Origin of the sequence: Kitasatospora cinereorecta (assembly GCF_024172095.1) — a bacterium.
Taxonomy (GTDB): Bacteria; Actinomycetota; Actinomycetes; order Streptomycetales; family Streptomycetaceae; genus Kitasatospora; species Kitasatospora cinereorecta.
The window spans coordinates 1,005,001-1,062,671 of record NZ_JAMZDX010000001.1; the positions used below are offsets into that span (position 1 = coordinate 1,005,001).

Genomic DNA, 57,671 nt, shown 5'->3' on the forward strand with positions numbered 1-57,671 from the left:
CAGCAATAGGGCCAACGCCCGCTGTGATGGGTAGGGGAGCGTCGTGTGCCGGGTGAAGCAGCCGAGGAATCGAGTTGTGGACGGTTCACGAGTGAGAATGCAGGCATGAGTAGCGATACAAGAGTGGGAAACTCTTGCGCCGATTGACCAAGGGTTCCTGGGTCAAGCTGATCTGCCCAGGGTAAGTCGGGACCTAAGGCGAGGCCGACAGGCGTAGTCGATGGACAACGGGTTGATATTCCCGTACCCGCTTTGAAGCGCCAACGCTGAACCCTCTGATGCTAAGCCCGTGAAGCCGGCCCGGAGTCTTCGGACAAAGGGACGTGGTGGAGCCGGTGGCCCGACGGGGTATTAGGTGAGCGATGGGGTGACGCAGGAAGGTAGTCCAGCCCGGGCGGTGGTAGTCCCGGGGTAAGGGTGTAGGACGAACGGTAGGCAAATCCGCCGTTCACATAGTCTGAGACCTGATGCCGAGCCGATTGTGGTGAAGTGGATGATCCTATGCTGTCGAGAAAAGCCTCTAGCGAGTTTCATGGCGGCCCGTACCCCAAACCGACTCAGGTGGTCAGGTAGAGAATACCGAGGCGTTCGGGTGAACTGTGGTTAAGGAACTCGGCAAAATGCCCCCGTAACTTCGGGAGAAGGGGGGCCATTGCTGGTGACGGGACTTGCTCCCCGAGCTGGTGGTGGCCGCAGAGACCAGCGAGAAGCGACTGTTTACTAAAAACACAGGTCCGTGCGAAGCCGTAAGGCGATGTATACGGACTGACGCCTGCCCGGTGCTGGAACGTTAAGGGGACCGGTTAGTCTAGTTTCGACTAGGCGAAGCTGAGAACTTAAGCGCCAGTAAACGGCGGTGGTAACTATAACCATCCTAAGGTAGCGAAATTCCTTGTCGGGTAAGTTCCGACCTGCACGAATGGCGTAACGACTTCTCGACTGTCTCAACCACAGGCCCGGTGAAATTGCATTACGAGTAAAGATGCTCGTTTCGCGCAGCAGGACGGAAAGACCCCGGGACCTTTACTATAGCTTGATATTGGTGTTCGGTTCGGCTTGTGTAGGATAGGTGGGAGACTGTGAAGCGGCAACGCCAGTTGTCGTGGAGTCGACGTTGAAATACCACTCTGGTCGTGCTGGATGTCTAACCTGGGTCCGTGATCCGGATCAGGGACAGTGTCTGGTGGGTAGTTTAACTGGGGCGGTTGCCTCCTAAAGAGTAACGGAGGCGCCCAAAGGTTCCCTCAGCCTGGTTGGCAATCAGGTGTTGAGTGTAAGTGCACAAGGGAGCTTGACTGTGAGACTGACGGGTCGAGCAGGTACGAAAGTAGGGACTAGTGATCCGGCGGTGGCTTGTGGAAGCGCCGTCGCTCAACGGATAAAAGGTACCCCGGGGATAACAGGCTGATCTTCCCCAAGAGTCCATATCGACGGGATGGTTTGGCACCTCGATGTCGGCTCGTCGCATCCTGGGGCTGGAGTAGGTCCCAAGGGTTGGGCTGTTCGCCCATTAAAGCGGTACGCGAGCTGGGTTTAGAACGTCGTGAGACAGTTCGGTCCCTATCCGCTGTGCGCGTAGGAGTGTTGAGAAGGGCTGTCCCTAGTACGAGAGGACCGGGACGGACGAACCTCTGGTGTGCCAGTTGTTCTGCCAAGGGCATGGCTGGTTGGCTACGTTCGGGAGGGATAACCGCTGAAAGCATCTAAGCGGGAAGCCTGCTTCGAGATGAGCACTCCCACCTCCTTGAGAGGGTAAGGCTCCCAGTAGACGACTGGGTTGATAGGCCGGATATGGAAGCCTCGTGAGGGGTGGAGTTGACCGGTACTAATAGGCCGAGGGCTTGTCCTCAGTTGCTCGCGTCCACTGTGTTGTTCTGAAACAACGACCGCCCTGCCGGCGGGTCGACAGTTTCATAGTGTTTCGGTGGTCATAGCGTGAGGGAAACGCCCGGTTACATTCCGAACCCGGAAGCTAAGCCTCACAGCGCCGATGGTACTGCAGGGGGGACCCTGTGGGAGAGTAGGACGCCGCCGAACAATTCTTCAGAAATAGCCCCTCCCGGGGAGATCCGGGAGGGGCTTTTCGCATTTCCGGGCAGGATCGCTCGCGAGACGGTCGTTCTCATCGCGCCCCCCACCGGGTACTCTGCGCCAATGCAGAACCTCACCCTGACCTGGCAGGCTTCGGCCGGTGCCTCGGCCGCGCTGTACGGCGCGGCGTTCGCGGTCAGGCGCGTGCGGGCGGTGGGGGCGGCGGGCCGGCGGGAGCTGGCGTCCGCGGTGCTGCGGGAGGCAGGTACGCTGCTGGCGCTGTTCACGCTGTGGCAGCTGGTGGGGCATCTCTCCCTGATGAGCACGGACCACGCGCTGGACCGAGCCGAGTGGATCCACCGGACCGAGCTGAAGTTCGGGCTGCCGGACGAGGTGTCCTGGCAGCGGGCGGTGGTGCCGCACCCGTGGCTGGTGGAGGCGGCGAACTACTACTACGCGACGATGCACTTCGGCGTGATGCTGGTGGTGCTGCTGTGGCTGTTCCTGCGGCATCGGGCGCGGTACGCGTGGGTGCGGACGACCGTGGTGCTGACCACGGCGGCGTGTCTGCTGATCCAGTTCATCCCGGTGGCGCCGCCCCGGATGCTGCCGGGGAACGGGTTCGTCGACCTGGCGGTGCAGTACGGGCAGTCGGTGTACGCGGGCGGGCCGGTCGCGGGGGTGGTGCCGGACCAGTTGTCGGCGATGCCGTCGGTGCACGTGGCGTGGTGCGTGATCGTCGCGGTGGCGGTGATCGGGGTGGCACGGTCGCCGTGGCGGTGGCTGGTGGTGCTGCATCCGCTGGTGACGGTGGTGGTCGTGGTGGTGACCGCGAACCACTTCTGGGCGGACGGCCTGGTGGCGATCGGGATTCTGCTGGTGGTCTACCTGGTGCAGCAGGCGGCGTCGGGCTGGCGCCATCACGCCCTGCCGCTCCACACGGGTTCCTCGCCGAGCGAGGCCCGGCAGGAGCGGAGCAGCGCGGGGCGCTAGCGCGCGGACGGCGGCAGGTGGCGGCGGACGCGGTCGAGCCGTTCGCGGCTCCGCTCCGGGCGGTCGATGCCCAGGCGCGCCCGGCGTTCCAGCCGGTACGCGACCACGATGGCGAGCGTGGCGTCCGGGGACTTCCGCCAGCGGCCGGTCCTGCGACGGCCGAAACGGATTCGCGGGTCGGCGTCGTCGGCGGTGGGCCCGTACGAGCGGAGGCGCTGCAGCGCCAGGGACTCCGCCCGGCGGAGTTCGTGGTGGGCGGCACGGCGGTTTCGGGGGATGTTCCGGCGGGAGCTCTGCTGGTTCTCGCCGTAGTCGTTGCGGCGGTCCTTGAGGTAGCTGAGCCGTTTCTTCTCCTGGGGTGACCGCCGCTGCCGCATGGCCTCATGGTGGGGCCGCGCGCGGCGGGCCGCACCGGATTTTCTACGACCGGGCAGATGCAGGAAGGCATGCGGAAGGGCCGAGCCCCGTGGGGGTGAGGCTCGGCCCGAGGGTTCCGGCGACGGTGCGTGCCGGGGCTACTTGACCGGCAGCGCCAGCCGGCCCCAGCGTCCGCCGGTGAGGGCGGCGGTGGCCGAGTACCAGGCGGCGAGGCCGGCGGCGGTGGCGACCCAGGCGGAGACCTTGCCGAGGCCGCTGCTGCCGTTGAAGGTGCCGATCGCGCTGAGCAGCAGGGAGACGGTCAGCAGGCCGTAGACGGCGCGGCCGAGCATGCCGTCGCCCCAGGAGGCGGCGGTCAGGGTGAGGGCGAGCAGGGCCCAGACCAGCAGGAACAGGCCGGCGGTGTTCTTGTCGACCGCGCCGGCGCCGGCCCAGACGACCCAGAAGGCGCCGAGGCTGGTAAAGGCGGTGCCGCCGAAGCGGTCGCCGTTCCAGAACTGCCAGAGACCGGCGATGAACAGAGTCGCGCCGCCGACCAGGTGGGCGAGCGAGGCGGCGCCGCCGGATGCGGTGCCGCTCAGCAGGCCGGTGCCGAGCAGGCCGTAGGCGAGGAGGGTGAGACCGAGGGCCAGGTTACCGAGCGGACCCGCGTCAGCGGATCGGGCGTTCGCCCCGGAAGCGTCGTTGCTCACCGGAGGCTCCTTTCACTCTGCGCCAGGGCATGGCGCGGTCACTGGTGAGTGAGGTGTGGGTGCGCAGGCCGGGCCGTGGGCGCACCGGCGAAGGAGTGCGGTCGGCTGCGGCGAAGTGTGAACCAGCTGGTCAGTGCTGGTCGAGTGTCCCCTCCGAGGTGGAATCCCCGGTGATGTGGGTGTACCCGGACAGGACGGCTTGTACCCTTGTGAATCTCACAATTTGGGTATCCGTCAGATAACCGGATCGGACACTTACGGTCGCCGTTGGGTCGGGATGCGCAACGTGAGGATCGCCATGTCGTCAGAAGGCGGCTCGGGAGCGAAGCGTTCCACCGCCCGGTGGACGCGGGCGGCGACCGCGCCGGCGGTCAGTCCGGTGCATCCGGTGAGGACGTCGGCGAGGCCCTCGTCGCCCAGCATCCGTCGGCCGTCCCGCCGTTCGGTGACCCCGTCGGTGACGCAGAGCAGGACCTCGCCCGGGCTGAGGACCAATTCCTCGGCGGTGAGTTCGAGTTCGTCCATGACGCCGAGCAGGGGCTGCGGCGAGGCGGCCTGGTCGACCTGGCCGTCGGTGCGCAGGCGCAGCGGCAGCGGGTGGCCGGCGCAGACCAGGGAGAGGGCGGTGGATCCGTCCGGGCGGGGGGTCAGCTCGCCGTAGAGCAGGGTGAGGAAGCGGGCACGGCTGCCCTCGTCGAGGATGGCGGCGTTGAGCCGGCTGAGGACCTGCGGGGCGTTGAGGCCTTCGCGGGCGAGCAGGCGCAGGGAGTTGCGGGCGAGGCCGGTGACGGAGGCGGCTTCGGGGCCGGTGCCGCAGACGTCGCCGATGGCGAAGCCGTAGGTGCCCTCGCGGATGGGGAAGAGGTCGTAGAAGTCGCCGCCGACCTCGTTGCCCTCGCCGGCGGCCTGGTAGAAGACCTCCACCTCGACGCCCGGGATCTTGGGCAACTCGGGCGGCAGCAGGGCGCGTTGGAAGGCCTGGCTGGTGGCGGTGCGCTCGCTGTAGAGGCGGGAGTTGTCGAGGGCCAGGGCGGCGCGGCGGGAGAGGTCCTCGCCGAGTTCGAGGATCTCCTGGCGGAAGCGCATGCCGCCGGCGAGGCCGAGGACCAGCAGGCCGATGACGCGGTTGCGGGCGGAGAGCGGCAGGACGACGGTTTCACCGAGCAGGCCGGCCAGTTCGGGGCTGTCGGTGAGGCCGAGGGACCGGGCGGTCTCGGTGGGGGCCTTCCAGAAGCGGACGCCGGGGCCGCGGCCGGCGTCGGGGGCCGGGGTCTTGTCGAGGACGGCGCGCAGCGGGTCGATGCGGTCCTCGTCCTCGTGGAGCAGGAAGGCGAGTTCGGCGGCGTTGGCGCCGGCGGTGCCGGGTTCGCCGGTGGTGTAGACGGCGCACCAGCTGGCCAGGGTGGGGACGGCCATCTGGGCCATCAGGGCGAGGGTCTGCTCGTGTTCGAGGGTGCCGGCGAGCAGGTCGGAGGCCTCGACCAGGAAGGAGAGCGAGCCGCGGCGCAGCCGTTCGAGTTCGCTGAGGCGGGCGCTCTCCAGGGCGAGGGCGATCCGGTCGGCGCCGAACTGGAGGCGCAGGGCGTCCTCGTTGTCGTAGCGGCCGGGGGTGGTGGCGGCGACGCCGAGCGAGCCGGTGAGGCGGCCGTCGACCTTGAGCGGGACGGTGATGAGGGAGCGCAGTCCGGTGCCGCTGAGCAGCGGGGCGACGCCGCGGCGGACGGAGAGGTCCTCGTGGACGGTGGGCAGGCGGGAGGTGTCGAAGCGGCCGCCGCCGGCGTCGATGGGCAGGCGGCCGAAGCGCTGTCCGGAGATGGGCAGTCCGGTGGTGGCGCGGACCTCGAACTCGCTCTCGTCCTCGCTGGTGAGCAGGAGGTAGGCGGCGTCGGCGTCGAGCAGGTCGCGGGCGCGTTCGACGATCCGCTGGAGGAGTCCGGCGAGGTCGTCGGTGGTGTCGGGGGCGACGGCGCCGACCAGCAGGTCGAGGGGTTCGAGGGCGGTATGGGTGTCGGCCGCGGTGGCGGGGGAGCGCAGCACGGCGCGGTCCTGGGCGCGGACGAGCAGGCACAGGACGGTGGGGGTGCCGTCGGTGTCGCGCAGGCGGACGTGCAGCCCGTACACGTCGGTGAGGGTGTCCCCGGCGGTGCGGACGGCGTAGCCGCCCTCCCAGCGGGCCAGCCGGAGGGTGTCGCCCAGGCCGAGGCCGGCACCGGGGGACTGGGGCCAGGCCGCGTACTCGGACCAGGGGCGGCCGAGGACGGTGTCGGCGCGGTGGTGCAGGAGGGCTTCGGCGTCGGCGTTCCAGGTGCGGATCCGGCCGTCCTCGTCGAGTTGGACGACGGCGACGCGTACCGGGCCGTCGGTGCCGGGGAGTTCGCCGCCGGGCAGGCTGGGCAGGGCGTAGCGGGTGCCGGCCTGCTGCTCGGGCAGGTCGAGGCGGAACCAGACGGTTTTGCGGCCGGCGGCGTACTCGACGCCCCAGCGGCTCGCCAGGGCGGAGCACATCAGCAGGCCGCGGCCGCCCTCGCCGTCGGGGTCGGCGAAGTGGTCGGAGGAGGACGCGGGGAGGTTGGCGAGGGAGGGCAGGCCGCGTTCGGGGTGGCGGTCGGTGACCTCGATGCGGACGGCGGTGTCCTCGCGCAGGCAGGCGACCTCGGCGGCGGTGCCGGCGTGCACCACGGCGTTGGTGACCAGTTCGCTGACCAGGACGACCGCGTCGTCGACCACTTCGGGCAGGCCCCAGCCGAGCAGCGCGTCGCGCACGAAGCCGCGCGCGGCGGCGGCCGATCGGCCGACCGGTTCGAAGGTGGCGGCTGCGCGCGCGGTGACCACGGCCACGTCTCCTCTTCTCTGGTCCGGCTGTGCCGGGGGCGGGGCGGGTGGCGCCGTCCGGTCCCGGTGCAGCGGTCCACCCTACTTTCCACTGGGTACCCCGCGGAGTCCGGGCGCCGAAACAGGCACCGGAGGGTGATTCTGTTCACCGTTTTGCCCATCCCCCGTGAGAACCCTGTGCAACCGGCCGGACACCCGGGGCGGCTACTGACAGACTGGGGGGTCCGCAGTCGTCGGTCGGCGCAGTACGGTCGAGGGCGGCGGCGGTTCCTCGGGCGGCCGTCCGCCCGCTCCCGAGCGGTACTGAACAGCCATGATCTGGGAGGGCCCTGTTGAGTTCGGCCACCAAGGACGTTACCGGTACGACTCCGGCCGCGGTGCGCGGCAGCCGGTCGGTTCCGCCGTCGCGCGGTGCCGCCGGGCGGCGGCAGGGTGCGGTCCGGGGCGCCGAGCCCGCCGAGCTGCGCAAGCTGCTGGCGGCGTTGACGGCGATGCGCGACGGCAACTTCCGTCGCCGGCTGACGTTTCCCGGGGACGGCCTGCTGGCGGAGATCGCCGCGGTGTTCAACGAGGTCGCCGAGCGCAACCAGCACCTGACCGGTGAGCTGGCCCGGGTGCGGCGGGCGGTGGGCCGGGAGGGCCGGCTGTCGGAGCGGCTGGAGACCGGTGTCGGCGAGGGCGCCTGGATGGCGGCGGTCGACAACTGCAATGCGCTGATCGACGATCTGGCCCGTCCGATGGCGGAAGTGGGCCGGGTGCTCACCTCGATCGCCGAGGGCGACCTGGACCAGCGGATGGAGCTGCGCTCGGTCCACACCTCGGGGGCGAGCTACCCGCTGCGCGGCGAGTTCCTGAAGGTCGGCCGGACGGTGAACGGGCTGGTCGACCAGCTCTCGGAGTTCACCGACGAGGTGACCCGGGTGGCGATCGAGGTGGGTACCGAGGGCAAGCTCGGCGGCCAGGCCAGGGTCCGCAGCGTGTCGGGCAGTTGGAAGGACCTGGCGGACTCGGTCAACACCATGGCCGGGCGGCTGACGGCGCAGGTGCGCAACATCGCCGAGGTGACCACGGCGGTGGCCAAGGGCGACCTGTCGCGCAAGGTCACGGTCGACGTGGCCGGCGAGATGCTGGAGCTGAAGAACACCGTCAACACGATGGTGGACCAGCTGAACTCCTTCGCGGCGCAGGTGACCCGGGTGGCCCGCGACGTGGGCACCGAGGGACGGCTGGGCGGTCAGGCGCAGGTGCCGGGCGTGGCCGGCGTGTGGCGCGACCTCACCGACTCGGTGAACTTCATGGCCAACAACCTGACGGCGCAGGTGCGCAACATCGCCGAGGTGACCACGGCGGTGGCCAAGGGCGACCTGTCGCGGAAGATCGAGGTCGACGCGCGCGGTGAGATCCAGGAGCTGAAGAACACCATCAACACGATGGTGGACCAGCTGTCGGGCTTCGCCGAGCAGGTGACCCGGGTGGCGCGCGCGGTGGGCACCGAGGGCATCCTGGGCGGCCAGGCGCAGGTGCCGGGCGTGGCGGGGGTCTGGAAGGACCTGACCGAGAACGTCAACTCGATGGCGAACAACCTCACCAGCCAGGTGCGCAACATCGCCCAGGTGACCACGGCGGTGGCCAAGGGCGACCTGTCGCAGAAGATCCAGGTGGACGCCCGCGGCGAGATCCTGGAACTCAAGAACACCATCAACACGATGGTCGACCAGCTGTCCTCGTTCGCGGACGAGGTGACCCGGGTGGCCCGGGACGTGGGCACCGAGGGCATCCTGGGCGGTCAGGCGAGCGTGCCCGGCGTCTCCGGCACCTGGAAGGACCTGACCAACAGCGTCAACCTGATGGCCAACAACCTGACCAGTCAGGTGCGCAACATCGCCGAGGTGACCACGGCGGTGGCGCGCGGCGACGTCTCCAAGAAGATCACCGTCGACGCCAAGGGCGAGATCCGCGAGCTGGTCACCACCGTGAACACCATGGTCGACCAGCTGTCGGCGTTCGCGGACGAGGTGACCCGGGTGGCCCGCGAGGTGGGCACCGAGGGCATCCTCGGCGGCCAGGCCCGGGTGAGCGGCGTCTCGGGCATCTGGCGGGACCTGACCGACAACGTCAACTTCATGGCGTCCAACCTGACCAGCCAGGTCCGCAACATCGCCGAGGTGGCCACCGCGGTGGCCCGCGGCGACCTGTCCAAGAAGATCACCATCGAGGCGCAGGGCGAGATCCTGGAGCTGGCCGGCACCCTGAACACGATGGTCGACCAGCTGTCGGCGTTCGCCGTCGAGGTGACCCGGGTGGCCCGCGAGGTGGGTACCGACGGCACCCTGGGCGGCCAGGCGTCGGTGCCGGGCGTGGCCGGCATCTGGAAGGACCTCACCGACAACGTCAACCTGATGGCCAACAACCTGACCGGCCAGGTCCGCAACATCGCCCTGGTCATCACGGCGGTGGCCCGCGGCGACCTCTCGCAGAAGATCGACGTCGACGCCCGGGGCGAGATCCTGGAGCTCAAGACCAGCATCAACACCATGGTCGACCAGCTCGGCGGCTTCGGTGACGAGGTGACCCGCGTCGCCCGCGAGGTGGGCACCGACGGACGCCTCGGCGGCCAGGCCCGGGTGGCCGGGGTCGCCGGCACCTGGCAGGACCTCACCGAGTCGGTGAACGAGCTGGCCAACAACCTGACCCGGCAGGTGCGCGCGATGGCGCAGGTGGCGACCGCGGTGACCCGCGGCGACCTGTCGCCCCGGATCAACGTGGAGGCGTCCGGCGAGCTGGCCGAGCTCAAGGACAACATCAACCAGATGGTCGCCAACCTGCGCGAGACCACCCGGGCCAACAAGGAACAGGACTGGCTGAAGACCAACCTGGCCCGGATGTCCGGTCTGCTGCAGGGCCGCCGCGACCTGTCCGCGGTCGCCTCGCTGATCATGAGCGAGCTCACCCCGGTGGTCTCCGCCCAGCACGGCGCGTTCTTCCTCGCCCAGCCGGCCGGCCGGACCGCCGAGCTGGTCACCGAGGACGACGACGAGAACGACGTGGTGATGCGGCTGATCGGCAGCTACGGCTACAACCGGCGCACCATGCCGACCACCTTCCGGCTCGGCGAGGGCCTGATCGGCCAGGCCGCGGTGGAGAAGCGGCCGATCCTGCTGAAGGAGACCCCGCCCGGCTACCTGAAGATCGCCTCGGGCCTGGGCGAGTCCGCGCCCTCGCACGTCGTGGTGCTGCCGGTGCTGTTCGAGGGCCGGCTGCTCGGCGTGATCGAGCTGGCCACCTTCTCCTCGTTCACCGCCGTCGCACTGGACTTCCTCAACCAGATCGCCGACCAGATCGGCGTCACCGTGAACACCATCTCGGTCAACACCAAGACCGAGGGGCTGCTCCTGGAGTCGCAGCGCCTGACCGCCGAACTCTCGATGCGGTCGGCCGAGTTGGAGGCCCGTCAGGAGGAGCTGGAGCGCACCAACGAGGAGCTGCAGGAGAAGGCCGAGCAGCTCGCCCAGCAGAATCGTGACATCGAGATCAAGAACAGCGAGATCGAGGAGGCGCGGCAGATCCTGGAGGAGCGCGCCGAGCAGCTCGCGCTGGCCTCGCGCTACAAGAGCGAGTTCCTCGCCAACATGTCGCACGAGCTGCGCACCCCGCTCAACTCGCTGCTGATCCTGGCCAAGCTGCTCTCCGACAACAACGAGGGCAACCTGTCGGCCAAGCAGGTCGAGTTCGCCGAGACCATCCACGGCGCCGGCTCGGACCTGCTGCAGCTGATCAACGACATCCTCGACCTGTCCAAGGTGGAGGCGGGCAAGATGGACGTCCGCCCGGCCAAGATCGCCCTGGTCCAGCTGGTCGACTACGTCGAGGCGGCGTTCCGGCCGCTCACTGCGGACAAGAACCTGGACTTCGCGGTCCGGGTCTCCCCGGACCTGCCGGTCACCCTGCACACCGACGAGCAGCGCCTCCAGCAGGTGCTGCGCAACCTGCTCTCCAACGCGGTGAAGTTCACCGACAGCGGCGCGGTGGAGCTGATGATCCGCCGCGCGGCCAACGGCGACGTGCCGCAGCACGTCCGCGAGCAGCTGCTGGAGTCCGAGTCGATCGCCGGCCCGGACGAGCCGCTGATCGCCTTCTCGGTCTCCGACACCGGCATCGGCATCCCCGGCAACAAGCTGCGGGAGATCTTCGAGGCCTTCAAGCAGGCGGACGGCGGCACCAGCCGCAAGTACGGCGGCACCGGCCTCGGCCTGTCGATCAGTCGGGAGATCGCCCGCCTGCTGGACGGCGAGATCCACGTGGAGAGCGAGCTGAACAGCGGCTCGACCTTCACCCTGTACCTGCCGCTGCGCAGCGAGGGCCCGGACGGACCGGCCGGAGAGCGGGCCCCCGCGCGGGCCGCGATCGCGGCGACCTCGGCCGGCACGCCCGTCCCGCTCGGGGAGAACCCGGCCCAGCACTGGGCGCAGGAGGTGCGCGAGCTGGCCGAGGAGCGCCGTCGGGACGCGGCCGAGCGCCGGCGTGCGGTGCGGGCCGCGGAGCAGGCCCCGGCCGCGCCCGCCGAGGAGGGCGGCGTGCCGCGCCAGCCGGCCGAGTCGGCGCCGGCCCAGCAGGCCGCCCTGCCGCAGTTCCACGGCCGCTTCGACGGGGAGCGGGTGCTGATCGTCGACGACGACATCCGCAACGTCTTCGCCCTGACCAGCGTGCTGGAGCAGTACGGCCTGACCGTGCTGTACGCGGAGAACGGCCGCGAGGGCATCGAGGTGCTGGAGCAGCACGAGGACGTGGCCCTGGTGCTGATGGACATCATGATGCCGGAGATGGACGGCTACGCGACCACCGAGGCGATCCGCCGGATGCCCCAGTTCGCCGGGCTGCCGATCATCGCGCTGACCGCCAAGGCGATGAAGGGCGACCGGGAGAAGAGCCTCCAGGCGGGCGCGACCGACCACGTCACCAAGCCGGTCGACCCGGACCACCTGCTGGCGGTCATGCGCCAGTGGCTCTCGGTCCAGTAGCCGCCACGGGCCCGGGCACGCCGTCACTGGCGGGCCCGGCCGGGAACCCGGTAGGGTCACCCAATCGTTGCGAACAGTGACCGAACGGTGACGGGTCGCACTGGGCCTGTGGCGGGCAAGGGGGTACGGCTAGCATGACCGGGGCAGTGATGGGCGGCACGCGCGTGCCGTCCCTCGGAAAACAACCGGCAGGAGGTCGGGTCCTGGTGCAGAAGGCGAAGATCCTTCTGGTCGACGACCGGCCGGAGAACCTCCTCGCGCTGGAGGCGATCCTCTCCGCGCTCGACCAGACGCTGGTCCGCGCCTCGTCCGGGGAGGAGGCGCTCAAGGCGCTGCTCACCGACGACTTCGCGGTGATCCTCCTGGACGTCCAGATGCCCGGCATGGACGGGTTCGAGACGGCCGCGCACATCAAGCGCCGCGAGCGCACCCGGGACATCCCGATCATCTTCCTCACCGCGATCAACCACGGGCCGCACCACACCTTCCGCGGCTACGCGGCCGGTGCGGTCGACTACATCTCCAAGCCCTTCGACCCGTGGGTGCTGCGCGCCAAGGTCTCCGTCTTCGTCGACCTCTACATGAAGAACTGCCAGCTCAAGGAGCAGGCCGCGCTGCTGCGCCTGCAGGTGGAGTCGGACGGACAGGCGGCGCTCGGCGCGCCGCTGCTGAGCGAGCTGTCGGCCCGGCTGGCGTCGGTCGAGGAGCAGGCCGAGGCGCTCACCAAGCAGCTGGAGGGCTCGCCCGAGCCCGCCGCGGCGGCGACCGCGGCCCATCTGGAGCGCAAGCTCGCCGGTCTGCGCCGGGCGCTGGAGGCGCTCCGTCCGGGTTCGAACTGAGCGCGCGTCACTCTCACACGATCGGGTGACGGCGGGGCGGGGTGACGGGGTGTCGCGACACGCCCCGGCCATTCCGGTCGGGCGCGCCGATCGGGCTCGACACCCCCGGTAGGCTGCTGACCCATGGCCACACGTACGCCCGGCGCCGCGCCACGCAACCCCAAGCCCGGGCCGGCCAAGAAGGCGCCGGCCAAGAAGGCCGCGGCGCCCAAGCCGCCCGCCAAGCGGGCGGCCGCGAAGAAGGCGGCGCCCCCGCCGCCTCCGCCGCCGCGTCCGATACTCTTCCGCGCCGTCCGTGCGGTCTGGCTGGGCATCGCGCACTCGATCGGCGCGGTCTTCCGCGGCTTCGGGCACGGCGCCAAGAACCTCGACCCGGCGCACCGCAAGGACGGCGTGGCGCTGCTGCTGCTGGCGCTGGCCCTGGTCACCGCGGCGGGCACCTGGTTCGGCCCGCAGGGCTGGCTGGGCGAGGCGGCCACCAATGTGGTCTCCGGACTGTTCGGCCGCCTCGACGTGCTGGTGCCGCTCGTGCTCGGCGGCACCGCGGTCAAGCTGATGCGCCACCCCGGCCCGCCGGAGGCCAACGGCCGGATCGCGATCGGCCTGACCACCCTGGTGGTCGGCATCCTCGGGCTGGTCCACATCGGCTGCGGCGCGCCCGCGATGTCCAGCGGGGCGACCCGGATCCGGCAGGCCGGCGGCATCCTCGGCTGGGCCGCCTCCACGCCGATGATGGCGGCCGCGGGGCCGCCGCTGGCGGTGCCGCTGCTGCTGCTGCTCGCCTTCTTCGGCCTGCTGGTGGTCACCGCCACCCCGGTCAATCGCATCCCGGAGCGGCTCCAGCAGCTCGGGGTGCGGCTCGGGGTGGTCGAGCCGCTGCCCGCCGACGGTCCGGACGGCGAGTCGGCCGACGAGCGCGCGTACTCCACCGCGCCGCCGGAGGACGCCGACCCGGACGCCCTGCCGATCACCATCGGGGACGACGAGCTCTCCGCCCGCCGCAAGCGCCGCCGCCGCAAGGGCGAGGAGCCAGCCGCCGAGCCGGTCTCCTTCGACAAGGACCCGTACCAGACCCGTGACCTGGCGGCCGGCGTCGCCGCCGACCTGGACGGCGCGCTCACCTGGGGCGTGCCCGGCTCCCCGGCGGTGGCGAGCATGCTGAACCAGGTCAAGGACAACACCGCCCCGCCGGAGGAGCCGTGGGACAGCGGCCCGGCCGGCGGCGCCGTACCGGCCGCGCGCGCCTCCGAGGCCCCCGAGGGCCACGGCGAGGCCCCGGTCCGGATGGAGCAGCTGCAGCTCGCCGGCGACATCACCTACGCGCTGCCCGCGCTGGACCTGCTGGAGCGCGGCGCGCCCGCCAAAGCCCGCTCCCAGCTCAACGACGAGGTGGTCGCCCAGCTGACTGGCGTGTTCGCCGAGTTCAAGGTGGACGCCCGGGTCACCGGCTTCACCCGCGGCCCGACGGTCACCCGCTACGAGGTCGAGCTCGGCCCAGCCGTGAAGGTCGAGCGGATCACCGCCCTGGCCAAGAACATCGCGTACGCGGTGGCCACCCCCGACGTGCGGATCATCTCGCCGATCCCCGGCAAGTCCGCGGTCGGCGTGGAGATCCCCAACCGGGACCGCGAGATGGTCACCCTCGGCGACCTGCTGCGCTCGCGCACCGCCGCCGAGGACAGCCACCCGATGGTGGTCGGCATGGGCAAGGACGTCGAGGGCCACACCGTGATGGCCAACCTCGCCAAGATGCCGCACGTGCTGGTCGCCGGCGCCACCGGCGCGGGCAAGTCCTCCTGTATCAACTGCCTGATCACCTCGGTCCTGGTCCGGGCCACCCCGGACGAGGTGCGGATGGTGCTGGTCGACCCCAAGCGGGTCGAGCTGACCGCGTACGAGGGCATCCCGCACCTGATCACACCGATCATCACCAACCCGAAGAAGGCCGCCGAGGCCCTCCAGTGGGTGGTGCGCGAGATGGACATGCGCTACGACGACCTGGCGGCCTTCGGCTTCCGGCACGTCGACGACTTCAACGCCGCGGTCCGGGCCGGCACCGTCAAGCCGCCGCTGGGCAGCGAGCGCGAGCTGACGCCGTACCCGTACCTGCTGGTGATCGTGGACGAGCTGGCCGACCTGATGATGGTCGCCCCGCGCGACGTCGAGGACTCGGTGGTCCGGATCACCCAGCTCGCCCGTGCGGCCGGCATCCACCTGGTGCTGGCCACCCAGCGGCCCTCGGTGGACGTGGTCACCGGCCTGATCAAGGCCAACGTGCCGTCCCGGCTGGCCTTCGCCACCTCGGCGATGGCCGACTCCCGGGTCATCCTGGACCAGCCCGGCGCGGAGAAGCTGATCGGCAAGGGCGACGCGCTCTTCCTGCCGATGGGCGCCTCCAAGCCGGTCCGCATGCAGGGCGCGTTCGTCACCGAGGCGGAGATCGCCAGGGTGGTCCAGCACTGCAAGGACCAGCTGGCCGCCCGCTACCGCGAGGACGTGGTGGTCGGCGGCGGGCCGAAGAAGGAGATCGACGAGGAGATCGGCGACGACCTCGACCTGCTGATCCAGGCGGCCGAGCTGGTGGTCTCCACCCAGTTCGGCTCCACCTCGATGCTGCAGCGCAAGCTGCGGGTCGGATTCGCGAAGGCCGGCCGTCTGATGGACCTGATGGAATCGCGCGGGATCGTCGGCCCGAGCGAGGGATCGAAGGCCCGTGACGTGCTGATCAAGCCGGACGAACTGGACGCGGTACTGCTCACGCTGCGGGGGTGACCTGCGGGTGGTCTCACTCGTTCGGAGGAATGTGATGACCACCCGTCAGATCTCCCCAACCGGGCCCGCTCGTTCGGGCCATACCGGTTGAGAAACGTTCCGCCACCACCCCTAGACTGTCTTCTCAGCAGGTGGCCAACGCTCGAAAGGCACGCCCCGTGACCATCGGCAAGTCCCCCCGCCGCGACTCCCACACCTCCTCCGCGCCCTCCGCCGCCGTGCCCGATCAGGCCGCGGAGCAGTCGGGCGTGGTCGAACGGCCGGCCGACGCCGGGCCGAGCATCGGCCGGGTGCTGGCGGCGGCGCGGATCGAGGCCGGACTGACCGTCGATCAGGTCAGCACCGCGACCCGGATCCGGGTGCCGATCGTCCACGCGGTGGAGGACGACGACTTCGACCGCTGCGGCGGCGACTTCTACGCCCGCGGCCACATCCGGCTGATCGCCCGCGCCGTCGGCGTGGACGGGGACGCCCTGGTCGCCCGCTACGACGCCGCCCACGGTGGCGCCCCGGGCCCGCGCCGGGCCACCCAGCTGCTGGACACCGGCCCGATCAAGGTCACCGACCACCGCCGCCCGAACTGGACCGGCGCCATGGTCGCCGCCATCGTCGCGGTGGTCGCGCTGATCGGCTTCAACCTGTTCGGCAGCGGCTCCACCACCGACCACACCCCCGGCGCCGCCAGTGCTCCGCTGCCCAGCGGCGCCTCGGCCCCCTCCACCGCCACCGCCCAGCCCCCGGCGCCCGCCCCCAGCCTGGCCCCGATCGCCGCCGCCCCGGCCGACAAGGTGACCGTGAAGCTGGTCGCCGAGAAGGACAAGAGCTGGGTCACTGCCAAGGACGGTAACGGCAAGTCGCTCTTCTCGAACAACCTCGAGGAGGGCCAGGACCAGACCTTCACCGATCCCAAGAAGATCAACCTGGTGATCGGCAACGCCGGGGCCGTCCACGTGTACGTCAACGGCAAGGACCTCGGGCCCGCCGGTCAGGATGGCCAGGTCGTGCACCTGACGTACACCCCGGGCGACCCGCAGGCCGGCTGATCACCGAGATGTGATCAAGGCGTGTGGCCTCCGGGGGGAACGGCACCGGGGGTCGCGCGTTAATCTTGGCGTCATGCCTGAAACCCGCACTGTCGCCCTGGTCACGCTCGGATGCGCTCGCAACGAGGTCGACTCCGAGGAACTCGCCGGGCGACTGGAGGCCGACGGCTGGAAGCTGGTGGACGACGCCAGTGAGGCCGACGTCGCCGTCGTCAACACCTGCGGGTTCGTCGAGGCCGCCAAGAAGGACTCCGTCGACGCCCTCCTCGAAGCCAACGACCTCAAGGGACACGGCCGCACCCAGGCCGTCGTCGCCGTCGGCTGCATGGCCGAGCGCTACGGCAAGGAACTCGCCGACGCCCTCCCCGAGGCCGACGGCGTGCTCGGCTTCGACGACTACGCCGACATCTCCACCCGCCTGCAGACCATCCTGTCCGGCGGCCACGTCGAGGCGCACACCCCGCGCGACCGCCGCAAGCTGCTCCCACTCACCCCGGTCGAGCGGCAGGCCGCGGCCGCCGAGGTCGCCCTGCCCGGCCACGGCGCTCCCGAGGACCTCCCCGACGGCCTCGCCCCCGCCTCCGGCCCGCGCACCCTGCGCAAGCGCCTGGACGACGCCCCGGTCGCCTCGGTGAAGCTCGCCTCCGGCTGCGACCGCCGCTGCTCCTTCTGCGCCATCCCGGCCTTCCGCGGCTCCTTCATCTCCCGCCGCCCCAGCGACGTGCTCAACGAGGCGGTCTGGCTGGCCGGCCAGGGCGTCCGCGAGATCGTCCTGGTCAGCGAGAACAACACCTCGTACGGCAAGGACCTCGGCGACATCCGCCTGCTGGAGACCCTGCTCGGCGAGATCGCCGCGATCGAGGGCGTCGAGCGGGTGCGGGTCAGCTACCTGCAGCCCGCCGAGATGCGGCCCGGTCTGATCGACGCGATGACCGGCACCGACAAGGTCGTGCCCTACTTCGACCTGTCCTTCCAGCACTCGGCCCCGGCCGTGCTGCGCCGGATGCGCCGCTTCGGCAGCACCGACCAGTTCCTGGAGCTGCTGGGCACCATCCGCGACAAGGCCCCGGAGGCCGGCGCCCGGTCCAACTTCATCGTCGGCTTCCCCGGCGAGACCGAGGAGGACTTCGCCGAGCTGGAACGGTTCATCACCCACGCCGGGCTCGACGCCATCGGCGTCTTCGGCTACTCCGACGAGGAGGGCACCGAGGCGGCCGGCTACGACGGCAAGCTCGACCAGGACGTGGTCGACCAGCGGCTGGCCCGGCTCTCCCGGCTCGCCGAGGAGCTCACCGCCCAGCGCGCCGAGCAGCGGATCGGCAGCGAGGTGCTGGTCCTGGTCGAGTCGGTCGAGGACGGCGTCGTCGAGGGCCGGGCCGCCCACCAGGCGCCGGAGACCGACGGCCTGACCACCCTGCTCGGGATCGAGGACGCCGAGATCGGCCGCTTCTACCGGGCCCGCGTGGTCGGTACCGAGGGCGTCGACCTGGTGGCCGAGATCCTCGCCGACGGTGCGGAGGACGGAGCATGACCAAGGGGCCAGGGGCCCCCGCGGCGACGCGGCCCACGGCGGCCGCGCCGCCACCGCCGCCGGGGGTCTGGAACATCGCCAACGTCCTGACCATGGTCCGGCTGCTGCTGGTCCCGGTCTTCGTGGCGCTGCTCTTCGCCGACGGCGGACACAACCCCAAGTGGCGCTCGGTCGCCTGGGCGGCCTTCGCCATCGCGATGATCACCGACCTGTTCGACGGCGAGCTGGCCCGGCGCAAGGGCCTGATCACCGACTTCGGCAAGATCGCCGACCCGATCGCCGACAAGGCGATCATGGGGGCCGCGCTGATCGGCCTCTCGATCCTCGGCGACCTGCCCTGGTGGATCACCGCGGTCATCCTCTTCCGCGAGCTCGGCATCACCCTGATGCGCTTCTGGGTGATCCGCTTCGCCGTCATCCCGGCCAGCCGGGGCGGCAAGCTCAAGACCCTCACCCAGGGCATCGCGGTCGGCATGTACGTGCTGGAGCTGACCGGCTGGCTCGCCACCGCGCGGGCCGTCCTGATGGGCATCGCGGTGCTGCTGACCGTCGGCACCGGACTCGACTACGTCGGCCAGGCCGTCCGGCTGCGCCGCGAGGGGCTGGCGAAGGAGCGGGCGGGGAAGTGACCACCGGCGAGGGCCTGTCAGGGGACACGGGCGGGGGCGGGGCCGCAGGCGGCAGCGGGCTTGCCGAGCGGGTGCTGGCGGCGGTGCGCGGCGAGGGGGCGACGCTGGCCGTCGCCGAGTCGCTGACCGGCGGCCTGCTGGCGGCCACGCTGGTCGACGTGCCCGGCGCCTCGACGGTGCTGCGCGGCTCGGTCACCGCGTACGCGACCGACATCAAGGCCTCGGTGCTGGGCGTGGACGAGGGCCTGCTCGCCGTCCACGGCCCGGTCCACCCGGTGGTCGCCCGCCAGATGGCCGACGGCGTCCGCCGCCTGCTCGGCGCCACCTACGGCCTCGCCACCACCGGCGTGGCCGGACCCGACCCGCAGGACGGGCAGCCGGTCGGCACCGTCCACGTCGCGCTGGCCGGCCCGGCGGGAACAGCGGCGGCGTCACCGCGGTTGTCGGGGGAGCGTGCCACAATCCGGCGCGACACGGTGACGGCCGCCCTCGAGTTGCTGCTCGAACGTGTAGCGAACGATTCCCCGGCGCGCTGAGGTTTGCTGAAATCGCTGAACTGGCCCCGCGGGCCGGAGGATCGTGTTAGACCGGATGGCCCGGTTGGGCAGATATCCAGCCAGAGGCGGGGAACAGACAGGGGAGGGGGCAGCCTTGCAGCCCAGAGTGAACACGACCACGGTCCCCGCACGGGATGCGGACAAGGCGGTACGGTGGGGGCGTGACATCTCGATCCGCAGTCCGAGGAGGGAGGCACCGATGATTCTGCTCCGTCGCCTGCTGGGCGATGTGCTGCGTCGGCAGCGCCAGCGCCAGGGCCGCACACTCCGCGAGGTGTCGGCAGCCGCCAGGGTTTCGCTCGGCTACCTCTCCGAGGTCGAGCGGGGACAGAAGGAGGCCTCCTCCGAGCTGCTCTCCGCCATCTGCGACGCGCTCGATGTCCGGATGTCCGAGGTCATGCGCGAGGTCAGCGACGAGCTGTCGCTCGCCGAACTTGCGGCGATGGCCACCCTCTCGGAGGGTGATCTGCTGAGGCCGGTGCTCGAACCGGTTCCGCTGCCGTCGCCCGGCGTCGACCGGGCCGGTTCCATGTCGCCCAAGACGGCGGCCATGGACGTGGTGGCGGCCTGACCGGACCTCGCCGGTCCCGACGATCTCGGGACGCGAGTGAAGGAGGCCGCAGATGCGGGGTGCGTGGGCGCTGCGCGGGGTTCTGCTCGTGCTGGCCGGCACGTTGGGTTGGATCTTGCTGCTGGGCGGCACCGTCGGTTCCGGCGGTGCCGCCCTCGGCATATTCGCGGCGGGTGGCTGGGGGCTGGCGCTGGTGCCCATCCACACCCGAGAGGCTCATGCGCGGACGGGAGAACTCCGTCAGGGGCTCGGGGAACTGCGAGGGCATCCCCTGGAGCGCGAGCCGGACGGCGGGTGAGGCGGAAGGCTGCGGGACCGTACCTTTCGTACGCGCGCAGTTCCCCGCGCCCCTGGGGTCTGCCCGACCTGTGCAGTTTTCCGCGCCCCTGGGGGGCTCATGCGCGTAGGCGGTAGCCGCGGGGGGTGGGGTGGAAGCCGGCGGCTTCCAGGGCGGGGGCGAGGGCCGAGGTGAGGGCGGGTTCGCCGTTGGCGCGTTCGACGGTGACGGTGCCGAGGGTGCCGTCGCGGACGGCGCCCGCGAGGGCGGTTGCGGCCGGTCCGGGGTCCGCCGCCCAACTGAGCAGGGACTTGCCGCCGCGCTCGACGTAGAGCGCGAGTTCGCCGTCGACCAGGACGACCAGGGCGCCGGCCTTGCGGCCGGGGCGGTGGGCGGTGGCTCTGGTGGTGGCGTCCGGGTCGGGTGAGGCCGGGGGTTCGGGCCAGGCCAGGGCGGCGCCGTACGCGTTGGCGGGGTCGGCGGCGGCGAGGACCAGGACCTGAGGGGGTTCGGCGGAGCCGGTGGTGGACCAGTCGGAGGCGGCGGCGCGCTCCAGGCGGCCGCTGATCGAGCGCAGCCGGTCGGCCGCGCCCTCCATGGCGAACTGGGCGCCGCCGAGGCCCTCGACGAAGTAGCCGCGGCGGGCCTTGCCGCGCTCCTCCAGAGCGGCGAGCACCCGGTACACCCCGGCGAAGCCGCCGGGGACGCGTTCGGCGGTGACGGTGCCGCGGGTGAGGATGCCGTGCCGGTCGAGCAGGTTCTGCGCCTGGGCGGTGGCCCGCACGGTCGGGTCGCCGCCGTACGCCGGCAGCAGGGACCAGCGGCCGGCGACGGTGGGCGGGCCGGAGCGCAGCGCCCCGGCGGGTCGGCCGAGGCCCCGCCCGGCGCCGCCGTAGCGGCCGCGCGGGGTGGCGCGGGGGGCCCGGTGGGCGGTGGAGCCGGCGGTGCGGCCGGAGCCGAGCAGGGCACGCAGCGGGGCGAGGGTGTCGTTGGTGACGTAGCCGGCCCAGACCAGGTCCCAGAGGGCGTCGGCGAGTTCGGTGGGGGAGGTGTCGGGGAACGGCTCGGCGAGCCGGTCGGCGAGCTGGCGGAAGAACAGGCCCCAGCCGCCGGCGAGCACGTCCAGCAGGGCGGTGTGCAGCGGGGTGAGTGCGGGCGGGACGGGCTCGGGGCGCAGCAGGTGGGCGTTGTCCGGGAGGTGAAGGCTGATCCAGCCGTCCTTGCCGGGCAGTGCGCCGGCACCGGACCAGCCGATCTCGCCGGCGGACATCAGTTCGTCGAGCATGCCGGGCCGGTAGTCGGTGAGCCGGGCGGGCAGCACCAGCTTCTCCAGGGCGGAGGCGGGCAGGGCGGTGCCCTGGAGCTGTTCGATCACCCGGTAGAGGCCGTCGAGGCCACGCAGCCGGTGGCCGGCCAGGTGCTGCCACTGGGGCAGGAAGGCGGCGAGGGCGCGCGGCGGGACGGCCTCGACCTCCTGGCGCAGGGCGGCCAGTGAGCGGCGGCGCAGCCGGCGCAGCACGTCGGCGTCGCACCACTCGTGGGTGGCGGTGTGGCCCTCGATGGGCCGGAACTCGCCCTGGACCAGGCGGCCGGCGGCGGTGAGCCGGTGCAGGGTGCCGGTGACGACGGCGGTGCCGAGGCCGAACCGGCCGGCCGCCTCGGCGGCGGTGAACGGGCCGTGGGTGCGGGCGTAGCGGGCGATCAGGTCGCCGAGCGGGTCCTTGACCGGTTCGGTGAACGCCTCGGGGACGCCGACCGGCAGCGGGGTGCCGAGGGCGTCGCGCAGCCGGCCCGCGTCCTCGATGGCGGACCAGCGCAGCTCTCCGGCGATCCGGACCTGGATCACCCGGCGGGCGGCCTCCAGTTCCAGGGCCCAGAGCGGCTCGGCGCCGCGGGTGGTCAGTTCGGCCTCGCCGAGCGGGCCGAGCAGGCGCAGGGCGTCGGCGACGCCCTCGGCGTCCTTGATCCGCCGCTCGGGGGTGAGTCGCTGGAGTTCGGCCTCCAGGTCGGCGAGGACCTGCGGGTCGAGGAGTTCGCGCAGCTCGGCCTGGCCGAGCAGTTCGGAGAGCAGCCGGGAGTCGAGGGAGAGGGCGGCAGCGCGGCGCTCGGCGATCGGGGAGTCGCCCTCGTACAGGAACTGGGCGACGTAGCCGAAGAGCAGGGAGCGGGCGAAGGGGGAGGGCTCGGCGGTGGTGACCTCGACCAGGCGGACGGCGCGGGACTCCAGGTCGCCCATCAGCTCGACCAGCCCGGGGACGTCGAAGACGTCCTGGAGGCACTCGCGGACGGCCTCCAGGACGATCGGGAAGGAGCCGTACTCGGCGGCGACCTCCAGCAGCTGGGAGGCGCGCTGGCGCTGCTGCCAGAGCGGGGTGCGGCGGCCGGGGTTGCGGCGGGGCAGCAGCAGGGCGCGGCCGGCGCACTCGCGGAAGCGGGCGGCGAACAGGGCGGAGCCGCCGACCTGGTCGGTGACGATCTGTTCGATCTCGCCGCGGTCGAAGAGCGCCGTGTCGGCGCCGACCGGGGCGTCGTCGGTGACCGGCTTGTCGGTGGGGAAGTCCAGGAGGTCCGCGTCCGGCAGGCGGAGCACGATGCCGTCGTCGGCGTGCATCACCTGCGGGTCCAGGCCGTGCTTCTCGCGCAGGCGGGCGCCGAGGGCGAGCGCCCACGGGGCGTGCACCTGGGCGCCGAACGGGGAGTGGATGACGATCCGCCAGTCGCCGAGCTCGTCGCGGAAGCGCTCGACCACGATGGTGCGGTCGTCCGGGAGGTGGCCGCAGGCCTCGCGCTGCTCGGCCAGGTACGAGAGCAGGTTGCCGGCCGCCCAGTCGTCCAGGCCGGCCAGGCGCAGCCGCTCGGTGGCGGCCTCCGGCGTCAGGGCGCCGACCTCGCGGACGAAGGCGCCGACGGCGCGGCCGAGCTCCAGCGGACGGCCGAGGGTGTCGCCCTTCCAGAACGGGAGCCGTCCGGGCACGCCCGGGGCGGGGGTGACCAGCACCTTGTCGTGGGTGATCTCCTCGATCCGCCAGGAGGTGGTGCCGAGGGTGAAGACGTCGCCGACCCGGGACTCGTAGACCATCTCCTCGTCCAGCTCTCCGACGCGTCCGCCGCCCTTCTTGGGGTCCGCTCCGGCGATGAAGACGCCGAACAGGCCGCGGTCGGGGATGGTGCCGCCGGAGGTGACGGCGAGCCGCTGGGCGCCGGGGCGGCCGGTGACTTGACCTGCGACCCGGTCCCAGACCAGGCGGGGGCGCAGTTCGGCGAAGGCGTCGGAGGGGTAGCGGCCGGCCAGCATGTCGAGCACGCCGTCGAAGGCGGACTGGGGGAGGGTGGCGAACGGCGCGGCGCGGCGGACCACGGTGAGCAGCTCGTCCACGTCCCAGGTGTCCAGGGCGGTCATCGCGACCAACTGCTGGGCCAGCACGTCCAGCGGGTTGCGGGGGATGCGCAGGGCCTCGATCCGCCCGGCGCGCATCCGCTCGGTGACCACGGCGGACTGCACCAGGTCGCCGCGGTACTTGGGGAAGACCACGCCGGTGGAGACCGCGCCGACCTGGTGGCCCGCGCGGCCGACGCGTTGCAGGCCGGAGGCGACCGAGGGCGGCGACTCGACCTGGACCACCAGCTCGACGGCGCCCATGTCGATGCCCAGCTCCAGGCTGGAGGTGGCGACCACGGCGGGCAGCCGGCCGGCCTTCAGCTCCTCCTCGACCAGGGCGCGCTGCTCCTTGGAGACCGAGCCGTGGTGGGCCCGGGCGAGCACCGGCGGGGCGCCGGCGGCCGCGCCGGAGCCGCCCATCAGCTCGGCCGGGCCGTGCGCCTCGGGCATGGCCTCGCCGGTGGCCCGCTCGTAGGCGATCTCGTTCAGCCGGTTGCACAGGCGCTCGGCGAGCCGGCGGGAGTTGGCGAACACGATGGTCGAGCGGTGGGCCTGGACCAGGTCGACGATCCGCTCCTCGACGTGCGGCCAGATCGAGTTCTGACGACCGTCGCCGTTCTCGGCGGGGCCGGTGGTGGCGGCCGGCAGGTCGGCCAGGTCGGCGACCGGGACGACCACGGAGAGGTCGAACTCCTTGGCGACGGCGGGCTGGACGATGCTCGCCCCGCGGTGGGGGCTGAGGAAGCGGGCCACCTCCTCGACCGGGCGGACGGTGGCGGAGAGCCCGATCCGGCGGGCGGGGCGGTCCAGCAGCCGGTCGAGCCGCTCCAGGCTGAGCGCCAGGTGGGCGCCGCGCTTGGTGCCGGCGACGGCGTGCACCTCGTCCAGGATCACCGTGTCGATGCCGCGCAGCGCCTCCCGCGAGGCGGAGGTGAGCAGCAGGAACAGCGACTCGGGGGTGGTGATCAGGATGTCCGGCGGGTGGGTGGTGAAGCGGCGGCGGTCGGCGGCGGGGGTGTCGCCGGAGCGGATGGCGACCTGGACCTCGGGCTCGGGCAGGCCGAGCCGGACGGCGGCCTGGCGCAGGCCGGCCAGCGGGGCCCGCAGGTTGCGCTCGACGTCGACCGCGAGGGCCTTGAGCGGCGAGATGTAGAGCACCCGGCAGCGGCGCTTGGGGTCGGCCGGGGGCGGGGTGGCGCTGAGCCGGTCGAGCGCCGAGAGGAAGGCCGCCAGGGTCTTGCCGGAGCCGGTGGGGGCGACCACCAGGACGTCGGTCTCCTGCCGGATGGCCGACCAGGCCTGGGCCTGGGCCTCGGTGGGCGCCTCGAAGGCGCCGGTGAACCAGGCGGTGGTCGCCGGGGCGAAGCCGTCGAGAGCGTCGGAGGTGGGTCGCGCCATGCCCCCATGGTGCCCGCTGCCACCGACAGCCCGCGGGTCGGTCACCGTCTGACGCAGTCCAGCAAGTCAAATAGGACAATCCGCTCATATGGTGAGGTATTAGGCCGGCGGTCGCGCAGGCCCGAGGAGCGGAGGCCGCGCCATGGAGCAGGTCAGCCACCACGGCCGCCCGGCCCGGCACCGCAGCCTCCAGGTGCTCGGCGCGATGCTGCTGACCGCCCTCCTGCTCGGCGGCGCCGTCCCGTACGTGGCCGGACCCGGCCGCTCCTTCCTCAGCTACCTGGTGCTCGCCGACACCCTGGACGCCCAGGGCGCCAAGCACGCCTCCGTCGAGGCCCAGGCGGCCGGCGGCACGGTGATCCAGGACTACCCGCAGATCGGCGCCGTGCTCGCGTACGCCACCGGCCAGTTCGCCGAGCGGCTGCGCGGACGTCCGGGCATAGCCGCGGTCGGCGCCACCCGTACCGCTGCCGTACCCGGGCCGCCGCGCCCGCTCAGCGGCCTCGGGGCGTTCGCCCCGACCAGCGTCGAGTCGACGGACGACTCCACCGCCACCATCCCCGACCCCGCCGAGCAGAGCGACTGGAACCTCGCCATGATCGGCGCCACCGAGCAGCCCGCCGGGCCCGGCACCCTGCTGCGGGTGCCCACCGGCGACCACGTGATCGACCGCGGCGCCGTCCCCACCGCCCAGGAGCTGCGTCACGTGACCGTCGCGGTGCTCGACTCCGGCGTCGACGACACCCACCCCGACCTGCGCGCCGCCGTCGACCCGCGCTCCTCGGTCTCCTGCGCCGACGGCCGGCCCGACGCCCGGTACGGGTCCTGGCGGCCCGACCCCGGGGTCACCGAGAGCGGCCACGGCACCCACGTCGCCGGCATCGTCGGCGCCGCCCGGGACGGGCACGGCGTCACCGGCGTCGCCCCCGGCGTGCGGATCGCCGCCGTCCGGCTGCTCGGCCCGCTCGGCCAGTACTACGCCGAGAACATCGTCTGCGGCATGCTCTGGGCCGCCGACCACGGCGCCAAGGCCATCAACGACAGCTACTTCGCCGACCCGTGGAAGTACAACTGCCCCGAGGACCCCGACCAGGCCGCGCTGATCGCCGCCGTCGGCCGGGCCGTCGCCTACGCCCAGAAGCAGGGCGCGGTGGTGGTCGCCTCGGCCGGCAACGACGCGCAGGACCTCACCGCCGGCCGCGAGGACCAGCGGAGCCCCAACGACCGGGACTCCGGACCGGCCCAGGACCGGCAGCTGGGCACCGAGTGCGTCCGGCTGCCCGGCGAACTGCCCGGCGTGGTCACGGTGAGCGCGGTCGACCGGCGCGGGCTGCCCGCCGCCTACACCAACTACGGGCGCGGGCGGATCTCGCTGGCCGCCCCGGGCGGCGACCCCGACGGCGGGCCGCAGGACGCGGTGGTCTCCGACTGGCCCGGCGGGCAGTACGCGGCACTGGCTGGCACCTCGATGGCCGCCGCCCACGTCACCGGTGCGGTCGCGGTGGTGGCCGCCACCCACCCTGACTGGGGCCCGGACCGGGTGGTCGCCCGGCTCACCGAGGCGGCCGAGGCCAACTGCTCGCAGCTGCTGCCCGCCGGCTGCCAGGACCGGGAGTACCTCGGGGCGGGCATCCTGGACCTGCCCCGGTAGCCCCCGGGGCGCGGCCCGCGGTACCGGATACTGGACCGCATGAGGCTGACCGAGTTCTGGCGACGGATGTACCTGCACTTCGGCGAGGCGTACGCGGAGTCCTTCGCGCAGGACCACGTGATGGCCGAGCTCGACCACCGGACCGTCCGCCAGGCGCTGGACGCCGGGTGGGAGGCCAAGGACGTGTGGCGCGCGGTCTGCGAGACCCAGGGGGTGTCGGCGCAGCTGCGCTGACCGGTTTCGGTTGACCGGTTTCGACCGGGTATGGGTGAGACTGTCCCGGTGGTGAGCAGCGCAGAGACCCCGTTCGAGACTCCCCGACCGGCCGAGGCCCCCGGAGCGGCGGAGGCGCCGCCGCGGCCGGACCGGGCCACCGAGGACCGCCCCCGCCGCCCCGCCCTGCGCGGCGGGGCGATGCCGCGCTGGCTGCCCCGGGCGATGCTGCTGGCGCTGGCGCTGGTCGGCCTCTTCCAGCTCGCCGACTGGGCCTTCCACCAGCTCATCGACCTGTTCGTGATGCTGCTGGTGGCGTTCTTCCTCTCGCTGGCGATCGAGCCCGCGGTGGACCGGATGGCGGCCCGCGGGATGCGCCGCGGGCTCGGCACCTTCCTGGTGTTCATCGCGCTGGCGGTGGCCGTGGCCGGCTTCGTCACCGCGCTCGGCACCCTGCTGGTGGACCAGGTCAGCCAGATCGCCACCCGTCTCCCGCACCTGCTGGAGAACCTGATCGACTGGATCAACCGGACCTTCCACCAGGACGTCTCGCTGAGCCAGCTGCAGCACCAGGTGCTCAAGGACTCCGGCACCATCGAGGGCTACGCCCAGCAGGCCGCGGACAACGTCTGGGGCGTCTCCTCCACGGTGATCGGCGGCCTGTTCCAGGCCTTCACGGTCGGGTTGTTCACCTTCTACTTCACCGCCGAGGGCCCGCGGGTGCGGCGCACCGTCTGCTCGCTGCTGCCGCCGGAGCACCAGGGCGAGGTGCTGCGGGCCTGGGAGATCGCGCTGGCCAAGACCGGCGGCTACCTCTACTCGCGGGCGCTGCTGGCGCTGGTGTCGACCCTGGCGCACTGGATCGCCTTCGAGCTGATCGGGCTGCCGTACGCCGCCGCGCTGGGCATCTGGGTCGGTGTGATGTCCCAGTTCGTGCCGACCATCGGCACGTACATCGCGGGGGCGCTGCCGGTGCTGGTGGCGCTGACCGGGCAGCCGGTGGACGCGGTCTGGGTGCTGGCCTTCGTGATCGTCTACCAGCAGGTCGAGAACTACCTGCTGCACCCGCGGATCACCGCGCGGACGGTGGACGTGCACCCGGCGGTGGCGTTCGGCTCGGTGATCGCCGGGGCGGCGCTGCTCGGTGCGGTCGGGGCGCTGATCGCGATCCCGGCGGCGGCCACCCTGCAGGGCTTCGTCGGCACCTACGTGCGCCGCTACGAGGTGGCCGCCGACCCGCGGATCGACCGGGGCGAGGAACGCAGGGAGCGCAGGCGGCAGACCGTGCGCCGGTTGCGGCGCATGGTGAGTGGTGGATCTTCGGACGAAACCCCAGGTCAGGGCGGTGGCGACGGATCGGGGGAGGGGTTCGGCAGATAATCGAACGAGTGTTCCCTATACTCGTGCGCGTCGAGTTTTCCACAGGCCGGGCCCGATCCGGGTCGATTGTCGGTGGGACGCGCTAGCGTCGATGACGATGAAGCGCACAGCACAGAACCCGAGGGTGGAAGCCATGGCAGGTACGGACCGCGAGAAGGCTCTTGAGACCGCGCTCGCCCAGATCGAGCGGCAGTTCGGCAAGGGCTCGGTGATGCGCCTGGGCGAGAAGGCCAACGAGCCCATCGACGTGATCCCCACCGGCTCCACCGCCCTGGACGTGGCGCTGGGCGTCGGCGGCATCCCGCGCGGCCGGGTGGTCGAGATCTACGGCCCCGAGTCGTCCGGCAAGACCACGCTGACCCTGCACCTGGCGGCCAACGCACAGCGGGCCGGCGGCACGGTCGCCTTCGTCGACGCGGAGCACGCGCTCGACCCCGAGTACGCCAAGAAGCTCGGCGTGGACACCGACGCCCTGCTGGTCAGCCAGCCGGACACCGGTGAGCAGGCCCTCGAGATCACCGACATGCTGATCCGCTCCGGCGCGATCGACCTGGTGATCATCGACTCGGTCGCGGCGCTGGTGCCCCGCGCCGAGATCGAGGGCGAGATGGGCGACTCGCACGTCGGTCTGCAGGCCCGCCTGATGAGCCAGGCACTGCGCAAGATCGCCGGCGCGCTCAACCAGTCCAACACCACCGCCGTCTTCATCAACCAGCTGCGCGAGAAGATCGGCGTCATGTTCGGCTCGCCGGAGACCACGACCGGTGGCCGCGCGCTGAAGTTCTACGCCTCGGTCCGGCTCGACATCCGCCGCATCGAGACGCTGAAGGACGGCACCGAGGCGGTCGGCAACCGCACCCGCGTCAAGGTGGTCAAGAACAAGGTCGCCGCGCCGTTCAAGCAGGCCGAGTTCGACATCCTCTACGGCGTGGGCATCAGCCGCGAGGGCGGCCTGATCGACATGGGCGTCGAGCACGGCTTCATCCGCAAGTCCGGCGCCTGGTACACCTACGAGGGCGACCAGCTCGGCCAGGGCAAGGAGAACGCCCGCAACTTCCTGCGCGACAACCCGCAGCTGGCCGACGAGATCGAGGCCAAGATCAAGGGCAAGCTCGGCATCGGCCCCAAGGTCGAGACCCCCGGCGGCGAGGCCGCCGCTCCGGCCGCCGAGGTCCCCGCGCCGGCCAAGACCGCCGCGGCGAAGAAGGCGGCGGCCGCTGCCAAGGCCTGAGCCGTTGACGCACCATCCCGACCGGTCACCGGGCTCGATGGACGAGCCCGGTGACATCGGTCCGCCCGACTGGTTCGCGGCCTGCGCCGAACCGGACGGCGAACCGGCCGACACCCGGACCGACGGGCCGGCCGGTGCACCCGGTGGCGAGACGGACGACCCGGCCCCGGAGCTGCCCGAGCTGCTCCGGGCCTCCGAGCTGCCCGGAGGCCGGCGCCGCCGCCGTTCCGCGCTGACCGAGGAGCGGCCCACGGGGCCGGACCCCGACGCGCCGACCGAGCCGCCGGCCCCGCGCCACCGCAGGCGTACCGCACCCGCCGAGGACGGCGGGCCCGTCGCCGAGCCCGTGGACCCGGCCGCGCGCGCCCGCGACATCTGCCTGCGCCTGCTCACCGGCGCGGCCAAGACCCGCAAACAGCTGGCCGACGCGCTGCGCCGCCGGGAGATCCCGGACGGGGTGGCCGAGGAGGTGCTCTCCCGCTACGAGGAGGTCGGTCTGATCGACGACGCCGCCTTCGCCGCCGCGTGGGTCGAGGCCCGGCACACCCGGCGCGGACTCTCCCGGCGGGCCCTGGGCCAGGAACTGCGGACCAAGGGCGTGGCCGGCGAGCTGGTCGAGCGGGCGCTCGCCCAGGTCGACTCCGACGACGAGACCGACGCCGCCCGCGCCCTGGTCGAGCGCAAGCTGCGCGCCACCCGCGGCCTGGAGCGGGAGACCCGGATCCGCCGGCTGGTCGGCGTGCTGGCCCGTCGCGGATACGCCGAAGGCCTGGCCTTCCGGGTCGTCCGCGAAGCCCTCGACGAGGAGGCGGCCGACGAGGGCGCGTCCGGCCGGGAGCCCGAGGGCGACGAGCCGTGGTGACACCGGCTCAGATCGAGTGCGCCAACTTGAAGTCGCATCTTGACCGTTTCGTAACCCGCGCCTAGCCTCGCAGGCAGGGGGATCACTTTCGATCGCGCTACGGCCACGCCTGCGCTGGATCGTGTCCAGGGACGGGGAGTGGGCCGGATGAGCATCGCCACAGGCACCGGATCGGGAACCTCCCTGCCGGCCGCCCTGCTCCTGGTCGGGGTGCTTGCCGCGGTGATGGCCGCCGCCTGGCTGATGGTCCGCCAGCGCCGTGCCGAACTCGACCGCCGCGAGGAACGGCTGACCGCCGAACTGCGCCGCCTGCACAGCCAGGAGGACGAGCTCGCCGAGCGCACCGCCGAGTCGCAGCGGCTGCGCGGCGAGCTGGACGAACTCGCCGCCGAGCAGCGCCGCACCCTCGAACGGGCCGCCGGGCTGACCGCCGACCAGGCCAGGGCCGAACTGGTCGACGCCGCCCGCACCGAGGCCGACCGGGAGGCCGCGGTCGTCGTCCGCGAGATCGAACGGCGCGCGAAGGCCGACGGCGAGCAGCGGGCCCGGGAGATCATCGCCTCCTCGATCCAGCGGCTGGCCGCCGAGCAGACCGCCGACACCGCGGTGTCCCAGTTCCGCCTCCCCAACGAGGACATGAAGGGCCGGATCATCGGCCGGGAGGGCCGCAACATCCGGGCTTTCGAAGCGGTGACCGGCGTCAACCTGATCGTCGACGACACCCCCGGCGTCGTCCAGCTCTCCTGCTTCGATCCGGTGCGCCGGGAGGCCGCCCGGCTCACCCTGGAGTCGCTGGTCTCGGACGGCCGGATCCACCCGGCCCGGATCGAGGAGGCGTACGAGCGCAGTCGCGCCGAGGTCGAGCGACTGTGCGTACGGGCCGGCGAGGACGCGCTGCTGGCCGTCCGGGTCGGCGGCCCGATGGCGCCCGAGCTGGTTTTGACCCTCGGCACCCTGCGCTACCGCACCTCCTACGGGCAGAACGTGCTCGGGCACCTCACCGAGTCGGCCCACATCGCCGGAATGATGGCTGCCGAGCTCGGCGTCGATCCCGAACCGGTCCGGCGGGCCGCCCTGCTGCACGACATCGGCAAGGCGCTCAGCCACCGGGTGCCGGGCGGCCACGCCGCGATCGGGGCACAGTTCGCGCGGCGGCACGGGGAGTCGGAGGAAGTGGTGCACGCGATCGAGGCCCACCACGGGGAGGTCGAGCCGCGCACCGTGGAGGCCGTGCTGACGCAGGCCGCCGACGCCTGCTCGGGCGGGCGGCCGGGGGCCCGGAAGGAGTCCGTGGAGGCCTACGTCCGACGCCTGGAGCGGCTGGAGGAGATAGCGCGGGCCCACGACGGGGTGGCGAAGGTGTTCGCGATGCAGGCCGGGCGGGAGGTCCGGGTGATGGTCCAGCCGGACCTGGTCGACGACCTGCGGGCGCAGGTGATCGCCCGGGAGGTCGCCAAGCAGGTCCGCGAGGAGCTGACGTACCCGGGGCAGATCCGGATCACGGTGGTGCGGGAGTCGCGGGCGACCGAGTTCGCCCGGTGAGCTGAACCCCGCCGGGTCGGGCCGACCCCAGGGGCGCGGGGAACCGCTCGAGGCGGAAGGCTACGGCGCCGTACCTTCCGCTGCGCGCAGTTCTCCCCCAGCCTCCGGCCGGGAGGTACCCCCACGCGCCCCCTGGGGTACCCGCTCACGTGGGGACGTCCGGCGGGAGGCCTGGAACTGGGCGGCGAGGTCCTGGATGGCGTCGTCCGCGGCGCCGTGGGTGGCGCCGACGAGGTGGCCGTCGGGGCGGACCAGCAGGACGGTGTGCGGTTCGGCGCCGGGGTAGGACTCGGCGACCAGGACCTCGGCGGGGACGGGGAGGGCCCCGGCGACCTCGGCGAGCCGCGGCATCAGGCCGACGTGCAGCCAGTGCCGGGAGGACCAGACGGCGGTGCCGGGTGCGACCAGGACCAGCAGGAAGCCGGCGCCGAGCCGGGACCGCAGCGAGTCGGCGGTGCCCTCCATGGTGACCACCGGGACGTCCGGGACGAGTACCCCGGGGGCGGTGGCGGGGTGGTTCTCGGTGAGCGAGGTGCCGCGGCCGGTGCCGCGCTGGACCGGGACCCGGCCGGGGACGCCGGAGGGCGCGGCGGGGTAGGCGGGCGCGCCGCCGAACCGGCCGGTGCCGAGCTGCCCGTCGGCGAGCAGCGGGGCGTGCTTGCGGAAGGAGCCGGTGAGCAGCGAGCGCCGGGTCTGCTGCCAGCCGCGCAGCGGTCGCAGCAGGGGCATGGTCTGGTCGACCGCCCGCAGCCGGGCGCCGACGGCGCCGCGCCGCTCCGCCTCGTACCCGTCGAGCAGCGAGCCGCGGGCCTCGGATTCGGCGGACTGGGAGCCCGGGGCGGCGGAGGGGAGGTGCCAGGCGAGGGCGAGCCGCCAGGCGAGGTTGTCGGCGTCGCGCAGGCCGTCGGCGAGGTTCTGCATGCCGAGGGCGCCGTGCAGGTGGGCGGCGTCACCGGCGAGGAAGCAGCGGCCGGAGCGGAAGCGGGCGGCGAGGCGCTGCTGGGCGGTGTGGTCGGCGGCGGCGAGCAGGTCGAACGGCGGGAGTTCGCCGCACCAGCCGGTGAGGGTGGCCTTGACCCGGGCCAGCAGGGTGTCGCCGGTGACGATGCCGGGCCAGGTGGCGTGTGGGTCGACCGGTTCGGTGGGGGCGGGGCGGCCGGGCGGCAGGCGCCAGTCGAGCCGCCAGAGGCCGTCCGGCAGCGGGCGGGCGGAGGCTTCGCGGTCGCCGCGCCACGGCGGCTCGCGGTGCAGCCGGGCCTCGCCGGGGAAGGGCAGGTCGACCCGGACGGTGGCCACCGCATGGCGGTCGACGGCCGGCCGGCCGGGGAAGCGGATGCCGAGCAGCTTGCGGACGGTGGAGCGGGCGCCGTCGCAGCCGACCAGGTGGCTGCCGCGCCACCAGGTGTCGCGCCCGTCCTGGACGGAGGTGGTGCGGACCGAGACGCCGTCGCGGTCCTGCTCCAGTTCGACCACCCGGCTGAGCGGGCTGAACTGGATCAGCCCGGTGGCGGTGACGGCGTCGCTGAGGCCGCGCTGCAGGCGGTGCTGGGCGAGGTGGAGGACAGGGTCGTCGTCCAGCGGGACCCGGAGCACCTCGCTGCGGCGGCGCCAGATGGTGAAGGCGTCCCAGCGGGCCGCGTCGGTGGCGGCCCTGGCGTAGCCGAGCCGGGTGAGGAAGGCGGCGGTCTCCGCGCCGAGCACGACCGAGCGCGGGCCCTCCGAGCAGACGCCGGTGCCCTGGTCCAGGACGATGCTGGGGACGTCGTTGCGGGCGAGTGCGAGGGCCAGGGCCAGGCCGACCGGCCCGGCCCCGACCACGATCACCGGGTCCACGACGGGACCTCGGGGCACTCGGGCGCGGTGGCCGCGGCGGAAGGGGACGTCCCAGGTGGTGTCACGAAGAGCAATGCAACAGATCACCTGGGTTGCCGTCAAGCAGCGGCCGATGTGCGCCGGTTCGCGCCGCGACGGCCGCGCGCCTCGAGCCACTTGGCCAGCGCGGTGAGGGCCAGGCACAGTCCGATGTAGATCGGTGCGATCACCAGCACCATCGGGATGTACGGGTAGCCGTCCGGGGTGGAGGTGTTGGAGGCGATCAGCTTGCCCGCGTACAGCAGCTCGGGGTACGTGATGATGTAGCCGAGCGAGGTGTCCTTGAGGGTCACCACCAGCTGGCCGATGATGGTCGGCAGCATCGAGCGGATCGCCTGCGGCACCAGGACGCTCAGCATCACCTGGGTCTTGCGCATGCCCAGCGCGTAGGCGGCCTCGCCCTGGCCGCGGGGCAGGGTCTGGATGCCGGTGCGGATGATCTCGGCCTGCACGGCGCCGTTGTAGAGGGTCAGGCCGATGACCAGGGCCCACATCGGCTCCGCCGGGAAGACCGCCCGGTAGAGCGCGAAGATCATGATCAGCAGCGGCATGGCCCGGAAGAACTCCACCACACCGGTGGTGGGGACCCGCAGCCAGCGGTGGTCGGAGAGCCGGCCGGCAGCCAGCAGGGTGCCGAACACCACCGAGAAGACCGCGGCCAGGCCGAACGCCTTCAGGGTGGCCAGGGCGCCGTCGAGGATCCGCTGCTGGACGGCGGTGTACTCGAACACCGACCACATGTCGCCGGAGAACTGGCCGGCGTCGGCCAGGCGGCTGTAGGCGTACCAGCCGAGGGCGGCGATGCCGAGGGTGCCCAGCACGCCGGCGACGGCGTAACGGATCCGGGCCCGCGGGCCGGGCGCGTCGTAGAGGACGGTCGCGTTCTGGGTACTCACCGGGCCACCGCCAGCTGCTTCTCGAGGACTCGGAAGACCGCGCTGACCGTGAAGCTGACCAGCAGGTAGGCGAGCGCGATCCAGAAGAAGGTCACGAAGATCGGGTAGCCCTTCTCGTCGAAGGCCTTCTGGGTGCTGAACAGCTCCGGGACGTTGAACGCGCCGGCCACCGCCGAGTTGCGCGGCAGCGCGATGAAGATCGAGCTCATCGGCGGCAGCACCGAACGGGCGGCCTGCGGCAGCACGATGGTGCCCAGGGTCTGCCCGAAGCCCATGCCCAGGCTGCGGGCGGCCTCGGCCTGGCCGAGGGGCACGGTGTTGATGCCCGAGCGCAGCACCTCGCAGACGAACGCGCCGGTGTACGCCGACAGCGCCATCACCGCGAAGGTGAACGACGACAGGTGCACGTCGAGCCTCGGGAGTGCGAACACCACTCCGAAGAACAGCAGGGTCAGCGGGGTGTTGCGGAACACCATCACCCAGCCGGTGCCGAAGGCCCGGAGCACGGGCACCGGGGAGACCCGGAAGGCCGCCAGCACACCACCCAGCAGCAGGGCGAACAGAGCGCTGATCGCGCTGAGCTCGATCGTCTGCAGGAAGCCGTGGTAGAACAGCGAGAAATTGCCGTCCTCGAACAATATGCCCACGCCGGCGGCCCTCCTCTCGTACTAAGGGATCGTCAGGAAACGGTTCAGTAGCGCTCGAGCGCCGGGACGGCCGGGGCGGCGGAGCCGGACAGGCCCAGGGTGGCGTCGTACGCCTTCTTCCAGTCGCCGTTGTCCTCGTGCGCCTTCAGGGCGTCGTTGACCGCGTCGCGCAGCGCCTTGTCGTCGATCTTCAGGCCGACGCCGTACTTCTCGGTGGAGAAGGTCTTGCCGACCACCTTGAGCTTGCCGGCGTTCTTCGCGGCGTAGCCCTTGAGGATGGCGTCGTCGGTGGTGACCGCGTCGACCTCCTTGGTGAGCAGCTTGTCGACGCACTGGGCGTAGGTGTCGTACGCGGTGACCTTGGCGCCGTAGGTCTTGATCTTGTCGATCGAGGTGGAGCCGGTGACCGTGCAGACCGCCTTGTCCTTGGTCGCCTCCGGACCGGTGATGTCGGTGTTGTCCTTGTTCACCAGGAGGTCCTGGCCGGCGATGTAGTACGGGCCGCCGAAGGAGACCAGCTTCTTGCGGTTGTCGTTGATCGAGTAGGTGCCGACGTAGAGGTCGATCTGGCCGCCGGCCAGCGCGGTCTCGCGGTTGGCGGAGACGACCGTCTTCCACTCGATCTGCTCGGGCTTGAAGCCGAGGTCGGCGGCGACCATCTTGGCGATCTCGATGTCGAAGCCGTTGCGGGTGTTGGTCTGCAGGTCCTCGAAGCCCAGGTACGGCTGGTCGGCCTTGGCACCGATGACCAGCTTGCCGTTCTTCTTGGCGTTGGCCCACACCGGCGACGCGTCGAGCTTGGCGTCGGCCTTCACGGTGTAGGTGGGCAGCTGCGCGGCGGCCGAGGCGTCACCGGACGAGGCGTTCGGGGAGCCGTCCTTGCCACAGGCGGCGACGGCGGTGAGCGCCAGCACGGACAGGGCGGCGGCGACGGTACGACGAGCCTTCATGAGGGGGTCTTCTCCAAGGTTCTTGTCATGGTTCAGCCGAATGTTCGGAGCTGACGCTAGATCACCGGCACGGTCAGTGGGTGAGGATCTTCGAAAGGAAGTCCTTCGCGCGGTCGCTGCGCGGCGCGGTGAAGAACGCGTCGGGGGTGTTCTCCTCGACGATCCGGCCGTCCGCCATGAACAGGACGCGGTTGGCGGCGGACCGGGCGAAGCCCATCTCGTGCGTGACCACGACCATCGTCATGCCCTCGGCGGCGAGCGAGCGCATCACCTCAAGCACCTCGTTGACCATCTCGGGGTCGAGGGCGGAGGTGGGCTCGTCGAACAGCATCACCTTGGGCTTCATGGCCAGGGCGCGGGCGATGGCCACCCGCTGCTGCTGGCCGCCGGAGAGCTGCGCCGGGTACTTGTCCGCCTGGGCGCCGACGCCGACCCGCTCCAGCAGCTCGCGGGCGGTCGCCTCGGCCTGCGCGCGGGGCACCTTGCGCACCTTGACCTGGGCGAGGACCACGTTCTCCAGCACGGTCTTGTGGGCGAACAGGTTGAAGCTCTGGAACACCATGCCCACATCGGCGCGCAGCCGGGCCAGCTCCTTGCCCTCGGCGGGTAGCGGGCGGCCGTCGATCGCGATGCTGCCGGAGTCGATGGTCTCCAGGCGGTTGATCGTGCGGCACAGCGTGGACTTGCCGGAACCGGAGGGGCCGATCAGCACCACCACCTCGCCGCGGGCGATCTCCAGGTTGATGTCCTGGAGCACGTGCAGCGCGCCGTAGTGCTTGTCGACCCCCTTCAGCGACACCAGCGGTCCGGTGGCGACGGCGTCGGACGCGGTGTCGGAGACGGTCTCTTCGGTCATCGCGCCTTGCTCCCTCGTATCCGATCCCAGGGTGAACTCCCTTGGGCCGCAGTGCCGGTGGTGAACGGTCTGGTACCGGGGGCCGGAGCCGGCGGAGCCCGCAGCCCCCGGTGGGGCGACCATAGACAACCCGTCGAGGTGGCGTCAGCCGATCTGAGGGGAACTTGAGGATCACGAAACGGCCACGCCCGGTGACCGCTCCGGTGCATATCGGCTCCGTAACGGTCGGGCGAGGACGGCCGGGAGCCATTGACCTCGGGCCGCCCGATGGGCATGGATGCCAGGATGGCCGCGAACGGTTCGCGGCCGAGCCATGACAATGGTCGGAAGACTCTCCGGGCCGACCGCCCGGCCGGTACCCGCAGGAAGGAGCCCGGATGCGCCTGCTTCTGGTCGAGGACGACGACCGCGTCGCCGCCGCGCTGGTCGCGGTGCTCGGACGGCACGGCTTCCAGGTCCGGCACGCCCGCAGCGGCCACGAGGCGCTCGACGCCCTGGTCCCCGACGGCAGCGACCCCTACCGGGTCGTGCTGCTCGACCTCGGCCTGCCCGACCGGGACGGCTTCGAGGTGTGCAGCCGGATCCGGGCCGGCAGCGGCGTGCCGGTGATCATGGTCACCGCACGGGCCGACATCCGCTCCCGCATCCACGGCCTCAACCTCGGCGCCGACGACTACGTGGTCAAGCCCTACGACATGGGCGAACTGCTCGCCCGGATCCACGCCGTGGCCCGCCGCGGCACCGGCACCGGAGGAGACCAGCAGGACGAGAAGCAGGCCGGGCCGCTGGAGTCGCGCGGCGTGGTGATCGACCGCGAGCGCCGCCGGGTCAGCGTCGAGGGCCGCGACGTGCCGCTCACCCGCAAGGAGTTCGACCTGCTCGCGCTGCTCGCGCAGAGCCCCGGCGTGGTCTACCGCCGCGAGCAGATCTTCAGCGAGGTCTGGCGCAGCGGCTGGGAGGGCAACGGCCGCACCCTGGAGGTGCACATCGGCTCGCTGCGCACCAAGCTCGGGCTGCCCGGCCTGGTCGAGGCGGTCCGCGGCGTCGGCTACCGGCTGATCCCGGACGAGCCCGTCGCCGACGCCGGCGAAGCGGGGCGCTGACCCCCCGTGCGCAACCGCCTGCTCGGCATCCTGCTCGCCCTGATGGTCGCCGTCCTGGCGGCCCTCGGCGTGCCGCTCGCCTACCTGGTCGCCTCCTCCGAGCAGAGTGCGGTCGTGGTCGACCGGCTCGACGACGCCGCCCGCTTCGCCCAGGACCTGCCCACCCAGGGCCGGGCCACCGCCGCCATGAAGGGCGACCCGCAGCCGGTCGCCGGCGACACCGCCCGGCTGCACGCGCTGACCGCCGAGGCGGCCCGCTACCACGAGCTGTACGGCGTACGGATCGGCGTCTTCCACCGGGACGGCACCGCGGTCGCGGTCGCCCCGGACGACTGGCGCGCCCCGAGCGGCGGGGTCGGCGGCGAGGCCTTCCAGGAGGCCCTGGACGGCCGGCGCAGCCACAACTCGCCGCAGGTCTGGCCGTGGACCACCGACCGGACCCTCACCGTCGCGCTCCCCGTGGTCCGCGACGGCGACGTGGTCGCCGTGGTGCTCACCGAGTCGCCCACCGGACCGCTGCGCGCCCGGATCCTGCACCGCTGGCTGGTGGTCGCCGCCGGCGAGGCGCTCGCCATGATCGTCGCCGTGCTGCTCGCCGTCCGGCTCACCGGCTGGGTGCTGCGCCCGGTCCGCACCCTCGACCGGGCCACCCACGACATCGCCACCGGCCGGATGAACGCCCGGGTCGCCCCCAGCGGCGGCCCGCCCGAGCTGCGGCGCCTCGCCCGCTCCTTCAACGACATGGCCGACCACGTGGTGCTCGCCATGGACCAGCAGCGGGCCTTCGTCGCCGACGCCTCCCACCAGCTGCGCAACCCGCTCTCCGCGCTGCTGCTGCGGGTCGAACTGCTCGGCCTGGAGCTGCCCGAGGGGCACGAGGAGGAGCTGGCCGCCGTCCGGGACGAGGGCACCCGCCTCGCCCGGGTGCTGGACGACCTGCTCGGCCTGGCCACCGCCGAGGGCTCCCGGCCCGAACCGGAGCCGGTCGACGTCACGGCGCTGGTGCTGGCCCGGATCGACGCCTGGCGGCCGCTGGCCACCCAGCGCGGCATCGGCCTGGACCGCCGCGGCCCGGTCCTCGCCCACGCCTGGGCCGACCCGATCGCCTTCGGCAGCGCGCTGGACGCGGTGCTCGACAACGCGCTCAAGTTCACCCCGTCCGGGGCCGCCGTCCAGGTCGGCGTGGAGGTCCGCAAGCACGACGTCGCGGTGGCCGTGGCCGACGCCGGACCGGGTCTGACCGAGGAGGAGCTCGGCCGGATCGGCGACCGCTTCTGGCGCAGCTCCCGCCACCAGAACGTGGACGGCTCCGGCCTCGGCCTGTCCATCGCCCGGACCCTGCTGCTCGCCGGGGGCGGCTCGCTCGACTTCGCCCCGGCGGAGCCGAACGGCCTGGTGGTGACCCTCAGCCTGCCGCGCAACCGCGACGGCCGCTGAGACCGCCGGGCCCGCAGGGGATCAGGGCTTTGAACCGGGTCAGGGCTTGATCGAGACGTAGTACCGCTTGGCGCCCTCGTGCAGCGGCAGCGGATCGGTGTAGACCGCCGTCCGCAGGTCCACCAGCTGCGCGGCGTGCACCTGGGAGCCGATGGTGTCCCGGCTGTCGATCACCGCCCGGGTCACCCCCTGCACCAGGCCCGGGTCGACGTCGTCCCGGGTCACCAGCAGGTTCGGCACCGCGACGGTGGCCACCGCCGTGTTGTGCGGCTCGGCGGCCGGGTAGGCGTCGGCCGGCATGGTGGCGGCCCGGTACGCGTCCACGCCGCCGCCCTCCAGCTGGTGCAGCGCCTCGGCCAGGTCGGCGAGCGGCACGATCCGGATCGCGACCCGCTCGGACAGGTCGCTCAGCGCCGCCGTCGGCAGGCCGCCCGACCAGAAGAACGCGTCCAGCTGCCCCTTCGCCAGCTGGTCGGCGGCGTCGCCGACACCCAGCGGGGCCGGCTTGATGTCCTTGTCCGGATTGAGCCCGGCCGCCTCCAGCAGCCGCCGGGTCACCAGGTTGACGCCCGACTTCGACTGCCCCACCCCGACCCGCAGCCCGCGCAGGTCGGACGCCTTCTGCACCGGCGAGCCCGCCCGCACCACCAGCTGCAGGTAGTCGTCGTACAGCCGGGCGATCGCTCGCAGCCGCGGCTTGCCCGGACCGGAGAAGCTGGCCACCGAGTCGGCGGTCGCGATGGCGAAGTCGTCCTGCCCGGTGGTGACCCGCTCCAGGTTGTCCAGCGAGCCCTCGGAGTTGTCCAGCCGCAGCTTCACCCCGGGCATCGCGGTCGCCACGTACCCGCGCAGCAGCTGGCCGTAGCGGTCGTACACGCCCTTGGGGACGCCGGTGGCGAAGCGGGTCTCGCCCTTCGGGTACGGCGCCGCACCGGCGGCGGACAGCCACCAGCCGGCCAGCCCGCCCACCACCAGCACGAGGACCGCCGCCGTTCGGCACAGCCGGCTGCGGGCGGCCGCGCGCACGGCGGTGCCCAGACGCGTCGGGGTGGAGGTGTCGGCCATGACAGGGATAGTGCCAGGCTCGGCCGCTCTGCGGGAGGGGCGAGCGGCTGCCGTTGGGGCGAGCGGCTGCCCTTACCCTTGCTGTCGTGGGTATGGAGGAGAGCTTGCGAACTTACAAGGTCGTCACGTACGGCTGCCAGATGAACGTCCACGACTCCGAGCGCCTGTCCGGGCTGCTGGAGGAGGCGGGCTATGCCAAGGCCGACCAGGACGGCGAACCCGACCTGGTGGTCTTCAACACCTGCGCCGTGCGCGAGAACGCCGACAACAAGCTGTACGGCAACCTCGGCCGGCTGGCCCCCGCCAAGCAGCAGCACCAGGGCATGCAGATCGCCGTCGGCGGCTGCCTCGCCCAGAAGGACCGCGACACCATCGTGCGCAAGGCGCCCTGGGTCGACGTGGTCTTCGGCACCCACAACATCGGCCACCTGCCCGCGCTGCTGGAGCGGGCCGCGATCGAGAAGAAGGCCCAGGTCGAGATCCTGGAGTCGCTGGAGACCTTCCCCTCCACCCTGCCCACCCGCCGCGAGTCCGCCTACGCGGCGTGGGTCGCGATCTCGGTCGGCTGCAACAACACCTGCACCTTCTGCATCGTCCCCGCGCTGCGCGGCAAGGAGGAGGACCGCCGGCCGGGCGACATCCTCGCCGAGGTCGAGGCGCTGGTCGCCGAGGGCGTCGTCGAGGTGACGCTGCTCGGCCAGAACGTCAACGCGTACGGGTCCGACCTGGGCGACCGGCAGGCCTTCTCCAAGCTGCTGCGGGCCTGCGGGGAGATCGAGGGCCTGGAGCGCGTCCGGTTCACCTCGCCGCACCCGAAGGACTTCACCGACGACGTGATCGCGGCGATGGCCGAGACGCCGAACGTGATGCACCAGCTGCACATGCCGCTGCAGTCCGGCTCGGACACCGTGCTGCGCGCGATGCGGCGCTCGTACCGGCAGGAGCGGTTCCTCGGGATCATCGAGAAGGTGCGGGCCGCGATGCCGGACGCCGCCATCTCGACCGACATCATCGTCGGCTTCCCCGGCGAGACGGACGAGGACTTCGAGCAGACCCTGCACGTGGTGCGCCAGGCCCGGTTCGCCAACGCCTTCACCTTCCAGTACTCCAAGCGGCCCGGCACGCCGGCCGCCGAGATGGCGGACCAGATCCCCAAGGCCGTGGTGCAGGAGCGCTACGAGCGGCTGGTCGCCCTCCAGGAGGAGATCTCCTGGGAGGAGAACAAGAAGCAGGTCGGGCGGAAGCTGGAGATCCTCGTCGCCGAGGGCGAGGGCAAGAAGGACGACCGGACCGACCGGCTCTCCGGCCGCGCCCCCGACAACCGGCTGGTGCACTTCACCCGGCCCGAGAGCGGGGTCCGGCCCGGCGACATGGTGACCGTGGAGATCACGTACGCCGCGCCGCACCACCTGCTGGCGGAGGGGCCCGTCCTCGACGTCCGGCGGACGCGGGCGGGCGACGCGTGGGAGAAGCGGCAGGCGGCGCCGGCCGAGAAGCCGGCGGGCGTGATGCTGGGGCTGCCCACGGTCGGCGTGCCGGCGGCGCTGCCGGTCGTCAGCGACGGCTGCTGCTGATCTTTCCTTTCAGTGGCGCGGGGAACTGCGCGACCGGCCATCGCTCTACCTGAGTGGGTGGCTGGGCGCGCAGTTCTCCCCCAGCCTTCGGCCGGGAGGTGCCCCCACGCGCCCCTTTCGGTTCGCCTAGAGTGATCGACATGTTGGTTGCCGCTGCCGTGTGCCCGTGTCCGCCGCTGCTCGTGCCGGAGGTCGCGGCGGGGGCCGCGCCGGAGCTGGACGGGCTGCGCGAGGCGTGCGCCGCGGCGGTGGGGGAGCTGCTGGAGTCGGGCGCCGAGCTGATCGTGGTGGTCGGGACCGGGCCGAAGGCCCAGGTGTGGACCGAGGGCGGGGCCGGGTCGTTCCACCGGTACGGGGTGTCGCGGGCGGTCCGCCTGCCGCTGGGCGGCATCGAGGGACCGGAGCTGTCGCCCGCGCTGACGGTCGGGGCGTGGCTGCTGGAGCAGGCGGAGGCGGCGCTGCCCACGCACGCGTGCGCGGTCCGAGCGGACACCGCGCCCGAGCGGCTGCTGGGCCTCGGGCAGGGGCTGGCGGAGCTCGCCGACCGGGTGGGGCTGCTGGTGCTGGGGGACGGCAGCGCGTGCCGCTCGGTGAAGGCCCCCGGCTACCTGGACGAGCGGGCCGAGGGCTACGACGCCGTGGTGGCGGCGGCCCTGGCGGAGGCGGACACCAAGACCCTGGCCGGGCTGGACCCGGCGCTCTCGGCCGAGCTGCTGGTGGACGGCCGGGCGCCGTGGCAGGTGCTCGCGGGCGCGGCGGAGGGCGCCGGCCTCGGCGCGCAGCTGCGCTACGAGGCGGCGCCGTACGGGGTCGGCTACGTGGTGGCGTCCTGGCGCTGACGGGCGCTGACCGGGCGCTCACCCGGGCCGCTCAGCCCTCCGCGGGCGGCTGCTCCCGGGGTGCGTCGCCGGGAGCGGCTTCGGGCGCGTCCCCGGTCTCGTCGTGGGGCTTGGCGGCGAAGCCGTCCACCGCGCTCTTGGCCTTGGTGGTGCCGTGCTCGATCTTCTCGCTGTACTTGTGCTTGGTGGCCTTGTCGATGGTGGCGCCCGCCTTCTCGATGGTCGTGTCGATCTTCTCGTTGTGCTTGCCGGCGAGCTCGCTGGCCTTGCCCTTGAGGTCCTCGGCCTTGCCCTTGAGGTTCTCCATCAGGTTGCCCATGGCGCCGTCCTCCTGTGTACAAATCCGACATAACCACCTGTAGGCAACCAGATCCTCCCCAGGTCCGGGCTCCCCGACACGGGGTTGGTCCGGCGTTTTGCGAGACTGGGACGGTGAGCAGCTCCCTCGTCCCCCCGCCCCGTGTCGTCTCCGTGGTCGGCGCCACCGCCGCCGGAAAGTCGGACCTGGCGGTCGCCATCGCCCGTACCCTCGGCGGCGAGGTGATCAACACCGACTCGATGCAGCTCTACCGCGGCATGGACATCGGCACCGCGAAGCTGACCCTGCCGGAGCGCGGCGGGATCCCGCACCACCTGATGGACGTCTGGGACGTCACCGAGGCGGCCAGCGTCGCCGAGTACCAGCGCCTGGCCCGGGCGGAGATCGACCGGCTGCTGGCCGAGGGGCGGACGCCGGTGCTGGTCGGCGGGTCCGGGCTGTACGTCCGGGCGGCGATCGACGAGATGGAGTTCCCGGGCACCGATCCGGCCGTCCGGCTGCGGCTGGAGGAGGAGCTGGAGCGGGTCGGGACGGGGCTGCTGCACCGGCGGCTGGCGGAGCTGGACCCGCCCGCGGCCGAGGCGATCCTGCCCAGCAACGGGCGGCGGATCGTCCGGGCGCTGGAGGTCATCGAGATCACCGGGCAGCCGTTCACCGCCAACCTGCCGAGCCACACCGCGGTGTACGAGGCGGTGCAGATCGGCGTCCAGGTGCCCCGGCCCGAGCTGGACGAGCGGATCGGGCTGCGGGTCGACCGGATGTGGCGGGCCGGCCTGCTGGAGGAGGTGCGGGAGCTGGAGAAGCTCGGCCTGCGGGAGGGGCGGACGGCGAGCCGGGCGCTCGGCTACCAGCAGGTGCTGGCGTACTTCGCGGGTGAGTGCACCGAGGACGAGGCGCGCGAGGAGACCGTCCGGGCGACCCGGCGGTTCGCCCGCCGCCAGGAGTCCTGGTTCCGCCGCGACGACCGGATCCACTGGTTGTCCCGGCCGGCCGGGGCCGACCCGGTGGAGCTGCTGGAGCGCTCGCTGGAACTGGTCCACCGGCGGCCTTCGGCCATGTCGGCGCACTGATCCGGCCACCTGCGCGGGCAGGTGCACCGGCAGCCGCAGATGCACGGGGAACCGAGGGTTACAGCCGGATCACGTCATGGCATCGGATCACCCGACCACCCCGCAGGACGCCCTGTCCGACCGCCTGGACATGCCATCATCGGTACAACCGAGGCTCGGCACGCGGGCCGGCCTCACCGCCCGCGAGCCGGTGTGCTCGTGTCGAGCCGTCAGGGGAGGCCGCGTGTCGACGGGTACCGGCCCCGAAACGGATGAACTGCCGGGCAGCATGGCCGACGGTTCCGAGACCCTGCCCGAGCTCGTGGTGCCGACCACGTCCTACGCGGTCGCGCTGCCCGTGATCGAGGACCTGGCCACCGCCCCCGGCGTGGTGCACGAGCGGGACATCCGCCCGCGCCGCCGGCTGCGCTGGTGGCAGACCCTGCCGATCGCGGTGACCGCGACCTTCGGCTCGCTGATGTTCGCCTTCCCGCTCGCCTTCGGCAGCGACTCCGCCTCCGCCATGATCGGGATGCTGGGCCTGCTGGTCACCGCCGCCTCGGTCGGCTGGGGCGCGATGGCCGCCCGGCGGGCCGGCTACAAGTGGCCGGGCGTGCCGCGCCGCGGCAGCGGGCAGCGGGCCGGCTGGCGGGCCATCGTGATCTACACGCTGATCGTCTGCCTCTCCCTCGCCCTGGCTCTGTGGCGGGTCGTCCACCTGCGCGGCTGACCGTGGACGGCGCCGCGGCGCCGCGGCGGCCGCCAGTACCATCGGCGGTGTGAGCGACCTCAGCAGCGGGCTGCCGTTCCTCAAGGGCCACGGCACCCAGAACGACTTCGTCATCGTCCCCGACCCGGACGGCCTCCTCGACCTCGGTCCGGCCGCGGTGGCCGCGGTCTGCGACCGGCGGGCCGGTGTCGGCGGGGACGGCCTGCTGCGCGTGGTGCGCTCCGCCGCCGACCCGGCCGCGGCCGCGATGGCCGACGAGGCCGAGTGGTTCATGGACTACCGCAACTCCGACGGCTCGATCGCCGAGATGTGCGGCAATGGCGTGCGGGTGTTCGCCCGCTACCTGGTGCACGCGGGGCTGGCGAAGCCCGGCCCGCTGGCGGTCGCCACCCGGGCGGGCGTCCGGCGGGTGCACGTCGCGGCGGACGCCGCCGACGGCACCCCGGGCGAGGTCACCGTGGACATGGGCACCGCCCGGCTGCCCGGCCCGGACGGGATCGAGGTCGCCGTCGGCGGCCACCGCTGGCCGGCGCTCAACGTCAACATGGGCAACCCGCACGCGGTCGCCTTCGTCGAGGACCTGGCCCAGGCCGGCAACCTGTACGACGCCCCCGCGACCAGCCCGGCCGGGGTCTACCCCGAGGGTGTCAACGTCGAGTTCGTGGTGGACCGCGGTCCGCGCCACGTCGCCATGCGGGTGCACGAGCGCGGCTCCGGCGAGACCCGCTCCTGCGGCACCGGCGCCTGCGCGGTGGCGGTCGCCGCGATCCGCCGCGACGGCGCCGACCCGGCCGTGACCGGCGAGGCGGTCGCGTACACCGTCGACCTGCCGGGCGGCCGCCTGGTGATCGAGGAGTTCCCCGACGGGCGGGTGGCGATGACCGGCCCCGCGGTGATCGTCGCCGCCGGCACCCTGGACCCGGCGCTGCTGGGCTGACGCCGCCGAGCGGCCAGAGGCAGGAGGAGGGCTCCCGGCGGGGCCCTCTTTGCCCGTTTGCCCGCCCGTCGAATCCCCCCGTTCGAGTGATCCCGGTGACGGACGGGAAGCAGTGGCTCGCGGAACGTGCTGTCCTCGGTAGCATGGACCACCGGGTCGGGAGGCGCTCCGGTGTTCGCCGCCGGAGGTGCAGATGACCATCCGCCCCGAGCTCACTGCGGGCACGTCGTCGAAGCCGCAGGTCGGCCGGTTCAGCCGGGCGGCGCTCGGCCGGGCCGGGCGGGCCGCGCTGCTGGCCACCGGCCGCGCCCCGGTGCCGGACGCGATCGAGCCGATCGTCCAGGCGCACCGGATCCACCACCCGCAGGCCGACCTCGCCCTGCTCAGCCGGGCGTACCGGACCGCCGAGGCCAGCCACCGGGGGCAGACGCGCAAGAGCGGCGAGCCGTTCATCACCCACCCGCTCGCGGTCACGATGATCCTGGCCCAGCTCGGCGCCGACACCACCACGCTGGTCGCCTCACTGCTCCACGACACCGTGGAGGACACCGAGGTGACGCTCGCTCAGGTCGCCGAGGACTTCGGCCCCGAGGTCGCGTACCTGGTGGACGGCGTGACCAAGCTGGAGAAGGTCGACTTCGGCGCGGCCGCCGAACCGGAGACCTTCCGCAAGATGCTGGTGGCCACCGGCGACGACGTCCGGGTCATGGTGATCAAGCTGGCCGACCGGCTGCACAACATGCGGACGATCCGTCACATGAAGCCGGCCAGCCGGGTGCGGATCGCCAAGGTCACCCGGGACGTGCTGATCCCGCTCGCCGAGCGGCTCGGCATCCAGGTGGTCAAGGCCGAGCTGGAGGACATCGTCTTCGCCACCCTCCACCCGGAGGAACACGAGCGCACCGGCGCGGTGGCGGCCGCGCACGAGGCGGAGCCGGACGAGCTGCTCCAGCCCTTCGCCGCCGCGCTGGCCCGGCAGCTGGCGGAGGCCGGCATCGCCGCCACGGTCACCGTCCGGGCCCGCCACCACGTCTCGCTGCACCGGGTACTGCTCCGCCGCGCCGCCGTGACCGGCCCGGACGGGCGGCCCAAGACGCTGCTGCCCGCCGACTTCGGCCGGGTCCTGGTGGTGGTCGAGGAGAACGCCGACTGCTACGCCGTCCTCGGCGAGCTGCACACCTGCTGGACCCCGCTGCCCGGCGAGTTCAAGGACTTCGTGGCGGCGCCCAAGTTCAACCTCTACCAGTCGCTGCACACCGCGGTCGCGCTGGCCGGCGGCGAGGTGGTGGAGGTGCTGGTCCGCACCCGGCGGATGCACCGGGTGGCCGAGACCGGGGTGGTGGCGCTCGGCGACCCGCACCAGGCGTCCGGCGCCGCCGCGACCGAGGCCGCGCCCGAGACCGATCCCGAGGACCGCACCGACCCGGCTCGGCCCGGCTGGCTGAGCCGCTTCCTGGAGTGGCAGCAGGAGGCCCCCGACCCGGACGCGTTCTGGTCGGCGCTGACCGCCGACCTCTCCGACGACCGGGAGATCACCGCCGTCACCGAGACCGGGGACACGCTCCAGCTGCCGGCCGGGGCCAGCTGCGTGGACGCGGCCTACCTGCTCGGCGAGCAGACCGGCCACCGGTGCATCGGCGCCCGGGTCAACGGCCGGCTGGTGGCGCTCTCCACCCCGCTGCGCGACGGCGACGTCCTCGCCGTGCTCACCGACCAGGGCGGCGAAGCCTCCGGCCCGGCCCCCGAGTGGCTGGAGTACGTCCGCACCCCGGCTGCCCGGCTGGCGATCGAGCGCTGGCTGGCCGACCCGCCGGCCTCGGCGCCCGCGGTGGAGACCGGCCCGCCGGCCGAGCAGCCAGCCCCGGCGGGCCCGCCCCCGGCGGTCCGCGGCGCCTGGCCGGTGGCGGTGCCCGGGCACCCCGGCGCCTCGGTGCGCCTCGCCCGCTGCTGCACCCCGGTGCCGCCGGACCGGGTGACCGGCTTCCTGATCCGCGGCGGCGCGGTGGCGGTGCACCGCACCGACTGTCCGTCCGGCGAGGAGATGCGCCGGGCGGGACGGGAGCCGCTGGAGCCCGACTGGATCCCCGGCGCCGGTCCGGCCCGCGGCTTCCGGGCCACCCTGGTGGCCGAGGCGCTGAACCGGCCCAGACTGCTGGCCGACCTCACCGCAGCGATCTCCGCCGAGGGCGTGTCGATCTCCTCCGCCGAGGTGGAGCCGCCCCGCCAGCTGCGGGTACGGCACTCCTACACCCTGGAGCTGCCGGCCGCCGAGACGCTGCCCGCGGTGATGCGGGCGATGCTCAGGGTGTCCGGCGTCTACGACGTGTACCGGCCCGGCACGACGGCGGAGCGTAATGGGGATGACTCGGTCACGGCGGGCGTGCGACCATCGTGGGGAATTCACGGCCGTCCCGCCGCGTTCACCGGTAGCAGCAGTGTCCGGTGACCGCAGCCACCGGCGACCACAGCCGATCAATCAAAGGATGAGATGACCTCCACGTTCGACAGCCGCACCGGATCGAGCGAGTCCGCCCGTCGACTCGCCGGACTCAGGGCCGACGCCCTGATGGACGAGGACCTCGCGGCGATCGACGAGGACCTCGGCCACTACGACGGCGACCAGTACGACCGTTCCGAGCGCGCGGCCCTGCGCCGTGTCGCGGGCCTCTCCACCGAACTCCAGGACGTCACCGAGGTCGAGTACCGCCAGCTCCGCCTGGAGCGCGTGGTGCTCGTCGGCGTGTGGACGGACGGCACGCTCGAAGAGGCCGAGAACTCCATGGCCGAGCTGGCCGCGCTGGCCGAGACGGCGGGATCCGAGGTGCTGGACGGTGTGATCCAGCGCCGCGACAAGCCCGACGCCGCGACCTACATCGGCTCCGGCAAGGCCCAGGAGCTGCGCGACATCGTCAGCTCCACCGGCGCCGACACCGTGGTGTGCGACGGTGAGCTCACCCCGGGCCAGCTGATCCACCTCGAGGACGTCGTCAAGGTCAAGGTCGTCGACCGCACGGCCCTGATCCTCGACATCTTCGCCCAGCACGCCAAGTCCCGTGAGGGCAAGGCGCAGGTCTCGCTCGCGCAGATGCAGTACATGCTGCCGCGCCTGCGCGGCTGGGGTCAGTCGCTCTCCCGGCAGATGGGTGGTGGCGGCTCCGGCTCGTCCGGCGGCGGTATGGCCACCCGTGGTCCCGGTGAGACGAAGATCGAGACCGACCGGCGCCGGATCCGCGAGAAGATGGCGAAGCTCCGCAAGGAGATCGCCGAGATGAAGAAGGGCCGCGACACCAAGCGCCAGGAGCGCAGGCGCCACCAGGTGCCGTCGGTCGCCATCGCCGGCTACACCAACGCCGGCAAGTCCTCCCTGCTCAACCGGCTCACCGGCGCCGGCGTCCTGGTGGAGAACGCGCTGTTCGCCACCCTGGACCCGACCGTCCGGCGGGCGCAGACCCCGAGCGGCCGGCTCTACACGCTGGCCGACACGGTCGGATTCGTCCGGCACCTGCCGCACCACCTGGTCGAGGCCTTCCGCTCGACCATGGAGGAGGTCGCCGACGCCGACCTGATCCTGCACGTGGTGGACGGCTCGCACCCCGAGCCGGAGACCCAGCTGACCGCGGTCCGCGAGGTGATCGTCTCGGTCGAGGCACAGAACGTGCCGGAGATCGTGGTGATCAACAAGGCGGACGCCGCCGACCCGGCCGTGCTGCAGCGCCTGCTGCGCCGCGAGCCGCACGCCATCGTGGTGTCGGCCCGCACCGGCGCCGGCATCGAGGAGCTGCTGGCGCTGATCGACGACGAGCTGCCGCGCCCGGCCGTCGAGGTCCACGCACTGGTCCCGTACACCCGCGGCGACCTGGTCTCCCGGGTCCACCGGGACGGCGAGCTGCTCTCCACCGAGCACACCGGCGAGGGCACCCTGCTGCACGCCAAGGTGTCGGCGGAGCTCGCCGCCGAGCTGGAGCGCTACACAGTGGTCTCGGCCGGCTGATCCGGCACCGACCCGGACGGGCCCGGCCTCCCTCGCGGAGGCCGGGCCCGTCCGTCTGTCACCCGTCCGTCACTTGGCGAGCTTCTGGGCGAACGCCTCGTACATCTTGCGGGCGTCGTCGGTCAGGGTCGGCGAAGCCAGCATGGTGTTCTGGGTGTTGCCGACCGAGGTGTTGCCGATCAGCATCACCTTCTTGTTCTGCACCGCGAACCAGCCGCCGCCGCTGGAGCCACCGGTCATGGTGCAGCCGATCGACTGCATCGGCGGACGGCTGAGGTCGTAGCCGTAGACGGTGGCCTTGACGCCCGAGTCGCAGTGCTCCAGCTCCTGGCCGTCGAACGGCGTGTCCGCCGGGTAGCCGTACGCGGAGAGCGAGGGGACGGCGTCCGCCTGGGCGTTGAACCAGACCGGCACGGAGCCGCCGATGGTCTCCTCCAGCGACTTGCCGCCGCCGTCCTCGTTGTGCACGTGCATGATGGCGAAGTCGTACTGGCTGGCCGGGCCGCCGGTCTCGCCGCCCTCGGCGGTCCAGTACGGGGTCACCCGGACCGCGTCCGCCGCCCACACGCCGAACGGGGCCACCTGCTCGAAGGTGGCCTTCTTGTTGCCGCTGGCCGCGCCGGACTTGTTGTACGAGGGCACGAAGCTGATCTTCTTGAAGAAGGTGCCGCCCTTGCCCTCGTGGACGCAGTGCGCGGCCGTCCAGACCAGGTTGGACTTGCCCGGGTGCTGCGGGTCGGCGATGACCGTACCGGAGCACTCGGCGTAGCTCTTCTCGCTGATCTCCATGAAGATCTTGCCGACCACGGCGGTGCCGGGGGAGTACGGGTGCTTCTCCGGCCTGGCCGGGATCGCGGTCGGGAAGGTGACCTCGGCCCGGCTCGGCGTCCTCGCCTGCTGGGCGTTGGCCTCCTTGGGCTTGACGCCCTGGGCGGTCTGCAGCTTGCCGAGGTCCCAGTAGCCCTTGATGGCCTGGAAGTCCTCGGGCTTGAAGCCCAGCTGGGAGGCGAACTTCTCCCAGTCGTCGGAGTTCCAGTTCTTCATGTTGGCGAGCTGCGCCTGGATGTCCTTGAGGTCGATGCCCGGCTTGGAGGCACCGGCCGACGGGGCGGCGTTCGGCTGCGGGTCGTCGTTGCAGGCGGTGAGGTTGAGGCTCAGCACGGTCAGGACGGCGGCGGCAGCGGCCGCCCGGCCACGGGCCCTGCGGGGGCGGCGGTCTCGGACAGTCTCAGGCATGGTCGATCCCCGTAGTTCAGTCGGTCGGTGAGGAGGGTTGAGCGGTCTCGGGTCGGGTGGACGGGCTCGGTGCGGACGAGGGCGGGCCGGTCGGGGGCTGCTTGGCGATGTAGTCCAGCGCCTGCCGGGCCACCGACTCCAGGTACGGGCCGTTCAGCGTGGTGTGCGCGGCCGTCCCGATCGAGGTGTTGCTGACCAGCGCCTGGCGGCCGTCCGGCATGGTGGCGAACCAGCCGCCGCCGGAGGCGCCCGCGGTCATGGTGCAGCCGATGGTCAGCATCGCCGGCCGCTCCGGGTCGAAGGAGCGGCTGCCGGGCCGGCCGCTGTCGCAGCGCTCCAGCTCCTGGCCGTCGAACGGGGCCACCGAGGGGTAGCCCCAGGCCGAGACGGACAGTTGCTCGCGCGGGGCGTCGAACCACACCGGCACGGCCGTGCCGACGGTCTCCTCCAGGGAGGGCCCGCCCTGCGGGTTGTGCACCCGGATGATCGCGAAGTCGTACTGGTTGGCGGCGTCGCCCGCCCGGGTGCCCTCGGTGGTCCACAGCGGCGAGGTGATCACCTTGTCGGCCCACCACTGGCCGAGCGGGGCAACCTCCGCCAGCGAGGCCTTGCGGTGGCCGCTGGCCGCGCCCGAACTGTTGTAGGCGGGCACGAAGATGAGGTTCTTGTACCAGTCACCGCCCTTGCCCTCGTGGACGCAGTGGGCGGCCGTCCAGACCAGGTCGGACCTGCCCGGGTGCTGCGGGTCGGCCACCACGGTCGCCGAGCACTGGCCGGTGCCGCCCTTCGGCGCGGTCATGAAGACCTTCCCGGAGGCCGGGTAGCCGGTGTACGGCCGGGGCACGGCCACCGCCTGCACCACGGGGGCGGGTTCGGGCGCCGGTCCGGGCGTCGCCGAGGCCGAGGCCGGCACGCTCGGCGGCGCCGAGGCGGTCTCCGGGGCCGGCGGGGCGGGCTCGCGGGGCTGGGCCTCGTCCAGCCGGTCCGCGTTCCAGAAGTTCTGCACCACCGGGTTGTCGAAGCCGTGCCGGGACGCCCAGCGGTCCCAGTCCTGGTACCGCCAACTGCGCAGCTCGCGCCAGCTGTGCGGCAGCCCGTCGCCGCCGTCCGAGGTGCACGCGGCGGAGCCCAGCAGGACCGCCGCCACCAGCGGGACGCACCACGCCCGCCGCCCCAACGATGACATCGTCCCCCCTGCCGCTCGCCGTCGTCCCCCGGGGGATTCTCCCACCCGCCCGCCGAACGGCCGTACGGGGTTCCCTCCTGTTGACGTCCGGTCACCGATTCGTGACGGTGACGACCTGTCAGGGTCGCACCGCTCACTCGGAAGGGTGAGTGATCGACGGTCTTTCACCACAACGAGTGAGCTGATCTTGTGATCACCGGGCGGGGATAGGTAGCCCTTACCTGTGTAGTCATCGCACGGCCCAAGGAGGGGCTTTGGTCACCACCCTCACCGGAGTACCTCCGGCCGCCGTGGTCCGGGCCACCGGAACGCAGCCGCCCGACCCGCTGCTCCACGACGACCCCGCCGCGGCCGCCGAACAGGCCGCCACCGAGAGCCTGCTGCGCTGCTGGGCCCGGGAGACCGGCGCCCGGCCGGACGGCGGGCAACTGCGCATCCCGGTGCTCGGCGGCGCGGCCGAACTCGCCGCCCCCGTCCGGCACTGGTCGGTCTGCGGTTGGCACCGGTTCGGCCCGGTCACCGTCCGCACCGCCGACGGCGACCGCCCGGTGGACGCCGTCACCGTCGCCGCCCTGGTCGCCGGCGCCGCCGCCGAGCGCCCCGACCCCGGCCAGATCGCCGACCTGACCGCCCGGGTCGCCGACTCGGTCGGTCGCACCGCCGAGATCCTCGCCCACCGGCGCGCCCTCTCCGCGACCCCGCCGACGCCCTTCCTGCGCGCCGAGCAGGCCCTGCTGCTCGGCCACCCGCTGCATCCCACCCCGAAGAGCCGCGACGGCCTCGGCCCGGCCCAGAGCGCCGCGTACTCGCCCGAACTGCACGGCACCTTCCGGCTCCACTGGTACGCCGTCGACCGCTCGCTGCTGGCCGCCGACTCCGCCGCCGGCCGGCCCGCCGAGCAGCTCACCGCCGAGCTCTACGGCCGGCCGCTGCCGCCCGGCACCGCCGCCCTGCCGCTCCACCCCTGGCAGGCCCGCGAGCTGGCGCTCCGCCCGGCCGTCGCCGACCTGCTCGACAGCGGCCTGCTGCACGACCTCGGCCCGTCCGGCGAGCCCTGGCACCCGACCAGCTCGGTGCGCACCGTCTGCCGCCCCGGCACCCCGTGGATGCTCAAGCTCTCGCTGGCACTGCGGATCACCAACTCCCGCCGGGAGAACCTCCGCAAGGAGCTGCACCGCGGCGTCGAGGTCCACCGCCTGCTGGAAGCCGGCCTCGGCGCCCGCTGGAAGGCCGCCCACCCCGGCTTCGACATCGTCCGCGACCCCGCCTGGATCGGCGTCGACCACCCGGCCCTCGGCGACCCCGGCGGCCTGGACACCGTGCTCCGCCAGCAGCCCTTCGGCCCCGCCGACCGGGCGCTGTGCGTGGCCGGCCTGGTCGCCGAGCAGCCCATCGGCCGGCTCGGCTCGCAGCTCGCCGACGTGCTCGGCGAGCTGGCCGCCCGCACCGGCCGCCCGATGGCCACCGTCGCCACCGAATGGTTCCTGCGCTACCTGGACGCCGTCGTCCTGCCGATCCTCTGGCTGGACGGCCGGGCCGGCATCGCCCTCGAAGCCCACCAGCAGAACAGCCTCGTCCTGCTCGACGCCGAGGGCTGGCCCACCGGCGGCCGCTACCGCGACAACCAGGGCTACTACTTCCGCGCCTCGCACACCGACCGGCTGCGCGCCCAACTGCCCGCACTCGGCGAGACCAGCGACACCTTCGTCCCGGACGCCGTCGCCGACGAGCGCTTCGCCTACTACGTCGGCATCAACCACATCCTCGGCCTGATCGGCGCCTTCGGCTCCCAGCAGCTCGCCGACGAGCAGCTGCTGCTCGCCGCGCTGCGCCGCTTCCTGGCCGGGGAGCGGGCCGCCGCCACCGGATCGTCCCTCCCCGCCCACCTGCTGGACGCGCCCACCCTGCGCTGCAAGGCCAACCTGCTCACCCGGCTGCACGGCCTGGACGAGCTGGTCGGCCCGGTGGAGACCCAGTCGGTCTACGTGGCGATCGACAACCCGGTGGCCGGGGCGTGACCACGACCAGCACGCCGGTCGGGGAGTTCCGGCTCGTGCCGGTCTCCCTGCCGGCCGACCTGCCCCTGCTCACCACGTGGATGAACGACCCCGCCGTGGACGCCTGGTGGGAGCTGGCCGGACCGCCGTCGGTCACCGAGGAGCACCTGCGCGGCCAACTCGACGGCGACGGGGCGAGCACCCCCTACCTGGGCCTGCTCGACGGCGAGCCGACCGGCTACTTCGAGGTCTACCGCGCCGACCTCGACCCGCTCGCCGCGCACTACCCGGCCCGGCCGTACGACATGGGCATCCACCTGCTGCTCGGCCCCGCCACCGCCCGCGGCCGGGGCCTGGGCAGCGCCCTGCTCGCCGCCCTGGCCGAGCGGATCCTCGCCACCACCCCCGCCTGCACCCGGGTGGTCGCCGAGCCCGACCTGCGCAACACCCCCTCGGTCCGGGCCTTCCGCAACGCCGGGTTCGCGCAGGCCGCCGAACTCGACCTGCCCGCCAAGCGCGCCGCCCTGATGATCCGCCCGCGCGCCCGCTCCTGAGTCCTAGGACGACATGCATCTCCCGCAGCCCGAGCCGTACGACCTGATCGGTGTCGGCATCGGCCCGTTCAACCTCTCCCTGGCCGCCCTCGCCGACCGCGCCGACGGGCTCACCACCCTCTTCCTGGACGCCAGAGCCGAGTTCCGCTGGCACCCCGGCATGCTGGTCGACGGCGCCCGGATGCAGGTGCCCTTCCTCGCCGACCTGGTCTCGCTGGTCGACCCGACCAACCCGTGGTCCTTCCTCAACTACCTGCGCCACCAGGAGCGGCTGTTCCCGTTCTACTTCGCCGAGCGCTTCCAGCTCCCGCGCCGCGAGTACGAGCACTACTGCCGCTGGGCCGCCGACCGGCTGCCCAACTGCCGCTTCGGCGCCGAGGTCACCGAGGTGCGCTGGGACGCCGAGGAGGAGGTGTTCCTGGTCCGCGGCGGCGGCGAGGTGCACCGGGCCCGGAACCTGGTGCTCGGGGTCGGCACCGAACCGGTCCACCCGGAGGCCTTCGCCCCGCTGCGCGGCCACCCGCGGGTCCTGCACTCCGCCGAGTACCTGCACCGGCGCGCCGAGCTGGCCGGAGCCCGGGACATCACCGTGGTCGGCTCCGGGCAGTCCGGCGCCGAGGTCTTCCTCGACCTGCTGCGCGGCCGCGTCGGCGACGGCACCCGGCTGCGCTGGCTCACCCGCACCCGGGCGCTGGCCCCGATGGAGTACTCCAAGCTCGGCCTGGAGCAGTTCACGCCCGACTACACCCGCTACTTCCACGCCCTGCCCGCGGACGTCCGGGACGCGCTGGTGCCCGCCCAGTGGCAACTGCACAAGGCGGCCAGCGCGGAGACCCTCGCCGAGATCCACGACCACCTCTACGAGCGCACCATCGGCCGCCCGCCGGCCGCCGACCCGGTCGAGATCCTTCCCGGTACCGCCGTCACCGAGGCCGGCGCCGGCCCCTGCGGCGGCCTCGAACTCCACTGCCGGCACACCGACTCCGGCGCCCGCCACCTGGTGCGCACCGACGCGGTGGTGCTCGCCACCGGCTACCGGGCGGTCCGCCCGGCCGCCCTGGACCCGATCGCCGACCTGATCGACTGGGACGAACTCGGCCGCTACCGCGTCGACCTGGACCACCGGGTGGCCGTCAGGCCGGGCCTCACCGGCGGTCTGTACGTCCAGAACGCCGAGCTGCACACTCACGGTGTCGGCACACCGGACCTCGGCCTCGGCGCGCACCGCGCCGCCGTGATCCTCAACGCCGTCGCCGGCAAGACGCTCCACCCGCTGCCCCATCGCACCGCCTGGACCACCTTCGCCCCGCCCGTACCAACGGCCGCCGAACCCCCCGCGCCCCGGCCGGCCGCACCCGTGCTCCCGCGACCCCAGGAAGGCGACGAACGTGCTGCAGCAGCACCCCGCTGAACCCGAGCTCCACCTGCCCGCCCAGCTGACCACGGAGCACTGGCGGCGGGCCCGGCGGGCACTGCTCGCCAAGATGCTCGGCGAGTTCGCGTACGAGGAGCTGATCGAGCCGGTCCCGGCGGGGGACGGCTGGGTGGTCGAATTCCCGGACGCCGGCTACCGGTTCCGGGCCGAGCGGGGCGCGTACGGCAGCTGGCGGGTCGCGGAGGACTCGCTCGACGCCGAGCTCGACGACCCGCTGCGCTTCCTCCAGCACGCCCGCGGGCCGCTCGGGCTCTCCGGCGACACCGTCGGCCACCTGGTCCGCGAGCTCACCGCCACGCTGATCGCCGACGCCCACCTGCGGGCCACCGCACCGACCGCCGCCGAGCTGGCCGACCTCGACCACGTCGCCCTGGAGGGCCGGCAGACCGGCCACCCGTGGATCGTCCCCAACAAGGGTCGGCTCGGCTTCTCGGCCCGCGACGCGGCCGCCTGGGCGCCCGAGGCGCGCGTCCCGCAGCGGCTGCCGTGGATCGCCGTCCACCGGCGGCTCGCCGAGTTCCGCGGCGACCCCGGACTGTACGAGCGGGAGCTGGACGCGGACTTCCGCGACCGGCTCGGCGACCGGGCCGACGACTACCTGCTGCTGCCCGTCCACCCCTGGCAGTGGGACGAGACCGTGGTGCCGCTGTTCGCCCCGTGGATCGCCAGCGGGGAGATCGTCCCGCTGCCCAGCGACGGCGACCTGCGGCTGCCGCAGCAGTCCATCCGCAGCTTCTTCAACCTCAGCCGGCCGGACCGCTGCACGGTCAAGCTGCCGCTCTCCATCCTCAACACCCTGGTCTGGCGCGGCCTGCCGGTCGAGCGCACGCTCGCCGCCCCCGCCGTCACCGCCTGGATCCACGGGCTGCGGGACGCCGATCCCTTCCTGCGCGACGAGTGCCGGGTCGTCCTGCTCGGCGAGATCGCCTCGGTCACCGTCGACCACCCGGTCTACCGGGAGCTGCCGGAGGCCCCGTACCAGTACAAGGAGCTGCTCGGCGCGATCTGGCGCGAACCGCTCGGCCGGTACCTGGCGGACGGCGAGCGGGCCCGCACCCTGGCCGCCCTGCTGCAGACCGGCTCGGACGGCCGGGCGCTGGTCGCCGAACTGGTCGCCCGCTCCGGGCTCGCCCCGCGCGACTGGCTGGGCCGGCTGTTCGCCGCCATGCTGCCGCCGCT

Annotated in this window: 42 protein-coding genes and 2 rRNA genes (2 of these 44 only partly in view); 31 read left to right on the top strand and 13 right to left on the bottom strand. The window is 72.7% G+C overall.

The features are described from left to right. From FHR36_RS04560 to FHR36_RS04570, 3 genes are all read left to right on the top strand, one after another. Window positions 1-1,849 (top strand): 23S ribosomal RNA (locus FHR36_RS04560); it begins 1,259 nt to the left of the window's first position. Window positions 1,850-1,920: 71 nt separating this feature from the next. Further along, a 5S ribosomal RNA gene (rrf, locus tag FHR36_RS04565) occupies window positions 1,921-2,037 on the top strand. A 117-nt stretch (window positions 2,038-2,154) separates the two neighbouring features. Next, window positions 2,155-3,024, top strand: a complete 870-nt coding sequence (locus FHR36_RS04570) for a phosphatase PAP2 family protein (protein ID WP_253793943.1) — start codon at window positions 2,155-2,157, stop codon at window positions 3,022-3,024. Here the strand turns inward: FHR36_RS04570 and FHR36_RS04575 are convergent. The 3 genes from FHR36_RS04575 to FHR36_RS04585 form a co-directional block, all read right to left on the bottom strand. Beyond that, entirely contained in the window at window positions 3,021-3,401 is a 381-nt protein-coding gene (locus FHR36_RS04575) for a hypothetical protein (RefSeq protein WP_253793945.1), read from the bottom strand. The two genes, FHR36_RS04570 and FHR36_RS04575, sit on opposite strands and share 4 nt — an antisense overlap. A gap of 138 nt (window positions 3,402-3,539) precedes the next feature. Further along, entirely contained in the window at window positions 3,540-4,094 is a 555-nt protein-coding gene (locus tag FHR36_RS04580; protein WP_253793947.1) for an acetate uptake transporter, read from the bottom strand. 255 nt (window positions 4,095-4,349) lie between these two features. After that, a complete protein-coding gene (locus FHR36_RS04585; protein ID WP_253793949.1) occupies window positions 4,350-6,926 on the bottom strand; it encodes a SpoIIE family protein phosphatase in 2,577 nt (858 codons plus the stop codon). Window positions 6,927-7,258: 332 nt separating this feature from the next. On the opposite strand from FHR36_RS04585, the gene FHR36_RS04590 reads away from it, so the two are divergent. From FHR36_RS04590 to FHR36_RS04630, 9 genes are all read left to right on the top strand, one after another. Continuing rightward, window positions 7,259-11,944: a HAMP domain-containing protein gene (locus FHR36_RS04590; protein ID WP_456077702.1), complete on the top strand. Its 4,686-nt coding sequence runs from the start codon at window positions 7,259-7,261 to the stop codon at window positions 11,942-11,944. A gap of 203 nt (window positions 11,945-12,147) precedes the next feature. Continuing rightward, a complete protein-coding gene (locus tag FHR36_RS04595) occupies window positions 12,148-12,783 on the top strand; it encodes a response regulator (protein WP_253794734.1) in 636 nt (211 codons plus the stop codon). Between the two features lie 123 nt (window positions 12,784-12,906). Beyond that, window positions 12,907-15,555, top strand: a complete 2,649-nt coding sequence (locus FHR36_RS04600) for a DNA translocase FtsK (protein WP_253793950.1) — start codon at window positions 12,907-12,909, stop codon at window positions 15,553-15,555. Between the two features lie 158 nt (window positions 15,556-15,713). Then, window positions 15,714-16,598, top strand: coding sequence for a helix-turn-helix domain-containing protein (locus FHR36_RS04605; protein ID WP_407660782.1), 885 nt, complete (start codon window positions 15,714-15,716; stop codon window positions 16,596-16,598). A gap of 73 nt (window positions 16,599-16,671) precedes the next feature. After that, window positions 16,672-18,129, top strand: coding sequence for a 30S ribosomal protein S12 methylthiotransferase RimO (rimO, locus tag FHR36_RS04610; RefSeq protein ID WP_253793951.1), 1,458 nt, complete (start codon window positions 16,672-16,674; stop codon window positions 18,127-18,129). Beyond that, a complete protein-coding gene (pgsA, locus tag FHR36_RS04615) occupies window positions 18,126-18,758 on the top strand; it encodes a CDP-diacylglycerol--glycerol-3-phosphate 3-phosphatidyltransferase (protein WP_253793952.1) in 633 nt (210 codons plus the stop codon). Before rimO ends, pgsA begins: the two co-directional genes overlap by 4 nt. A gap of 14 nt (window positions 18,759-18,772) precedes the next feature. Continuing rightward, window positions 18,773-19,294, top strand: a complete 522-nt coding sequence (locus FHR36_RS04620) for a CinA family protein (RefSeq protein WP_253794738.1) — start codon at window positions 18,773-18,775, stop codon at window positions 19,292-19,294. Window positions 19,295-19,514: 220 nt separating this feature from the next. Further along, the gene (locus FHR36_RS04625; RefSeq protein ID WP_253793953.1) at window positions 19,515-19,886 is read left to right on the top strand and encodes a helix-turn-helix domain-containing protein; all 372 of its coding nucleotides are present in this window, start codon (window positions 19,515-19,517) and stop codon (window positions 19,884-19,886) included. Between the two features lie 52 nt (window positions 19,887-19,938). Next, window positions 19,939-20,184, top strand: a complete 246-nt coding sequence (locus tag FHR36_RS04630; protein WP_253793954.1) for a hypothetical protein — start codon at window positions 19,939-19,941, stop codon at window positions 20,182-20,184. Between the two features lie 97 nt (window positions 20,185-20,281). Here FHR36_RS04630 and FHR36_RS04635 read toward each other — a convergent pair whose 3' ends face one another. Beyond that, window positions 20,282-24,940, bottom strand: coding sequence for an ATP-dependent helicase (locus FHR36_RS04635; RefSeq protein ID WP_253793955.1), 4,659 nt, complete (start codon window positions 24,938-24,940; stop codon window positions 20,282-20,284). A gap of 142 nt (window positions 24,941-25,082) precedes the next feature. Here FHR36_RS04635 and FHR36_RS04640 point away from each other — a divergent pair, with 142 nt between their 5' ends. The 6 genes from FHR36_RS04640 to rny all read left to right on the top strand — a co-directional run bounded on the left by FHR36_RS04640 (window position 25,083) and on the right by rny (window position 31,819). Next, complete coding sequence (locus FHR36_RS04640; RefSeq protein ID WP_253793956.1) at window positions 25,083-26,591, top strand: S8 family serine peptidase; 1,509 nt, start codon at window positions 25,083-25,085, stop codon at window positions 26,589-26,591. A gap of 39 nt (window positions 26,592-26,630) precedes the next feature. After that, complete coding sequence (locus tag FHR36_RS04645) at window positions 26,631-26,825, top strand: DUF3046 domain-containing protein (RefSeq protein WP_253793958.1); 195 nt, start codon at window positions 26,631-26,633, stop codon at window positions 26,823-26,825. A 180-nt stretch (window positions 26,826-27,005) separates the two neighbouring features. Further along, window positions 27,006-28,184, top strand: coding sequence for an AI-2E family transporter (locus FHR36_RS04650; RefSeq protein WP_253794740.1), 1,179 nt, complete (start codon window positions 27,006-27,008; stop codon window positions 28,182-28,184). Between the two features lie 133 nt (window positions 28,185-28,317). Beyond that, window positions 28,318-29,415 (top strand): recombinase RecA, encoded by a 1,098-nt coding sequence (recA, locus tag FHR36_RS04655; RefSeq protein ID WP_253793960.1) that lies wholly within the window; start codon window positions 28,318-28,320, stop codon window positions 29,413-29,415. Between the two features lie 37 nt (window positions 29,416-29,452). Next, complete coding sequence (locus tag FHR36_RS04660) at window positions 29,453-30,277, top strand: regulatory protein RecX (protein ID WP_253793962.1); 825 nt, start codon at window positions 29,453-29,455, stop codon at window positions 30,275-30,277. Between the two features lie 147 nt (window positions 30,278-30,424). Further along, window positions 30,425-31,819 carry a ribonuclease Y gene (rny, locus tag FHR36_RS04665; protein ID WP_253793964.1) on the top strand — a complete coding sequence of 465 codons (1,395 nt, stop codon included), beginning with the start codon at window positions 30,425-30,427 and terminating at the stop codon, window positions 31,817-31,819. A gap of 60 nt (window positions 31,820-31,879) precedes the next feature. On the opposite strand, the gene FHR36_RS04670 is transcribed toward rny, so the two are convergent. From FHR36_RS04670 to FHR36_RS04690, 5 genes are all read right to left on the bottom strand, one after another. Next, window positions 31,880-33,652 (bottom strand): FAD-dependent monooxygenase, encoded by a 1,773-nt coding sequence (locus FHR36_RS04670; protein WP_253793965.1) that lies wholly within the window; start codon window positions 33,650-33,652, stop codon window positions 31,880-31,882. A gap of 98 nt (window positions 33,653-33,750) precedes the next feature. Beyond that, on the bottom strand, window positions 33,751-34,587 hold the full coding sequence (locus FHR36_RS04675) for an amino acid ABC transporter permease (RefSeq protein ID WP_253793967.1): 837 nt from the start codon (window positions 34,585-34,587) through the stop codon (window positions 33,751-33,753). Beyond that, entirely contained in the window at window positions 34,584-35,234 is a 651-nt protein-coding gene (locus tag FHR36_RS04680) for an amino acid ABC transporter permease (protein WP_253793968.1), read from the bottom strand. The genes FHR36_RS04675 and FHR36_RS04680 overlap by 4 nt, the downstream gene beginning before the upstream one ends. Before the next feature lie 44 nt (window positions 35,235-35,278). Further along, window positions 35,279-36,184 (bottom strand): glutamate ABC transporter substrate-binding protein, encoded by a 906-nt coding sequence (locus tag FHR36_RS04685; protein WP_253793969.1) that lies wholly within the window; start codon window positions 36,182-36,184, stop codon window positions 35,279-35,281. A 73-nt stretch (window positions 36,185-36,257) separates the two neighbouring features. Further along, complete coding sequence (locus FHR36_RS04690; protein WP_380230803.1) at window positions 36,258-37,040, bottom strand: amino acid ABC transporter ATP-binding protein; 783 nt, start codon at window positions 37,038-37,040, stop codon at window positions 36,258-36,260. Window positions 37,041-37,417: 377 nt separating this feature from the next. Here FHR36_RS04690 and FHR36_RS04695 point away from each other — a divergent pair, with 377 nt between their 5' ends. Next, window positions 37,418-38,143 carry a response regulator transcription factor gene (locus FHR36_RS04695; RefSeq protein ID WP_253793970.1) on the top strand — a complete coding sequence of 242 codons (726 nt, stop codon included), beginning with the start codon at window positions 37,418-37,420 and terminating at the stop codon, window positions 38,141-38,143. Window positions 38,144-38,149: 6 nt separating this feature from the next. Next, window positions 38,150-39,580 carry a sensor histidine kinase gene (locus tag FHR36_RS04700; RefSeq protein WP_253793971.1) on the top strand — a complete coding sequence of 477 codons (1,431 nt, stop codon included), beginning with the start codon at window positions 38,150-38,152 and terminating at the stop codon, window positions 39,578-39,580. A gap of 39 nt (window positions 39,581-39,619) precedes the next feature. Here FHR36_RS04700 and FHR36_RS04705 read toward each other — a convergent pair whose 3' ends face one another. Next, window positions 39,620-40,645, bottom strand: a complete 1,026-nt coding sequence (locus FHR36_RS04705) for a TAXI family TRAP transporter solute-binding subunit (RefSeq protein ID WP_253793972.1) — start codon at window positions 40,643-40,645, stop codon at window positions 39,620-39,622. Between the two features lie 92 nt (window positions 40,646-40,737). On the opposite strand from FHR36_RS04705, the gene miaB reads away from it, so the two are divergent. Then, window positions 40,738-42,219, top strand: a complete 1,482-nt coding sequence (gene miaB, locus FHR36_RS04710) for a tRNA (N6-isopentenyl adenosine(37)-C2)-methylthiotransferase MiaB (protein ID WP_253794744.1) — start codon at window positions 40,738-40,740, stop codon at window positions 42,217-42,219. Window positions 42,220-42,359: 140 nt separating this feature from the next. Beyond that, entirely contained in the window at window positions 42,360-43,058 is a 699-nt protein-coding gene (locus FHR36_RS04715; RefSeq protein ID WP_253793973.1) for a class III extradiol dioxygenase subunit B-like domain-containing protein, read from the top strand. 31 nt (window positions 43,059-43,089) lie between these two features. On the opposite strand, the gene FHR36_RS04720 is transcribed toward FHR36_RS04715, so the two are convergent. Further along, the gene (locus FHR36_RS04720; protein ID WP_253793974.1) at window positions 43,090-43,377 is read right to left on the bottom strand and encodes an antitoxin; all 288 of its coding nucleotides are present in this window, start codon (window positions 43,375-43,377) and stop codon (window positions 43,090-43,092) included. 113 nt (window positions 43,378-43,490) lie between these two features. Between FHR36_RS04720 and miaA the strand changes: the two genes are divergently transcribed. The 5 genes from miaA to hflX all read left to right on the top strand — a co-directional run bounded on the left by miaA (window position 43,491) and on the right by hflX (window position 50,084). Next, on the top strand, window positions 43,491-44,447 hold the full coding sequence (miaA, locus tag FHR36_RS04725) for a tRNA (adenosine(37)-N6)-dimethylallyltransferase MiaA (protein WP_253793976.1): 957 nt from the start codon (window positions 43,491-43,493) through the stop codon (window positions 44,445-44,447). 223 nt (window positions 44,448-44,670) lie between these two features. Next, window positions 44,671-45,156: a DUF1129 domain-containing protein gene (locus FHR36_RS04730; protein ID WP_253793977.1), complete on the top strand. Its 486-nt coding sequence runs from the start codon at window positions 44,671-44,673 to the stop codon at window positions 45,154-45,156. A 49-nt stretch (window positions 45,157-45,205) separates the two neighbouring features. After that, a complete protein-coding gene (gene dapF / locus FHR36_RS04735) occupies window positions 45,206-46,093 on the top strand; it encodes a diaminopimelate epimerase (protein ID WP_253793978.1) in 888 nt (295 codons plus the stop codon). Between the two features lie 193 nt (window positions 46,094-46,286). Beyond that, window positions 46,287-48,539 carry a RelA/SpoT family protein gene (locus tag FHR36_RS04740; protein WP_253793979.1) on the top strand — a complete coding sequence of 751 codons (2,253 nt, stop codon included), beginning with the start codon at window positions 46,287-46,289 and terminating at the stop codon, window positions 48,537-48,539. Between the two features lie 42 nt (window positions 48,540-48,581). Continuing rightward, window positions 48,582-50,084, top strand: a complete 1,503-nt coding sequence (hflX, locus tag FHR36_RS04745; protein WP_253793980.1) for a GTPase HflX — start codon at window positions 48,582-48,584, stop codon at window positions 50,082-50,084. A gap of 69 nt (window positions 50,085-50,153) precedes the next feature. Here hflX and FHR36_RS04750 read toward each other — a convergent pair whose 3' ends face one another. Continuing rightward, window positions 50,154-51,320, bottom strand: a complete 1,167-nt coding sequence (locus tag FHR36_RS04750) for a trypsin-like serine peptidase (protein ID WP_253793981.1) — start codon at window positions 51,318-51,320, stop codon at window positions 50,154-50,156. Window positions 51,321-51,336: 16 nt separating this feature from the next. After that, the gene (locus FHR36_RS04755) at window positions 51,337-52,506 is read right to left on the bottom strand and encodes a trypsin-like serine peptidase (protein ID WP_253793982.1); all 1,170 of its coding nucleotides are present in this window, start codon (window positions 52,504-52,506) and stop codon (window positions 51,337-51,339) included. Window positions 52,507-52,727: 221 nt separating this feature from the next. Here FHR36_RS04755 and FHR36_RS04760 point away from each other — a divergent pair, with 221 nt between their 5' ends. The 4 genes in view from FHR36_RS04760 to FHR36_RS04775 are tightly spaced (at most 13 nt apart) and all read left to right on the top strand, a layout consistent with a single transcriptional unit that may run on beyond the window. Further along, window positions 52,728-54,524, top strand: a complete 1,797-nt coding sequence (locus FHR36_RS04760; RefSeq protein ID WP_407660800.1) for an IucA/IucC family protein — start codon at window positions 52,728-52,730, stop codon at window positions 54,522-54,524. Beyond that, a complete protein-coding gene (locus tag FHR36_RS04765; protein ID WP_253794746.1) occupies window positions 54,416-55,057 on the top strand; it encodes a GNAT family N-acetyltransferase in 642 nt (213 codons plus the stop codon). The genes FHR36_RS04760 and FHR36_RS04765 overlap by 109 nt, the downstream gene beginning before the upstream one ends. A gap of 13 nt (window positions 55,058-55,070) precedes the next feature. Beyond that, entirely contained in the window at window positions 55,071-56,468 is a 1,398-nt protein-coding gene (locus tag FHR36_RS04770) for a lysine N(6)-hydroxylase/L-ornithine N(5)-oxygenase family protein (protein ID WP_253793984.1), read from the top strand. Beyond that, a protein-coding gene (locus FHR36_RS04775; protein ID WP_253793985.1) for an IucA/IucC family protein crosses the window boundary here: on the top strand, window positions 56,446-57,671 show its 5' portion. The gene runs 640 nt beyond the window's last position; only the first 1,226 of its 1,866 coding nucleotides appear in the window; it begins with the start codon at window positions 56,446-56,448; its stop codon lies beyond the right edge, outside the window. Before FHR36_RS04770 ends, FHR36_RS04775 begins: the two co-directional genes overlap by 23 nt.

Excerpts from the sequence above, each read along its gene's own strand:
- FHR36_RS04570 (WP_253793943.1), top strand. The coding sequence starts at position 2,155 with ATGCAGAACCTCACCCTGACCTGGCAGGCTTCGGCCGGTGCCTCGGCC.
- FHR36_RS04575 (WP_253793945.1), bottom strand. The coding sequence starts at position 3,401 with ATGCGGCAGCGGCGGTCACCCCAGGAGAAGAAACGGCTCAGCTACCTC.
- FHR36_RS04600 (WP_253793950.1), top strand. The coding sequence starts at position 12,907 with ATGGCCACACGTACGCCCGGCGCCGCGCCACGCAACCCCAAGCCCGGG.
- rimO (WP_253793951.1), top strand. The coding sequence starts at position 16,672 with ATGCCTGAAACCCGCACTGTCGCCCTGGTCACGCTCGGATGCGCTCGC.
- pgsA (WP_253793952.1), top strand. The coding sequence starts at position 18,126 with ATGACCAAGGGGCCAGGGGCCCCCGCGGCGACGCGGCCCACGGCGGCC.
- FHR36_RS04625 (WP_253793953.1), top strand. The coding sequence starts at position 19,515 with ATGATTCTGCTCCGTCGCCTGCTGGGCGATGTGCTGCGTCGGCAGCGC.
- FHR36_RS04630 (WP_253793954.1), top strand. The coding sequence starts at position 19,939 with ATGCGGGGTGCGTGGGCGCTGCGCGGGGTTCTGCTCGTGCTGGCCGGC.
- FHR36_RS04635 (WP_253793955.1), bottom strand. The coding sequence starts at position 24,940 with ATGGCGCGACCCACCTCCGACGCTCTCGACGGCTTCGCCCCGGCGACC.
- FHR36_RS04640 (WP_253793956.1), top strand. The coding sequence starts at position 25,083 with ATGGAGCAGGTCAGCCACCACGGCCGCCCGGCCCGGCACCGCAGCCTC.
- FHR36_RS04645 (WP_253793958.1), top strand. The coding sequence starts at position 26,631 with ATGAGGCTGACCGAGTTCTGGCGACGGATGTACCTGCACTTCGGCGAG.
- FHR36_RS04650 (WP_253794740.1), top strand. The coding sequence starts at position 27,006 with ATGCCGCGCTGGCTGCCCCGGGCGATGCTGCTGGCGCTGGCGCTGGTC.
- recA (WP_253793960.1), top strand. The coding sequence starts at position 28,318 with ATGGCAGGTACGGACCGCGAGAAGGCTCTTGAGACCGCGCTCGCCCAG.
- FHR36_RS04660 (WP_253793962.1), top strand. The coding sequence starts at position 29,453 with ATGGACGAGCCCGGTGACATCGGTCCGCCCGACTGGTTCGCGGCCTGC.
- rny (WP_253793964.1), top strand. The coding sequence starts at position 30,425 with ATGAGCATCGCCACAGGCACCGGATCGGGAACCTCCCTGCCGGCCGCC.
- FHR36_RS04685 (WP_253793969.1), bottom strand. The coding sequence starts at position 36,184 with ATGAAGGCTCGTCGTACCGTCGCCGCCGCCCTGTCCGTGCTGGCGCTC.
- FHR36_RS04690 (WP_380230803.1), bottom strand. The coding sequence starts at position 37,040 with ATGACCGAAGAGACCGTCTCCGACACCGCGTCCGACGCCGTCGCCACC.
- FHR36_RS04695 (WP_253793970.1), top strand. The coding sequence starts at position 37,418 with ATGCGCCTGCTTCTGGTCGAGGACGACGACCGCGTCGCCGCCGCGCTG.
- FHR36_RS04705 (WP_253793972.1), bottom strand. The coding sequence starts at position 40,645 with ATGGCCGACACCTCCACCCCGACGCGTCTGGGCACCGCCGTGCGCGCG.
- miaB (WP_253794744.1), top strand. The coding sequence starts at position 40,738 with ATGGAGGAGAGCTTGCGAACTTACAAGGTCGTCACGTACGGCTGCCAG.
- FHR36_RS04715 (WP_253793973.1), top strand. The coding sequence starts at position 42,360 with ATGTTGGTTGCCGCTGCCGTGTGCCCGTGTCCGCCGCTGCTCGTGCCG.
- FHR36_RS04720 (WP_253793974.1), bottom strand. The coding sequence starts at position 43,377 with ATGGGCAACCTGATGGAGAACCTCAAGGGCAAGGCCGAGGACCTCAAG.
- FHR36_RS04740 (WP_253793979.1), top strand. The coding sequence starts at position 46,287 with ATGACCATCCGCCCCGAGCTCACTGCGGGCACGTCGTCGAAGCCGCAG.
- hflX (WP_253793980.1), top strand. The coding sequence starts at position 48,582 with ATGACCTCCACGTTCGACAGCCGCACCGGATCGAGCGAGTCCGCCCGT.
- FHR36_RS04750 (WP_253793981.1), bottom strand. The coding sequence starts at position 51,320 with ATGCCTGAGACTGTCCGAGACCGCCGCCCCCGCAGGGCCCGTGGCCGG.
- FHR36_RS04755 (WP_253793982.1), bottom strand. The coding sequence starts at position 52,506 with ATGTCATCGTTGGGGCGGCGGGCGTGGTGCGTCCCGCTGGTGGCGGCG.
- FHR36_RS04770 (WP_253793984.1), top strand. The coding sequence starts at position 55,071 with ATGCATCTCCCGCAGCCCGAGCCGTACGACCTGATCGGTGTCGGCATC.